This window comes from Chitinophaga sp. YR627, assembly GCF_900114995.1.
Taxonomy (GTDB): Bacteria; Bacteroidota; Bacteroidia; order Chitinophagales; family Chitinophagaceae; genus Chitinophaga.
The window spans coordinates 346,029-403,699 of the sequence record NZ_FOUX01000005.1 but is presented as its reverse complement, the minus strand read 5'-3'; the positions used below and the strand labels follow the sequence as shown (position 1 = coordinate 403,699).

Here is a 57,671-nt window from a genome sequence, read left to right as displayed (position 1 = left end):
TTCAATGGGAAAGTGGTCGTGCTGATTGATGATGTGGCTAACTCCGGACGTACCATGCTATATGCCCTGAAACCCTTCCTGCAGTTCCTGCCCAGGAAGATCCAGACCGCTGTACTGGTTGACCGTAAGCATAAATCTTTCCCTTTATCAGTTGATTTCGTGGGTTATTCCCTGGCAACGACACTCCAGGATATGGTAATGGTGGAAATGGAAGAAGAGGAGATCAAGTCTGCCTATCTCGTATAACTGACTACTAATCATCCAGCAAATAAAAAGTCCCGGTACCTCCTGTAAGGTCGTACCGGGACTGTCTTTTATGTGGAAGCTTATTTCAGCTTCATATCTTTAATGATATTCTCCACTTTCTGATCCAGTGCCTTTGTTGCAGCATCAAAGCCAGCCGCATTTTCCAGTGCCTGGTTTACGCTGAAGTAGAACTTGATCTTTGGTTCTGTACCTGAAGGACGTGCAGAGATCTTGCTGCCATCTTCCAGTACAAACTGCAGTACATTGGATTTAGGCAGATTGATCGGCTTCACTTCACCGTTAGCCAGTGATTTCACCTGTTGCAGTTCATAGTCATATAAAGTAACAACTTTGGAACTGTTGATAGTGGTTGGTGGGTTCTCACGATAACCACGCATCATATCAGCGATTTCCTCTGCACCTTTCATTCCTTTCTTGGTAATGGAGATCAGATTCTCTTTATAATAACCGTATTTTACGTAGATATCTATCAGTTGTTCATACAGTGATCTTCCCTGGCTCGCCGCATAAGCAGCCATTTCACAGATCAGGGCTACAGAGGCGATAGCGTCTTTATCACGTACGTTGTCACCGATCATATAACCATAAGACTCCTCACCACCACAAATGAACTTCTCTTTACCTTCTTTCTCTCTGATCAGATCAGCGATCCATTTGAAGCCGGTCAGTACGTTATAGCATTTTACGTTGTTCTGTGCTGCGAATACATCGATCAGATCAGAAGTAACGACAGTCTTACAAACGTAGTCTGTGCTACCTGCCAGTCCTTTCTGTCTGCGGCCTTCTATAATATAGTTGAACAGCAATACCGCCGTCTGGTTACCATTCAGCAGTACCCATTCGCCTTTCAGGTCTTTCACAGCAATACCTACACGGTCAGAATCCGGATCGGTACCCAGGAGGATCGCCGCGTCCAGTTCTTTTGCTTTCTTCAGACCAATGCTCATAGCTTCAGATTCTTCCGGGTTAGGGTATACTACCGTAGGGAAGTTACCATCCGGAGTAGACTGCTCTTCTACCACGTGTACATTGGTGAAACCGTAACGTTTCAGGATCTCAGGCGCCAGCGTGATACCGGTACCGTGGATCGGGGTATATACTATTTTAAGGTCGTGCTGTTCTTTAATAACATCCGGCTGGATGCTCAGTCCTTTTAGCATCTGGAGATAAGCTTCATCCACCTCTTTACCTATCAGGGTGATATTAGCTTCTCCGCCGGACCATTTCACCTCATCAACAGAAGCGATCTTTTCTACTTCACGGATAACATTTTTGTCGTGTGGAGGTACCAGCTGGGCGCCATCGTTCCAGTAAGCCTTGTAACCGTTGTACTCTTTCGGGTTGTGAGACGCTGTCAGTACGATACCACCATTGGCGGACAGGTGACGGATAGCGAAAGACAGTTCCGGCGTAGGACGGAGGCTTTCGAAGAGAAATACTTTAATACCATTGGCTGCCAGTACATTAGCGGCTACTTCTGCGAAGTAACGGCTATTGTTACGGCTATCATGCGCAATAGCGAATTTGATCTCTCCGGTGAAGGTCTGTTTCAGATAGTTGGCAAATCCCTGAGTAGCCATACCTACCGTATATTTATTCATACGGTTTGTACCTACGCCCATGATTCCGCGTAGACCACCTGTTCCAAATTCCAGGTTGCGGTAGAATGCGTCGGCCAGTTCATCGGGGTTCTCCTGCTGCAATTTTTTGACTGCGGCTACGGTATCCGCGTCAAATTGGCCATCCAGCCACTGTGATACCTTACTTTCAATAATATTATCCATAGAACGATTGAGGTTTGTTTTCTTATTTATCAAAAACAAGTTTGTAAATTAAAGCTAAAATCCGGACAAAATAAAACCGGGTAAAAGACTCAGCAATTTTCAAACCAACTCTGCCGCTCCTAAAAAAGAGGATGTTGATAAATAGGAAATATTCCACACATAGTTAAAAATTCTGTCTATTGGTTAATTTTGCGCCTATGAGGCGGTTCGAAGATTCTTATAAGCAAAAAGGATTGCGCAGGCAGCTGGTCGATAGTATCCGACAAAAGGGCATTACTGACGAAAACGTATTAACAGCTATCAACAACATCCCACGGCATTTTTTCCTGGATACAGCATTTGAAGGCATTGCCTACGAAGACAGGGCTTTCCCCATCGGGGAAGGGCAGACCATTTCCCAACCCTATACCGTAGCGTACCAGTCCCAGTTACTGGAACTGAAACCCTATGAAAAAGTACTTGAAATAGGAACAGGCAGCGGCTACCAGGCTTGTGTGCTGGGAGAGCTGAAAGTGAATGTATTCACGATTGAACGTCAGAAGAAATTATTTGACCAGGTAAAGCAATTCCCGTTTAAGTCAAAATACCCGACCCTCCGCTTCTTTTACGGAGATGGTTATGAAGGACTACCTACCTACGCCCCTTTTGACAAGGTGCTGGTAACGGCCGCCGCCCCTCAGATACCCGAAAAACTACTGCAACAGATGAAAATTGGTGGAAAAATGGTCATTCCGGTGGGTGGTCAGGAAGTACAGCGTATGCTGCGCATCACCAAAGTCAGTGAAACGGACTACGATCAGGAAATGTTCGATAACTTTTCCTTTGTTCCTATGCTGGCAGGTAAGACATTATAACCTGCTGTCAGCAGGTTTTTTATCTTTCTCCTTATCCTTGTCATCCGCTTCCTCTTCTGGTACCTCCTGTTTCTTCTTTTTCTTAAACATATCCGGATCCATTTTACCAAAACGGTACCGTATGTTCAGACGGATGAAGCGGGTGGTTCTTTTACGGGTATAATCCTGTATGAAAGCATCCGTCTCGTAATGCGAACTGTAATTCTGGGTATTCAATACATCCGTGATATTCAGAGAAATCGCTAACGCATTGTTTTTCAGCATTTCTTTCCTGATACCCATATCTACCCCGTTCATCGCTTTGAAGGTACCCTGTGGCTGTACCCGTGGAGAACGGTAATGTCCGTTCACCTGCATACTTACCTTTCCTGGCAGTCTGACGTTGGAATTGACTGTAATGCCATAAGTCACATACTCATTATTTACATTGGCCCCTGTCAGCTTGCTGTACTCCATATTCAGGTTGGTGGTCACGTTCCAGCGCGGGATGATATGCAGGTTATAGGTGAAATTGGCTCCCCAGTCCTTGTCTGTCGCCAGGTTCATCGGACGGGTGGTGGTTACACCAGTTGTCGTATCCAGCAAACTGATACGATCGATGTCATCATTTGCCTGCGAATAATAAACCCCTGTACTCAGGTAATCTTTGGTATTAGGGAAATATCTGGAATAATTCGCTTCAAATTTATGGGTCAGGGAAGGCTTCAGTTCAGGATTACCTACCCGGATATTCTGCGGATCAGAGTTGTTGACATAAGGCAGCAACTGATCAAACCCTGGTCTATCGACCCTGGTAGAATAGTTGAATATCAGGCTCTGGTTCTCGTTATGCGGCAGGTTATACTTCAGGAAAACACTTGGAAATACGTTCAGGAAACGGTTATTCACAGAAGTGTCCCTTGTATAGGAGAAGCCATGGAGATAGGCCTGTTCCACACGGGCGCCCACCTGGTAGCCCAGGTTACCGATCGCATTGGAAAAGTTGAAATAGCCGCCATAAATGTCCTCTTTATAATAATAAGTATTGGAAAGGTTCTGGCTTTGTTCAAACTGCTGGTTCGTCTGGTTGAACAATTCGGCAATGTAGTCATTGTCATTGCTACGCAGGGTTACCTTTGCACCTGTCTCGAATTTGCCTTTTGTACCTATCGGCGTGGTATAGTCGGTCTGTATGTTCCAGAACTGATTCTGCGAATTGCCCACATTACGCTGTATATCATGGTCATCGGGCGTACCGTTGGCAAACTTGTACAGGGTATTGTAGTTACTGTTATTCCTGCTCTTATTATTACTGTAGCTGATGTACGCCGTCCATTCCTCGTTCTGTTTGTCGGTCGTATGGCGGAAGTTCAGACTGGTATTGTTGTTCGGACTGCGGTAATCGCTGCTATTATGACGTTCGCCGTTTTTGATGGCCTGTCTTTTGGAATCCAGGTAGTCCAGCATAATATCATCTGCACTGTTGCCGGTATTGAGGTTCAGACCCTGTGCGATGGTAAAGGTGTTGTAATCATCCAGGAAATAATCCAGTCCGATACGGCCGCCATTGCCGCCATTGCTGTTCTTATTCCGGCTGTCCTGTGTAAAAAATGCGGTACCGGCGCTATCCACTATCAGGTTCTGGCGGTTGCTGTAGCCCGATCCTACTGTTCTTTCATACCTGCCGTTGTAGTTGGCGAAGAAGTTAAATTTCCGGATCCTCAGATTGGCATTTGCGTTACCGGTTAATTGTCCGCGGGTAGCTACACCGGCACTGAACATCACATTATAACCGATCGCTTTATCCTTTTTCAGTACGATATTAATAATACCGCCGCCGCCCTGCGCCTCAAATTTGGCGGAAGGATTGTTGATCACTTCTACTCTGTCAATGGTAGATGCAGGGATCATCTGTAAGGCTGTCTTTGCGTCTCCGAAAGGAGAGGGCTTGCCATCTACATAGATCGTTACGCTCTTACCCCGCAGTGTAATGTTATCATCAATATCAATATCTACGCTGGGTACATTCTTTAATACATCTGTTCCTGTGCCGCCTTCCGCCGTGATCATACTGCCGGCGTCAAATACCTGGCGGTCTATCTGCATGGAAAATGCGGGTTTCTCAGATTTGATCTCTACTGTAGCCAGTACCTTGCCGGCAGGTTGTAATCTTACGGTACCTACAAACTGCGTGGGTTTGTTGGGTACCACCTTTACGGCTTTCACGAGTTTGTCGTATCCCATAAAAGTGACACGCAATACATAGTTGCCTTCGGCAACCTTGTTGAAGGTAAAGTCGCCATCTGGCTGGGTATACATACCGGTGACCACGGAGGAGTCCTGTGGATGTAATAATACAACAGAAGCATATTCAACAGGTTTGCCGGTAACAGCATCTACTGCTTTACCAACAAGTTTTGCGGAATTAGGACCGGTTTGAGCGATAGCTGTACCGGCATAGCATAGTAACGCTGACAGCAGCAAACGTTTCAGCATGCAGGGTAAGGGTTGTTAATTGAGACCTAAATTGTTGAGACCAGAGACAAAAATATTTATCTCATATAGAAAGTATTGCTATTTATGATGAATGGTCAGTTACTGTGGTGTAGGGCAATCATGAGCTGTAACAATCCTATTACAAGGCCGAAAAGCGCACCCGCCAGTTCTGCGAGACGCAGTTCTTTCTTTAATGAACATTTGATCTGTGCTTTTAACTGTTCGCCGGAAATGCCCATTATTTTCCTGCTGATCAACTGCTGTACATCCAGCTCTTTTGCTGTGTGCTGCAGATACTGATCAATAATTTCGGGAAACATGTTGTCCAGTTCTGCGACCAATACCTTTTTTACCTGTTGGATCGTGCTGTCTCCGATGAACATTTTAAAAACGGGCATCGCTTCTGGTAATTTTTCCCGCAGAAAAGTATCCATATGTACTTCAACTACCGGGATCATACTTTTTATTTTCTCCGGTTCTGCTAACTGACGACGGATATCTTCGAAGGAAAAAAGTTGTTTTGAGACAAAATCTGCTACCTGATCAGCAAATTGTTGTTGCTTTTTTGAAAAAATATTCAGCAGTAACGAGATGGTTATTTTGTTTGTGAACCAGCCTGCCAGAGCGGTTAAGAGCGGAATGAAGTATAAAGACATCGATGCTATTTTTTAATTTATTTCACAAAGAAAGAAGAAATTATTTGGAACTTCGTAAAGTATTTTCCTATATTTGCATCCCGATCGAAACAAAACGGTCACACAAACGGTGGTTGTAGCTCAGTTGGTTAGAGCATCAGATTGTGGTTCTGAGGGTCGGGGGTTCGAGACCCCTCAATCACCCGGTAATAAAAAGGCAGCTTGAAAATAGCTGCCTTTTTTGTTTTTATCTATACCTGATCCCTATGTCTACAGAAGGTTTGAGCGAACAACACTATAAAGCAATACTTGCGGATGAAAGACGTTTATTTGTCACGCTCCCTCTCTTTTCCAAACCCAAAATTGAAACAACTGCGTGTAAAGCAGCGAAGTTCCGTTCAGATATAATAGTGCCTGAAGGTGCTACCAATAAGACTTTCAGCGATGACGGCGCTTTTGGTACAGTGTTCTTGCCGTTAGGTATACTTGTAATGGCATTTATGATCTGGATGATCTTTTCAAATGGAGAGACGCTGCAATTGTGGGTGAAAATAGTGATCTCACTGGTCTTATGTGTCGTGGCAATAGGCGGAGGTACACAAATGATGAAACCTGATCCGAGCTTACAGATCCAAATGGATACACGCAGTATAAGGATCGAACGTTACAGCTTTTCGTGGGATGATATACAGGCAACCTTTATTATACGCAGTGCCGGGAGAAACGGCCATGGTCCGGAGATGCTGGGTTTGTTGCTAAAGAATGGCCATGTCCGGAGATTTGAGCTGATACACTATGGTGCTACAGTTGAGATATGCAAGTATATTGAACATTTTAAAGGGCAAAGACGGCAAAGTTAAGCGACCGGTATAAAAATTTGATCCAGGGCTATTTCCTGTGAAGGATAGCTTACCTTGCATCAATTACACCTAACCTATGTCCAGAATACTTCCTATTACCTTTCTTTTCTTATTCTTAACCCTATGCCTACACGCTCAGCAAAAGGTCTCCATCTACTTTTCATTTGGAAGCGCTGAATTGTCTGATACGGCAAAACATACTTTAAACACCCTTCCCACAACCGGTATAGCCGATCTTAGCGGTCATACCGATACAACAGGTGCTGCTGCCTATAATGCGCAACTGGCAGCTGCCAGATTGAAAGCGGTGAGCACTTATCTTAAACGTCTTCATCCGCGCACTACCTTCCGGCTGCATAACGAAGGGGAATCTGCTCCTGTTGAAAATGTTGACTCACTCAACCGTTGTGTGGTGATCAGCTGGCAGCTTGACACCGATGACGCTTCATCAACGAAAAAGCTTGTTGTAAGAAGAGCAGGTAGCCGCGAGGTGCCGGCGACAGCTACACCCGCTGCTGATAGCCTGGAGGAAATGGACGCTATAGCAGGTACTGCTGGTACAATAGACAGTCTGCATCCGAATGAGATCCTGGTGAAGAAATTTGCTTTACAGAATATCCTGTTTGAGCCCGACAGGCCTGTTCTGACGCCGCCATCGGTATATATCGTTGAACAGACCGCTAAACAACTGTCGCAATACAAAGGCTATTCGTTTGAGGTAAGGGGACATGTAAACTTTACTGCCAATCTTAAAGTGGAGCCAGGTACTCCGCCCTTTGAACTGTCTGTAAACAGGGCAAAGCTGGTGAAGCAGCTGCTGATACAATATGGTCTGCCGGCTGACAGGATAACGGCAAGGGGTATGGGAAATAGTGAATTGATTTACCCATATCCACAGAATTTAGAAGAAAAATTAAAAAATATGCGTGTAGAAGTATTAATTTATAAGCCGAAAAAGCAATAAAATAATCGCCCCCCTATGGATCCCGTAAACGAAACCTTGTTCCGCATCCCCCATTTGATCAGGTCTGGAATGACATAAAGCCTGTGTCCGGAGAAAGCCATTGTGCAAAGTGCGACAAAAGATCGTGGATATATGTCTATCCGCTTAGAAAACACTAATAGTAAGATTCCCCAATAATACCATGACAAGAGAATTATTAAAGGAAGCGCTTTATAAGCGGCTATATAAAGAGGAATCAGCCCGTCAGGACATCTTCCACAGGATACTCCGTCGGAAACCCAGCATCAGTTCCACTGCCGATATCGCGGGTGAAGACTATGAAGCTGTCAGAGCAGATGTAAACACGAGTAAGCTCTTTCGGCAGACCAGCTCTTTCAGGAACCGTCAGATACTAGGTATGGTGATGCCTGCGCTGCTACTTTGCTTTTTGTTGTTCCAGCTATTCCGGGAAGAACAGCTGGATGTCACTCGTATTTTGATGACCTGCCTGATCGCAAGTCTGCCGTTGTTCATTGTGCTGTACAATCTTAGGGAACTGCTTGCCAATACACGCCTGGAGATAAAAGTGACAGGTATTATGCATAACGATTGGATATATCCATGGGAAAACATACTGGATACCTGTATCGTGATCAGACGTGGGAGAGCAGGGGCGTATCTGCTTGTTTTGTTGATGGATGACGGTGAAATAGTCAGGATAAGACTGACTGAGTTTCAAACTTTGCAACACAATCCGGCATTAGACATCAGCTATTATATTGAACATTATAAGCGTTTGCGAAACAGAACGGTGTTAGCCTGAAAATCAGCTAATTCTATGAGAATAAATAACATAGCTTTTCACCCTCCTTCACCACAATTTTACCGGTAAAAATATCCGGAGATGCAAACGGCAGAATCAGCTGTTATATTGAGTACTTCACAGGTATGCTGCCCTATTCTGCACGACATTTCGTACATTTACTGCATTATTATAATCACTATTGACTTTAGTCTGCTGGAAATCAGCTTGTTATGTGTAGTTAGGCCGGAGTGTCACTATGCCCCGGTTAAAAAGGAGACAAAGCAGGCAACGCCTACAAAACTCTTACTCACGAAAAACTAAAGCGCGACAGCTTTTTAACACTATTCCCGGATTGGCGAACTAATATTTATTGGAAGAAATCAACCATCTATGCCAGATTGTTATGTATCTGTCAACCGGCTTAATTCGTCACACGTTATATGACCATGATATCCAAAGAACGCAAAACCGTATCCTTCTTCACGATCTGTTATGAAGGCGACTGGGAACGCATTCTAAAGGAAAACCGCCTGGAACGCATTATCCGGCAGTGTAACTATGACTTTTTCGAAAAAGGTCTGATCATCAATAATGTCAAAGACCGCCCTACAGTTGAGCAATATGCTAAAGAGGCGGTTCAGAAAGGCATTATTGACGTCTACTATTTCAGCGAGGACTACAGTGAGGAAATCCTTCAAAAGTTTTCTATTACACGGGACAGTTTCCGGCTTGATTTTTATGACGGGTACTATTATAGTATAGGCCCGCTCACAGCCGTATATCTGGCGAAAGGTAAATACCTGGTCTATCTGACCGGCGACTGCCTTATTGAACCACATTCTGTTCCATGGATAGATGAGTCTGTGGAGCGTATGGAAAATGATAAGAACATTTTTGTGGCCAGCGCACGCGGTGTAGATACAAACATTGAATGTACCTGGTATACTTCAAAGGAAGATGATGCATTTTTCTATACACACGGTTTCTCTGATCAGTGTTTTATGGTAGAAACACAGCGTTTGCACGGCGATATCTATAATCACTATCACTACTATACGGAGCGATACCCGGTGTATGGCGGCCGTCTGTTTGAGAAACGTGTGAACAGTTATATGTGTGTGAAACAGCTGGACAGGATCGTTAGAAAAGGCGCGTTTTATAGTCATGAGAAATTACTGAACGCAGGCCTGGAAGATGTGCAAACCAAACCAACGCTCTCAAAGAAGCTGAAACGTATGGCAGGCAACTCTTCCCGTAAAATCAGGAAGGCGATTAATAAAAGAATTTTCGGTCACACCACTAAAGTAGATGGCATCGTAAAGAAATGGCATATCTGATCCGGATATGAAACATATAAAAGTAAAGGGCAGCTGATTCAGCTGCCCTTTACTTTTATACTGATTGTTGTTTTTCCAGGTGTATATACCCCCATTTGCGCATCTCCCGGATGATCGGATAAATGGTCTCTCCATAAGGCGTCAGAAAATACTCTACCCTGGGTGGAACTTCCGGGAAACTCTCCCTGCGGATGATCCCGTCTTTTTCCAGTTCGTCCAGCTGTCTTGACAACATCCGCTCACTGATCGTGGGCAATGTACGACGCATCTCCCCAAACCGGTTCCGGCCTTTTTTGATCAGGACGATCAGGGTGGTTTTACATTTGCCCTTGATGATCTGCAAAAAGACATCTGAAGGACACTGATATTCTGTACTGCCTATCTCTTCCATAAAATATATTTTGCTGATTGTCAGTATTACTGAAATTTTTGTCCGCTACGGAACAAAATGTAACTACTTGTTTTTCTTGTTGTTTACGCTCAACTTTAATAAAAAATCAGAAGATGAACGGACAATTTAAGGCACTATTGATAAACGAGCAGGAGGGTAAATTTACAAAAGAAATCAAAGCACTGCCCCTGGATCAGTTGCCACAGCATGAATTGCTGATCCGCGTGCACTACTCGTCTGTCAACTATAAAGACGCCCTTTCTGCCACGGGGAATAAAGGCGTTACAAGAACTTATCCGCATGTACCCGGTATCGACGCTGCCGGTGTGGTGATCACTTCAAAAAGCGCATTGTTCAGCACAGGGGAAGAGGTGCTGGTGACCGGATGGGACCTGGGGATGAATACCTGGGGAGGTTTCGGTGAATATATCAGTATACCTGTCGACTGGGCACTGAAACTGCCAGCCGGATTATCCATGAAGGAAGCCATGTGTTTTGGGACTGCCGGATTCACTGCCGGACTCTCCATTCACCAGGTCTTAAAGGCTGGTATTAAGCCCGAAAATGGTGAAATAGCAGTCAGCGGAGCAACCGGAGGTGTTGGTAGTATTGCGGTCGCTATACTGGCTAAAAATGGCTTTAGTGTAGCAGCTATTTCAGGGAAACAGGAAGCCGCCTTTTTACAGGACACTTTGGGTGCAAAACGAATCATTCCCAGGGAGGAATTTTCTGCAACATTTGATAAGAAACCTTTATCGGCGACCACTTTTGCAGCTGGTATTGATACTGTCGGCGGACCTATACTCTCCGGTATGCTCAAAGCCACACATTATGGTGGTATCGTCACCGCCTGTGGTATGGTAGCTGCTGCGGATCTGCATACTTACGTATTTCCTTTTATCCTGCGTGGAGTAACGCTGGCGGGAATAGATTCTGTGCAGGCGCCAATGGATCTCAGGAAACAGGTATGGGAACTGCTGGCTACATCCTGGAAACCTGTGCAGCTTGATAGTATGGTGGAAGAGATCAGTCTGGAAGCATTGCCCGAAAGGCTGGATGCTGTACTGGCAGGAAAGGCCAGAGGCAGGTATGTACTGGCACATGAACACTGATAGCGTGCTGTTACGGAATGCTTTTTGTCCGGTTATATTGTAAATAATATGTAATGACAAGGACAAAGAAAACACGTGGCAGGAAACGCGCTACGCGTAACAAGGGCACTACAAAAAAGAACAAACTGGGCGTAAAGAATTCGCTGGTAAATAATATCAACGCCCGCAGGAAACGGGGACACTCCAGGTCGAAAAAGCACACTACTGTCAGCAGGAAGAACTACCAGAAAATGGAAGAGAACTGGCAATAGCTTCCGCTATAAAATGACTACTTTGCAACGTCATGAAATTACAGGAAGCCATTCAGTTAATACAGCATAAGGACCTATCGGTTGATACACCTACACCTGTTACCTGGGCCGATCTCGGTTGCGGATCAGGTACTTTTACAGCAGCGCTTGCGCATTACCTTCCCGCGGGTAGTACCATCTATGCGGTGGATAAGGAGTTGTCGTCTGATTTGCATATACCCGCTCCTGCGGGTGTGCAGGTTAGTCCGCGGCAACTGGACTTTGTAAAGGAAGACCTGCCATTTGCATCGCTGAATGGCATTATCATGGCCAACGCGCTGCATTATGTGAAAGATCAGCAGGCATTTATCAATAAGCTCAAAGCCTCACTGGCCCCTGACGGTATATTGGTGATCGTGGAGTATGATACAGATGTCCCTGTGCCGGTATGGGTGCCTTATCCGCTTAGCTTTGTCCGCTTGAAGCAGCTATTCTCAGCTGCAGGATACAGACACATAGAAAAGACAGGAGAACGGTCTTCTGTCTATGGACGTGCAAATCTGTATGCTTCACTTATAAAATAATAATATCTTAACTTTTGGGAAACACATGGTGTTAAACATACCCAATACGGGTATGGTGAGATATATTATGAATTTAATATGATCGGATTATCAGGGTCTGCTGAAAAATACCAGAAATATTTTTTTTCATAAATAGTAAATGCTCTCTATCTGTAATGCTGTCTGGCTCTGCCGTTATTTTGACCTGATTTTAAAATGACACAGGTCTATATATATTTGTTGGTCCGGCCGCCGGTGGCGTATTTTTTGTTATCCCTTTATTTGAAGTAATATTATCACATATTTCTTCTGCAACGATGAGTCGTATTTGAACCAACAAAAGACAGGATAATACTTTTGGTAACCTAACCCTTAATAATTGTAATGTGAAAATAGTTTTTCTCTGTGGTTCTCTGGAACCGGGACGGGATGGCGTGGGGGACTATTCAAGACGCCTGGCAAGTGAATTAATCCGTAAGCAACATGAAGTTGCAATAGTTGCCCTGAATGATAGAAGAATAACAGCCCTTTATCAGGGATCTCAGGTGAGCAATGAAACTAATGTTCCTGTACTTCGTCTGCCTGCTGCTATGGACGAACGTAAGCGTTTCGATTATGCGGGTGATTTTATTAAGCAGTTTGGGCCTGATTGGGTCAGTCTGCAATATGTGCCTTTCTCTTTTGAAAAAAGAGGATTGCCTTTTTCATTCAGCAATCACCTGAAACGTATCGACGGCAACTTCCGGTGGCACATCATGTTCCATGAGCTATGGGTAGGCCTGTATGGTTACAGCAACTTTAAACTGAAGGTAATGGGCCTTTTACAGAAGCTGATCATCAAACAGATGCTTTCTGCGATCAGGCCTGAATCTGTCACTACTTCCATCGGGATCTATAAAAAGAACCTGGGTTGGAAGGATGTGAATCTGATCCCTTTGTTCAGCAACATTCCTATTGTAACACCGCATCCGATGCAGGCTGATCGCTCAGATAACTCAGATAACATTACCGCTATCCATTTTGGGACCTTTACTTCTTCGCTGGAAGAGTATAAGCGACAGATAGATTTCCTGACCGCTGTCGGTGAGAAAACAGGAAAGACGGTTTGTTTGCAGGTCATCGGAGATGGTGGTGCACACAAGGAAAAAGCACTGGAGATCTCAAGACAGCTACTGGGTAAAGAAAATGTAGTGGATTGCGGATTTCAGTCTGAAGAATCTGTTTCCAGTTACATGCTGAAAGCCGATATTGGTATATCACGTGCCGACTATGCATTGTTTGGCAAGAGTGGTTCTTCTATGGCGATGCTGGAACATGGATTGCCGGTATTGTTAAGAGGGGATCGTCCGGAAGATGATATGGTGGAACAGGATTTTCCTTTTAGGGAGCAACTGCTTTATAGCAATGATGCAGGCAAAGATCTGGAGAAAAAAGAACCGGTTTATTTCCTTAATCAGGTGTCGGATATCTTCCTGGACAGTCTGCATGAGAAAGATAAAGAACAGGATCCGAATACGCTTATACTGGTCACCAGACCATAAGTTATAAAGTGGTACTAAGGGTCGGGAGTTCGTGACCCTTCAACCACCCAATAATGGGAAAGGCGTCTGCCACTGGCAGACGCCTTTATTGTTTTACTTCAGTGCTTTGAAGTAGGAAACATTTCCCGCCATATCAACCTTCACAATTAAAATTTCACTGTTCTTTCTTAGTACAACAAAGTTATTGTCAGCACCCTCAAATGCAGTATCAAACATCGTCATATCCGTATCGTTAAATTCGTTGTCGTCGTAGTTGATCACTTCATCCACTTTGTAATTGCTATACTTTTTCCGGATCTCACGTTGTGCATTTGCCGGCAGATCGGAGAATGATTTGTCTTCCGTCGTACCGACCAGTTCATTGCGAATATCATAGTAAGCTCTCATCTGATGGGCACCTGATGTAAAGGATGCTTCGTCGAAATATTTTGTCCTTTCAAAATTGATGTTGGTCGCATCTGGGAAGTCTTCGTAGAACTGCGTTTTCACGAAATCATTGACCTGTGCTGTTTGTTCTTTACGTGCTGCTTTTTTACCTTTTTTGTTATCGCTGTTTGGGGTATTGTGAGCAAAAGTTGCTGTAGAAATAAGCAAAACACCCGCTGCGAAAAGAATCTTTTTCATGACTTGTTCATTTAGTGTTTTATGAGAATGCACTACAAAGTTACGTGCTCACTGAGCGGGTATTACCGGGAATCGGTCAACAGGCGTTTCCTGTCGGTCAGCAGGTTAGGAGTGTTGCCAGGCGGATAATAGTGTCGGCAAAGCTTATATTTGACGTATGAAGTATCTTTTATCCCTGTTGTTGCTGGTGTCTCTGAGTAGTATAACAAATCGCTCAGCTGCACAGGAACCCCGAAATCTGTTAAGTCGTTTTACCCGGCCGCAACTCGAAACGGCCCTCTTACCTGTCGGTCAATGGCATCCTTTTCCAACTGATGCTGCGGGTTGGAAACGTCTCTTACCTGACTCCGTACAACAGAGCATCCTCCGGCAGGCAGAAAGCTATCTCAAAATTCCCTTCGTTGCCATACCCGCTTCCATGATGATGGAATACCAGCAAAATGGTGACCGTTCCCGCTATGAAGAAATGTCTTTCAGAAAAAGAGACCAGCTGTTTACCATGACAGTAGCAGAAGCGATCGAGCAGAAAGGACGTTTTCTGACAGCTATCGTCAATGGTATCTGGTCGATCTGTGAAGAAAGTTACTGGGGTGCTCCCGGACATTTATACCTCCAGAAAGCAGGTATCGACCTGGTAGATGTAGAAGATCCATCTGTGGATCTTTTTGTTAGTGAAACAGCGACAGTATTGGCGCTGACGGACTATCTGCTGGGTACGCAACTGGACACTTATTCAAAGCTGTTACGCCGGCGTATTTACTATGAAGTTAACCGTCGTATGCTGACGCCATTAGAGAAAGACAGCGACCGGTATTTCTATCTGAAAAAAGGCACAAAAGAATATCCTATCAACAACTGGAATCCATGGGTGATCAGTAACTGGATGACAAGTTTGTTGTTGCTGGAAAAGAACAATGACCGCCGGGTATCAGAACTGGAACATGCCTTACACCTGCTGGATCACTATATCAACTTTATGGGAGCAGATGGTGCTGTGGATGAGGGGCCCGTTTACTGGTCAGGTGCTACGGGCAGGGTATTTGACGCACTCACCGTACTGGAAAGCGCTACTGATGGGAAAATAAAGGTCTATGATGCACCGATCATCAGCAACATGGCTTCCTATATTTATAAAATGCATATCGCCGGTAATTACTATATCAATGTGGCGGATGCGGCTCCGGTGATCCCTACAGACGGACTCCTGTTATACCGGATGGGTCGTATGATGGGTGATCCGGTAATGAGGGACTTCGGCGCCTGGGCATTTCACAGATATCCTGTCAGGACGCCTATCTCCGGTGACTTTGCCAAACCAAGGATGCTTTTCAATATGCAGGCCTGGGTCGATTGTTCCCGTGCTGAAGGCAGGGAACCGGTCATAACAGACGTTTGGCTGGAAAGTATCCAGCTCATGGCGACAAAGGCCGGTAATGGCCTGTTTGTGGCCAGCCATGGCGGTCATAACGGAGAAAGTCATAATCATAATGACGTGGGTGATTTCATCGTATATGCGGCCGGACAGCCTGTTATTATCGATGCCGGATTAGGGACCTACACGGCCAAAACGTTTTCAAAGGAAAGATATCAGCTCTGGTATAACAGTTCTGCTTATCATAATCTGCCGACTATCAATAATATCCAGCAAAAGGAGGGACGGAAGTTTCTAGCCAGGGAGGTCAGCTATCACCAGGACCAGCAGTCGGCTTCTCTCCGGATGGATATCGCAGGGGCTTATCCGCCGGAGGCGGGTGTCGTTCGCTGGGAAAGGGAAGTGAGGATGGATAAACAGCAGGGTCAGGTGATCGTTACGGATGATTTTACCTTATCCGCCAGCAGCAAATCTCTCACACAGACACTGATGACGGTTTGTCCGGTGGATGTTAGCCAGCGCGGGATCATCCTTTTCAAAGTTCCGGGTACTGCACCTGTACAATTAGCTTATGATCCGCAGTTGTGGGAGGTAAAGACAGAGCTGCTCCCCTGTAAGGCGCCGGATGAAAAGCGCCTGGCGGATAACTGGTCACATAAGCCACTTACCCGTATTCTGCTGACGTATAAGGAGGGGAGGAGCAGCGGGCGGCATACCTTCACTATCAAACAATGATCAGTCTGATAAAAAAAGAGCGGTCCGCCTCAGGCGGACCGCTCTTTTTTTATTGGAAATGATATCTTAAGCCATCGGTGCTTCTGTTTCCTTCGCGATCTTCACTTTCTCTTTTCTCAGTACACGTGAATAAAGAGACAGTTTAGGATCGAAGATAAACCAGAAGAAGAGCTTGGTCCAGGACTTATGAGACAGCAGTGAATCATAGTAAGAAGGTGCTGTACTCTTGATCTGTGGCAGTTTATTCCACGGAATGGATGGGAAGTCATGGTGCTCATTGTGGAAACCCACGTTGAAAGCTACTGTGTTCAGCGGGCCATAATAGCTGTAAGTCTCCTGTACAGGGTCCAGGGTCAGGTAGTGTTCCTGGATCCAGCGTGCGCCCAGTGGGTGCAGACCAACAGACAGACAGAAGCTGATCAGCATATAGATCAGTGCTTTGGGTCCGAAGAAAGCAAAGATAGCCACGTCAAAAGCGAGCTGGATGATCCAGTTGATCGCTACCCAACGGTCAAACAGGGAGATGTTCAGTCTGGCGGTACGGGTGATCTGGAAGATCGGGAAGAACAGGAACCACATCATCTTACTGAGTGGATTGTTACTCACCAGTCTGGCTTCCCAGAAATCCGGCAGGTCAGCATCCAGGTCATGTTCACCCTGATGGGCGTGGTGCTTCAGGTGATAGCGCTGGAAAGACACTGAGCTGGCGAAGATATGCGGCAGATTGGCTATGATACCTGCCAGTAAGTTTGGTATTTTACCTTTGAATATAAGTCCATGGCTGGTTTCGTGGATCATCACCCACAATGCATGGCTAATGAATGCCCCTGCCGCATAGGACATCAGGATGATCAACCACCAGGAAGCGTCACGCAACCAGTAAGAAAGACCTACCTGCGCTGCCACAAGGCCAACGATCACTAAGAATGTATAGGGATTTTTCCCTATAAGACCCTTCACTTCAGGATGTTGTTTGAGAATCTGCCTAACGCGAACGTGATGCGGATTCGGCTCATTACTCCACGTAAAATCAGTCGGTTTGTTACTCATATTATAGCTGTAATTCTTTTTTTGTTGAACGGTTTCATAGCATTTGGCAGGCTCTCCTGTTAAGTGGCAGCTCGCTTCAATAGATTGATAAACCCCTATACAACGTTAGGAAAATATTTTTAACAAGGTATAGAAATCGAAATTCAGAGAATAAAATTAAGATTTTTTTATAAAACAGCTTAAAATGTTAATACCGAATGAGTAGCAGGAAGGTAGGGGAAGGGAGGGGTTATCATAAAATAAAGACAGCCGGAAATGCTCCCGGCTGTCTGATAAGCAATTACTTGCAACTATTTGTGTAATCTTCTGCCATCTTAATATAAGCGGCCTCTGTTTTAAAGTCGTAGTTACCGAGCTTTGTCACCATTTCTGGACAGTCCTTGAAATAGTCCTTCATCATTTCATCCCTCTTTTTAAACCAGTCACGACCCTGGTTAGCTACCTCTTCTTCGTTTGGACGGATGAACACGATCGCGTTGGTCGCATCTTCCCCGAAATTCTCTTTCAGGATCCTGATCTTCCGAGAGCTATAGATCACCTGTAAAGGGTAGTTTTTGGTACGGATCATATCAAGGCTTACCGAGTTGTTCTGTTCGAATACCGGTTTGAACTTGTGGACTTCGTAAGTCTTGCCCAGGAAACCGAATGAATTTACTTCAGACAGTTTATAGCTCTTACGTTTTGGTTTCTCTTTTTCGATGATCTCGAACTTCACGTATTTACCGGCATCCAGATCAACAATAGAGCCTTTGAAGTGCTCGTCGATATAGCGGCCTTTGATGGTATCACCCTGAGAAAGGAGGACCCAGCCTTCTGACAGTTTCTCGGTAGAGAACATATCACTTCTGATCTCTCCGGAAGAGGAATCCAGCGGATATTTACGGTCATTCGCGGTAGCGTAATAACCCTGCACTTCTTTCGCCAGTGAACCACGGACCTCGTAATCGCTTCTTACACCCAGGAACTTACCGGAATTGGCATACAGGGTATCCAGCGCACTTCTCAGTTTGGCGGTATCATACGCCAGGTAATACAGGAAGGACAGTTCTGAATAAGCGGCTACCTTGATCGGTTTGATATTGTACTCCGCAGGGTACTGTTGGGCAGCCATCTGCAGGAAGCTTTGTTCGAAAGGTTTGATCACATTACTGTAATCAGTAGTTTCTTTCTTTTTCAGGGTACTGATCAGGGCTTCGTTCAGTGAATCGATCACTACGAATTCCGGGTATTTCTTTTTCGCCTTGGCAATGAAAGGCAGGTTGATGGTCTGCGTCTGATAGCCATCCACAAACTTCTTCTCTGCATCGCCTGCCAGTCTTTTTACGTTTTTGAACACGATACGGTAGACGTCTACTGATTTCGGGTTGGCCAGCAGTTTGGTGAAATCATTGGTGATCTGGTCAGCAGTCGCCAGTGTTTCCTGTCCGGAGATCTTATGTGTCTTATTGAAATAAGGCTCTCCTTTTTTGTTCATCACGACTTCCCTGATAATGCCTTCCACATTGTAGGCAAGGCTGTAGCCATTGCTAACAGCAGAAATGCTCATTTTGTCTATCAGGTAAGCCACGGTGAGGTCACCTTCATTGGCGGTAGACCGGATGCCTGCTTTAGACAGTTCCTGCATGATGCTGACGCGGAACTGGTCAACAGCGGCTTCTTTATTAGCCGAAGAATTCAACAGGTTTTCCAACAGACCTTTGTCCAGGTCTGCCAGATAAAAGATCTTTTTGTGTTCGCTGAAATGCTGGTCCTCCGCAAAGCGGTAAACAGGAGCGGTGAATTCCTGGTAGCTGACAGTCTGTGCGCTGAGCTGCTGAAAGGCAGATAACAGCATCGTGCCGATCGCCAGGTAAAGGGATCTTGTTTTCATGGTATATCAGGTTATGTGCGGCGAAGATAAAAGAAGGGAGAGGGGGTGGGGAGACTATTCCAGCTGATTACTCAATTATTACGTACTTCTACTTGAGTAGAACAGGGAATATACCTGTGGAGGTATGGGCATAAAAAAAGCCGTCTACCTTAGGGCAGACGGCTTTTTCCATTGAATCTTACTTATTTGAACAGGTTGATGGTTGCGCCTATTTCATAGGTGCCATCAACATAGGTTTTGATGCCTCCTGTCTGCGTGGTATACATTGCCTGTATACCTACGGTTTTCAGAATGTTTACACCAATACCTGCTGTCAGACTTTTTGAAGTATGATATACGGCCATTACGTTCGCTACATCATTCAGGAAAGATACGTTTACGCCGGCGTCCAGGATATTGTCATATCCGCGTACACCGCGATAGCATACTTTCGGCTCGATAGAGGAGATGGTCTCATCTACGGCAAACCGGTAGGATGCAGCGGTAAAGAAGATACCACCGCCGTCTACGGCTTTGTTATCGCCTGTGAAGAGACTTCTTACGTTCGGAATGGATGCCTGTACCGTCAGTTTGGTATCCGTGTAAGCCATACCATATTCCGCTTCGAAGTAGTTATCGCGACGGTTGAAGGCGCCTACAGACGGATCGTTCATATCTCCGTTCAGGTTTTTGTAGTCGATACGCTGTACGTTCCATGCCAGGGACAATCCGAAATGCAGTTGCTGATCCGGGTTTGTCAGCGGCAGGTGATACGCATATGTCAGTGCTACGCGGGTTCTGTTGATCAGACCAGCTACGTCGTTGAAGACGTGTATACCGGCGCCGACCCTGTTACCCATTGACGCATCTGTTGAGAAGAACTTTGTTACCGGTGCTCCCTCGATACCGCTCCACTGACGGCGGTAGGCGCCGTTGATGTGGACTCCTTTTTCCAGACCAGCCATAGCAGGGTTTGCCAGGTACTGATTCTGAAAATACTGTGTGCCTGAAGGCTCCAGCAATGCCTGTGCATTACTGAGAGACTGTGCATCAGCATGTTGGTTCATGCCAGCAGCCAATAAAAGGCTGCTGACGATGAACGAACGTATTTTAAGTTTATAGCTCATAATACTTGTTGTTACGGGGTTATCTTCTGTCTCTGATAATTGTGATATAACCTTTCGCTGTTTTAGCACCACCTTCTATCGTCAATACGTAGTAGTAAGTACCTTCTGCCAGCGGACTACCGTTGTATGTACCATCCCAGTCATTGCTGTAATTCCTGCGGGTATATAACAGACGGCCGGTACGATCGAAGATCTTCACTTCATTATCAGGATAGCTATCCAGATTACGGATTACCCATTTATCATTCTTACCATCACCATTTGGCGTCAGGAGGTTGGTCGCATCCACCTTGAAGTCTGCTATTACATTCACGGTGAAGTCAGCGGTATTGCTACAACCTGCAGCATTGCTTACTGTCACGTGATAAGTAGTATTCTCCATTGGTCTTACTTCCAGTACTGCGCTTTGCTGTCCGCTGATAATACCGTCTGCATCATCCCATTTGAAGATAGTACCACCGGTTGCTGTCAGGTGTACGATATCTCCTTTGGAGATAGTAGCGCCTTTATCGCTGGTGATAGTTACCTGGCCAAGGGTAGCCACAGTGATATTGAATGAGCGTTGCAGTGTATCAACACCACCATTTGCTACACCACCGTTGTCTTTGATGGTAACAGTTACTTTGGCTGTGCCGCTTGCACTTGTTTTCAGCTGGTAGGTAACCACGCCTGCTGCGCTTACGCTCAGCTGATCGAAGTTGCCTGGTTTGTCAGTAATGACAGAGAAGCTATAAGTCTGCGAAGGTTCAGTTGCAGATGCACCTGTCAGCTGGATCGTGTGTACGGATCCTTCAGGACAGATCGTCGCGTTACCAATCGGATCCAGGGTTGGAGCCAGGTTCTTTTCCTTCACATTGATAGAAACCGGTACTGCTACGCTGGTATTCAGTCCGTCGCTAACTGTTACTGTCAGCATTACGGTGGTATTTACTTTAGCGTTCAGTTTCGCCTGGTCGAGTACCAGTACGTTACCGTTTGCGTCGATAGAGAACGCACCGTTTGAATTATCTGTTACGATAGTCCAGGTCTGTAAAGTACCTGCTGCTTCAGTAGCGATCACTTTACCTACCAGTGTACCCACCGCACTTCTTTCGATCACATCGAAGGACTGACCAGCAGTAATTACCGGCGCTGTCGCATCATAAGTGAGGGTCAGGGTGTTGGAAGCAGTGTTACCGTTAGATACTACGTTCACGGCCTGGTTTGCAGGCAGCTGGATCGTTACGGTACCATCTGCAGCTGGTGTTACCTGCAGGGTATAAGTGATATTGTCTGTAGTAGACAGGGTGCCTGCTGTACCATTGGTGATGTTGAAGTCACCTGCTGCCAGTCCGCTTACTGCTTCGTTGAACACGATCGTTACAGTGAACGGTGTGTTTGTACGTGCAGGAGCGTTAGTGGACAGCTGTACTGACGGAGACGCGGTATGAACAAATACGCCGGTAGTGTTACCTACGCTGTTCAGTGCCAGGTTCGCGTTGTTGGTAGCTGCATCTTTAATAGTACCACCATTCAGGGTCAGCGTACCTACAGTGATACCATCCAGATCCATCTGGCCTGGTTGTACTGTGTAGCTGAATACCAGACCATTTGCACCTGCAACACGGTTATATGCTGCCTGTACAGTCGTCGTACCGATGGTGATGTTGAGCGCTGGCGTACCACCTGTAGTATTCAGGGTGATCGCCTCGTTGAAGTTAACCGTGAATTCCAGTGTCTGACCAGCTTTATAGTAGCCATTCGCAGGAACTGTTACGGAAGTTACTACCGGAGCAGTAGCGTCATAGGTAACGCTCAGTGTGTTGGAAGCCTGTGTAGCATTGTTGCCAATGTTTACAGCAGCAGCTGCCGGTAACTGAACGGTCAGAGCGCCATCCGCAGCAGGTGTAACTGTTACGGTGTAAGTGATGTTGTCGGTAGTCTGCAGGTTGGAAACAGCTGCATTCGTAGCGGTGAAGTCACTTGCCGTCAGACCGGTTACTGCTTCGCTGAATGTTACAGTCGCAGTGAACGGAGCGTTCACCAGTGCAGCAGCAGAAGTCAGTACAACGGTAGCGTGGGTGGTGTTCACTTTTACGTTGCTGGTGTTACCTACATTATGGAGGCTCAGATCAGCATTGTTGCCTACTGCATCTCTGATGGTTGCACCATTGATGGCCAGTACGCCCAGCTGGATACCGTCCATATCCTGATCGCCATCTACTACAGCATAGCTGAAGTTCAGACCGTCTGTACCTGCCAGACCTGTGTAGGCTGCATTTACATTCGTAGCACCGATAGCAATTGTCAGGTAAGGATTACCACCTGTAGTGTTCAGGGTGATGTTTTCGCTGAACTTAACAGTGAAGTTCAGTACATCGCCCGCTTTGTAGTAACCGTCAGCCGGTACAGTTACGGAAGTTACCACCGGAGCAGTTGCATCGTAAGTGAGGCTGATGGTGTTAGATGCCTGGTTACCGTTGTTACCGATGTTCACAGCTACATCTGCAGGAACGCTTACAGCAACAGTACCATCCGCAACTGGTGTAACCAGTACAGTGTAAGTGATGTTGTCTGTAGTCTGCAGGGTGCTTACTGCTGCATTGGTTGCGTTAACATCAGCAGCGGTGAAGCCAGTAACTGCTTCGCTGAAGATGATAGTCGCGGTGAACGGTGCATTTATTAATGCAGGAGCGGTTGTAGAAACAGTCACTGTTGGGTGTACTGTGTTTACAAACACGTTGTTGGTAGGAGCGATGCCGTTCAGTGCCAGGTTCGCGTTGTTGGTCGCAGCATCTTTGATGGTTGCGCCATTCAGCGTCAGGGCGCCTACGGTGATACCGTCCATATCCAGATCGCCGTCTACTACGGTGTAGCTGAAGCTCAGACTATTGCTACCGTTTGTTGTGTTGGCAGCAGTTACGGTACTTGTACCGATAGTCAGGCTCAGTTGCGGTGTACCGCCTGTAGTGTTGATCGTGAGGTTTTCGTTGAAATTAACGGTGAAGTTCAGTACGTCACCTGCTTTATAATAACCATTTGCCGGAACAGTTACGGAAGTTACCACCGGAGCGGTCGCATCGTAAGTAAGGCTGAGGGTATTAGAAGCCTGGTTACCGTTGTTACCGATGTTGGTAGCTACGTCAGCCGGAACAGTCAGGCTTACCGCACCATCTGCTGCTGGTGTAACCAGTACAGTGAAGGTGATGTTGTCGGTAGTCTGTAAGCCGCTCAGGGTTGCGTTAGTAGCAGTCACATCTCCGGTTGCAAATCCACTTACTGCTTCACTGAAAGTGATAGTAGCGGTGAATGGTGCATTGGTTGGTGAAGCAGCAGCAGTAGACAGGGTTACTGTCGGATGCGTTGTGTTCACAAACACATTGTTGGTCGGATTGACGTTGTTCAGCGTAGTGTTCGCATTGTTACCCGCGAGGTCTCTGATAACTGCGCTATTCAACGCTAATGTACCTACCTGGATACCATCCATGTCCATGTCGCCGTCAACTACAGTGTAGCTGAAGTTCAGACCGTCGGAACCGTTGGCGCCAGTATAGGATGCCTGTACTGTTGTGCTACCGATGATCACACCCAGGGTAGGATTACCAGTTGTAGTGTTCACATTGATATTCTCACTGAATCTTACAGTGAAGTTCAGTACGTCGCCTGCTTTGTAGTAAGCGGCGGCTGGAACAGTCACTGTAGTTACAACCGGTGCGGTTGCGTCATAAGTAACTGTCAGTGTGTTGGACACCTGTGTCGGGTTGTTTCCGATGTTAACGGCAGCAGCTGCTGGTAACTGAACGGTCACAACGCCATCTGCAAGTGGTGTTACTACTGCAGTATAAGTGATATTGTCTGTAGTCTGGAGGCTGGCTGCAGCACCGTTCGTTACGGTGAAGTCGCCTGCTGTCAGACCGGTCACTGCTTCGCTGAAGGTAGCTGTCACAGTGAACGGTGCGTTCACGAGTGTAGCCGGAGCTGTCAGCACCACAGTAGCGGTGGTAGTATTCACTCTTACATTGGCAGTGTTACCCACGTTATTCAGTGTCAGGTCCGCATTGTTGGTAGTGACATCCTGGATGGTTGCACCATTCAGGGTCAGCGTACCTACTGCGATACCGTCCATATCCTGATCGCCTGTTACTACAGGGTAGCTGAAGTTCAGACCATCTGTGCCTGCCAGACCTGTGTAGGTAGCATTTACAGTAGCGGAACCGATCGTCAGGGCGAGGGTTGGATTACCACCTGTTGTGTTCAGCGTAATGTTTTCGCTGAATTTCACGGAGAAGTTCAGTGCATCACCTGCTTTATAATAACCATTCGCTGGTACGGTTACGGAAGTAACGGTTGGAACGATACCATCCACTTTTACAAGGGTAGTATTACCAACGTTATTCAGTGTCAGGTCAGCGTTATTGGTTGCTGCATCTTTAATAGTAGCACCATTCAATGTCAGTGCATTGATCGCAATACCATCCTGATCCAGGTCACCGTTCTGTACAGTGTAAGTGAAGTTCAGACCATCTGTGCCATTGGTACCTGTATAGGTAGCATGTACAGTAGCCGCGCCCACTGTCAGGGTGAGGGCTGGGTTACCACCGGTCGTGTTCACGTTGATATCTTCGCTGAAACGAACGATGAAATCAAGGGTCTCACCAGCCTTGTAGTTGCCATTTACAGGAACCGCTACAGCTGTTACTGTTGGTGCAGTAACGTCATAGTCAACTGACAGGGTGTTGGAAGCCTGTGTAGGATTAGCACCGATGTTTATAGCAGCAGCAGCTGGTAACTGAATAGTCACAGCGCCATCCGCAGTTGGTGTAATGGTTACGGTGTAAGTGATATTGTCGGTAGTCTGCAGAGCGGAAGCTGTACCGTTTGTCACGGTGAAGTCGCCTGCTGTCAGACCGGTTACTGCTTCGCTAAAAGTAGCAGTCACAGTGAACGGAGCGTTCACAACGGTCGGTGCTGCTGTCAGTACAACAGTTGCCTTCGTCGTATTTACCCGCACATTCGTAGTGTTAGCTACGTTATTCAGTGTCAGGTCAGCATCGTTGGTTGCTGCATCTTTAATGGTACCACCATTCAGTGTCAGCGCTGTTACCGCGATACCGTCCATATCCTGATCGCCGTCTACTACGGTGTAGGCGAAGTTCATACCATTTGTACCGTTTGCACCGGTATAGTCGGCATTTACAACGGTAGAACCGATAGTGAGGGACAGTTGTGGCGTACCCGTCACAGTGATGTTTTCGGAGAATCCCACGGTGAAGCTCAGTACGTCACCTGCTTTGTAGTAAGCGTCAGCTGGTACACCTACGGCAAAAACTGTCGGTTTGGTGATATCGTAGGTCCGGCTCAGGGTATTAGAAGCCTGGTTACCGTTGTCGCCGATATTCACGGCTGCATCGGCAGGGAGACTTACGCTAACTGTACCATCTGTGCCTGGTGTAACCAGTACAGTATAAGTGATATTGTCACTTGTTGCTGGTGTGCCCAGTGTTGCATTAGTTACGGTAAAGTCACTTGCAGCGAGGCCTGTTACAGCTTCGCTGAAGGTCACCGTCATGCTGAACGGAGCATTGAGTGGTGAAACCGCCGCCGCAGACAGGTTTACAGTCGGATGCGTGGTGTTCACTCTTACAAGAGAGGTATTGCCAACGCTGTTCAGGGTGAGATTCGCATTGTTGGTAGCCGCATCTCTGATGGTTGCACCATTGAGCGCCAGGGTACCTACTGTGATACCGTCCATATCCTGTTCGCCTGCAATTACTGTATAGCTGAAGTTCATGCCATCAGTACCATCGGTACCAGTGTATGTAGCTGCTACGTTAGTTGAACCGATGGTCAGGTTTAAGGTCGGGTTACCACCTGTTGTATTGATATTGATGTCGCTATCAAATCTGACAGTAAAGTTTAATGCCTGACCTGCTTTATAGTATCCATTTGCCGGAACTGCCACAGCAGATACAACCGGAGCGGTTGCGTCATAAGTGAAGTTGTAGGTATTGGATGCCTGGTTGCCGTTGCCGGCAATGTTAGCTGTTGTGTTTGCAGGGAGACTCAGACTGAAATTACCATCCATGCTTGGCGCAAGCTGCACGGTGTAGGTAATATTGTCGGTCGTCTGCAGATTTGAAACTGTAGTGGACGATATATTGAAATCAGTCACTGTTAAACCGGTTACGGCTTCGCTGAAAGTGACAGTCACCGTGAACGGCGCATTGTTAGGTGAAGGTGTGACAGGAGTGATATTTACTGTCGGGTGAGTGGTGTTCACCTTTACACCAGCACCGTTACCTACGCTGTTCAGTACAAGAATGGCGTTGTTGGTTGCTGCGTCCTGAATAGTACCGCCGCCACCAAGTGATATGCCGCCGCCAAGCTCGATACCATCCATATCTTCATCGCCTGCTACTACTGTATAACTGAAAGTAAGGGAGGTGGTACCTGTACCTGCGCTATAAGTAGCCGGTTTGACACCACTGGTCATGTTCACCGCAATATATGGTGTACCACCTGCTGTATTCACGTTTACTGCTTCGCTGAAGTTAACAGTGAAACTGAGCACACTACCTTCTACGTAGTAACCGTTAGTTGGAAGTCCTACCGATGTAACTACCGGAGCTGTAAAGTCGGCAGTAACACTTACTGTATTAGATGCCAGTGATGGGTTCGTACCGATGTTCTCTGCCGCAGCTGCAGGCAGGTTGACAGTGGTTGCACCATTTGTATTTGGTGAGATGGTTACTGTATAAGTGATGTTGTCTGTTGTCTGCAGATCGGAAGCTGTACCATTAGTAAGGGCAAAGTCGCTTTCTGTCAGACCACTTACTGCTTCACTGAACACAGCTGTTATTGTGAAATCACCGTTCACCGGTCCAGCCGGTGCAGACAATGTTACCGCAGGCGTGTTTGTGTTCACTCTTACGTTGGCAGTGCTGGCGATGTTATTCAGTATGATGGTGGCATTGTTAGTTGCCTGGTCCTGGATCGTTCCGCCATTCAGAGACATTCCGGTCACCTGAATACCATCAGCGTCATTATTACCGCTAACTATCGTATAACGGAATTGTAAGGTGTTTGGAGCAGATTTGCCGATGTAATTAGCCGATACAACTGTTCCACCGATGTTCAGTGCAACATATGGACTACCACCTGCAGTGCTGACAGCAACTGTCTCACTGAAATCTACAGTGATGTCAAGGTTCTGTCCTGCTTTGTAATATCCATCCACAGGTACACTTACAGCTGTTACCACTGGTGATGTAAGATCGGCTGTACGGCTGACCATATTGGATGCCGAGTTCGGGTTACTGCCGATATTGAAGGCAGCACCAGCAGGCAGTTCAATGCTAACTGTACCATCGATTGATGGAGCAACCTGTACGATGTAAGTGCTACCGCTGATCTGGGTAAGACTGTTTACCAAACCGTTAGTGACGCTAAAGTCGCCTGGTGTAACACCCGTTACTGATTCACTGAAGGTCACTGTAACGTTAAACGGTGCATTGGTTACCGCAGGAGCCGTACTGGTCAGGGATACGGTAGGAGTTGTGGTATTTACACGTACTGTAGCCGTTGAAGGAATGCCCGCCAGCGGAATAGTCTGTACACCTGTGTAACCGTTACCTACTGCATCTCTGATCGTACCGCTGTTCAGACGAATGTCCGGCTGGATAGCGATGCCATCCATGTCATTGTCGCCTGCAGCTACGGTATAAGTGAATGTCAGTTCATTTGTACCTGTACCGCCTGTGTAAGGCACCTGTACTGTATTCAGACCAACGATGATATTCATGTAAGGGATACCTGCTGCCAGGTTCGTTACATTTACTACTTCATTGAACCTTACTTTAAAGTCCATGGTCATTGCCTCTCTGTAGTAGCCTGCAGCCGGAGCTGTTACGCTGACAACAGTTGGCGCCTGAGTATCGACAGTCCATGTATATGAAGCAGCAGCTAAAGACTGGTTGCCTGCCTGGTCTGTCGCTTTTAAACTGAGTGTATGTGTACCATCAGCAAGACCGGTTAAACTATAAGGAGTTGTCGCAGGTACATATCCAGCTCCATCCAGAGATACCTGGAAGGTAGCGCCGGTTTGACCAGCGAACGTGAAGTTTGCATTCGATGAACTGGTCGGATCTGTTGGACCAGCTGTGATAACCGGCGTAGGCGGAGGCGTCACATCATAAGTGATAAACTGACTTACCTGTGTCGCGTTACCTGCGTTATCGAACACCCTGAAATCTACTGTATGACTGCCTTCTACTGCCGGTATTGCAAGTACTTTGGTAGTAGCGAAAGGTTCTACAGCGGTGAATGTGCCGTTGTCGATCCGGAATTGCATGTTCCTGATGCCACTGTTTGCATCAGAAGCGGTCAGTGTCAGCGTCAGGTTCGCATTATTGGTATATAATGCACCACCGTTGATCAGCATCGTAGCCGTAGGGGCATCTCTATCGATAGTGTAGGTGTCACTTTCTCTTGGTGCATTGGTGACAGGCGGGTTGATGCTGCCTGCATTAGCAGTCAGTTTGATTGTACCCGAACCGGTACCGGTATTCACCGTGACGATATACCTGGTAGGGTCTGCCTGTGGGGTAACGGCGGAGATGCTGACACCCGTGATAGCACCTGAGGTAGTTATTGAGAATGAACCGGCGTTTACACCTGATACGCTGCCGCTATAAGCGACCTCAAAGTTGATCGTGTTAGCCGCTGTTGGGTTAGCGTTTAAACCCTTGAACGTCATGATCTGGGTAGTCGTCGGGGTCAGCTTCACGATTTCGGGATCTGTTCCGTCGGCTGCGAAGATCTGACCATTGTTCAATACTGCAAGGCCTCCCGGGTATGATACATCAGGATCACCATTGTGGAGGCTGTTGTAAATTACAGTAGATGAGGCGAATGACGAATCTGCATATCGAACGATAGAAGCTACCGTAGGCGCTGTTGCCGGATTTCTTGTTTCGATAGCGTACAGACGGTCAAATGGATCGACACTGACTGCGATAGATTGTCTGCCTGTGGCAACCACGGTATCAGTTGCATAAAAGGGGGCTCTCAGTTTTACAATGCGTCCCTTAGTTGTTGTTTCGGTGAAATCCGTGACATAGATGTTTCCACGTGAATCCACCGCCATTGAGCTGGGAAAGCGTGTAGACAGAGCTGTTGGGAGCGGAAACCCGTTGTAAATCGTAACACCTGCATCGTCAGTCAGGTTTGTCGAAGGATACTTCTTTACAACATAGTTATTACTGTCTCCATCATATTCCAGTGTGATCAGGTCGTTGTCTGCATTGCAGGTGAGACCTGATACAAAGTTGCCGTCCAGTATATGTGTTGGCGTGTAGCTGGGATAGGCCAGTTTTATGACGTCCCAGTTTATACTTTCGTCGATATTGGTAACGAATACGTTACCAATACCGTCTACACATATTCCATAAGGACCTGTAGAACCACCAGGTTCCAGACCTGCATAAATTACCTGTTCGCTACTGGTACCGCCAAAATACTTTACAACATCAAATTTATTTGATGTCGTATTGTACCGGATGGCGTAGACATTGCCATTGAGGTCACTCGTCACTCCAGTGAAGCCATAGCCGGTCTGGAGCGTGCTCTTCGTGTATTGAGCGTAGCCCGACGAACCGGCTAAAATGAAGAATAGTACCAGCAGTAGCCTGCCGATACTTTTTGTAAATGTGTCACTCATATGAGACTGTTAAATACAGAGAAAAGGATTTTGCCAGCCTGATACCGATTCATCGTGAATCGCTTCAAACTCTTTTGCGTCAAAGCGCATCCCTGTCCCCTGATCAATAATTAGTTTGTTTATTTTATTACCGGTCGTACTGATCTTTAAAATATTTGCTGAAGGCAGGGCAAATCCTGAAGCGGGGTAGAAGTTTTTTTCTCCTCTGGGGCCATCTATTATTCCTGTCTGTAGTTTTTGTTTTACTGTCTCCCAGTCTTTTTTTAATGCATGGGGTAAAAGGTCCCGCCACATTAAACCAGCTTCATATCCCATTAAGGCGTAAATGTTAGCCGGTTGTTTTGCTGTGCTTTCGAATTTCTTTACAAACTGTTGATTGGCTTTCCGCTGGTCTTCCCTCATCCACATCATGGAAGTATAGACTTCCATATCGATATGTTTGATGTCGTCCAGTATGTCATCATAAGCCATTGTCTCGTTAATGAGTAGCGGTATCTTTTTATGATAGCCGCTCTGAATCCATTTTATCATGAAATTCAGTCCGAGACTGCCGGCGAAGATGGCATGAACATAAGTTGGAGCAGCTTTTTCCATCGCTGTAAAGAATTCGTCCAGGTCCTGTTTCTTTGGATCATTCGGATCATGTGGTAATACAGCCATACGGGTACCCGTGCCGCCTGCTGCACTAACGCCCTGATTGAAGGCGGTATGCAGGTGGTAGCCTGCTTCATAAATAGGAGCGATGATCATTCCTCCACTTCCGAAATGGCCCTGTGCCCATTTGCCAAATGCGAACTCAGACTGCCATAGCTGGTGAGAAGCATAAAAGACGTCCGGACTCAGGTAAGGAAAATAGGGAATGTATTCACCCATATCAAAGAAGAAGGCAGGGCGTTTACTGTTTTCTACGATAGTGATGACCTCCGGCGTCGCTTTATACCCGATCAGACCAGAGAGGACGTCCACATTGTTGAAGAAAATCAGTTTACGGGCGGCAGTAGCAGATGCCTCAGCACTTCCCATATGGGTATACTCTGATGTAAACTGCACTGTTTTCTGCCGCGCGGGGTCTAGTCCCATACCCAGCAACCATCCTGTGATAATGTGTGCTGAATAATAGGGATATACACCGGAATAGGGAGTAAGAAATCCTATGGAAAGTGTTGAAGGCATATTAATTAGTTACGGCTTGGGAAAATACCCTGATAGGCAATGATATAGTTGACTGCCAGGTATGGGTTCTGAATGCTGAATGGCTGACTGCCACCTGCAATACCTACAGTAACACTACCGGTTACTTTTGCAGGAGCTAATGTAGTCGTGTTATCCGCTACCGCATAACCTTTGATGGGCTGCGCCGTAGGACCGCTGCCAATGTTAGGCAGTTTTGCAGGAACCATAGTGGCGTCAGGAATGTTGGTTGTACCAACCGCTGTAGACGCAGCAGGATTTACAGTCAGTGAATTTACCACTGAAGTATGATTATGCGCAGGCATTTCGGTGATGATCAGTGTGTGTGTTTCACTACCACCGTACTGGCCCCATGAATATGGCTGAAGTCCTGGTCCCTGTCCTACTCCGATAGGCGCACGTCCTCTGAGATCTGGCAGGGCAAATGTCGTCTGGCCATTACCGCCATATGTAGTGCCCATTAAAGAGAAAAGTGCCGTGTTCTGTGCAATTGACATAATCTGTCCCTGGCAAAAATACCATCCTCTCGGATTGAAATTGCCGCCAAATATTGCGATAAGTGCCATGTAAACTTCCATAGTATAGTTTAGATTATTGTGAGTAAGAAAATGATTTGTAATGACAGATAGTCTGATAGATACTCCTAATTTCGGCTTGGATAGATGCCATATAAAGCAATGGCATAGTTCACCGCCAGATAAGGGCTAAGAACATCAAATGGCTGGCTGCCACCGGTCACTCCAATGGTTACAGAACCTGAAACTGTTGCAGGGGCCATTATGGCTGTGTTGTCTGCGACAGCATAACCCTTGATTGGCTGCGCCGTAGGACCGCTACCGATATTAGGCAGGGCAGCCTCCACCAGGGTACTGCCTGGTATATTGGTAGTACCGACAGCTGTAGACGCAGCAGGATTGATCGTCAGATTGCTTACTGTTGCATGGTTATGTGCGGGCAGGTTTGTAATGAGGAGTGTACGCGTTTCTGTACCTCCTATCTGGCCTTGCATATAATTGGACAGACCTGGACCTTGTCCCATACCGATAGGCGTACGTCCCCTGAGATCAGGCAGCGCAAATGAAGTGACGCCATCTCCGCCATAGGTCGTACCAAGAAGACTGTACAATGCTTCATTCTGGCTGATCGGGATCTCCCTGCCATCGCAAAGTGCCCAGCCGTTGGGAGCAAAGCTTTCGCCAAACAGGAATATGATTCCCATAAATGAATCCATAGAGTGTTTGCTTTTTAATTGTTAATTAAATAGTTGAATTGTTGAACCCGGGAAAGTTCACAGTGTAGTTATGTTGCGCAGAAAGTGCGGCCAGTGGGCCGATCATACTGTTGGTTGCAGCGGCATAGACGGATAGTTCTCCATTTGGTTGACTTACCAGATTGATAAACTCCTGTAGGGCCTGGGCACATTCGCTATTGGCGTTCAGTCGTTTGTAACGCTGTAACTCAGCCGGTTGTGCATATTCCTGGATATAGGGTTTGCCTGCATTCCAAAGTTGGCTGCAAGGTAGCGGATTTTTTAAATAAATACTGTTGAATGTATCTACCCAGGCACCTTCCGTTCCCGTTACCTTAAATCCGGTTGACATTGGCTGATCTTTTCCGGCCTCCATCTGCAGGTCCAGTGTCTGTCCCTTTTTTGTTGTCAGACGGATCGTGCTGATCTCGCCTTTTGTGAATACCAGCCGGTGATCACCTGTTTTGGGATGGGGCTTGTTAATAGCCAATGACTGCTGTTGCCGGATTACTTCCAGCGAAACAACAGGATTGTCTTTTCCTACTCCCAGCATCCTGGTCGCTGCTAATGCCGGATAAACCGGGTAAGAGGACACTTCGCCGTTATGAGCTGCCGGCAGTACATCCGGACGCGCGCCGGCACGAACCGCCTGCAATTCGCCGAAAAGACCTGCTTTGGCCATATTAGCGGCTGCCAGGAGGTCAGTACGGTAACTGTCTTCTTCCAGGGTAAAATACTGACGGCCGGTTTGCTCACTGATACGCACAATGTCTTTGTGCTCATCCAGCGTTGTACCCATAATGGCGCCGCAGGCTACATGTTTGCCAGCCAGCATCGCTGCTTTGGCAATCTCGTAGTGCTGCTGCCAGGGGGCGGCAATAATAATGGCGTCAATATCCTTCCGGGATAACAGGTCACTATAGCTGTCCTTATAGACTTCCGGACGGCTGTAACCTGCCTCATTAAAGAGCTGAAGGCTTTGACGGATAGCTGCCGGATCAGTGTCACAGATCGCCCTGACATCAATATCTCTGTGCTGCAATGCGTTAGCAAGATACTGCTGTCCCCAGGGACCAAGACCTATAAAACCGGTGCGTAAGCGGGAACCTGTCCCTGCCGTCAGATAAGATGGCAGAAAGGTAAGTACAGGGGATAAAATGGCGGCATTCTTCAAAAAATGCCTTCTACTGGTTGTATGCATAAGGAACTATTCCTGTTTTTAGGGCTTCGTTTGTAACAGTCTGTGTAGGTTCCAAAAAATGAAGAAAGTGGTGCTCGTGCTCTAGTTGTCTCTAGAAATGTAAGGTTTTCAATAGATTAGGGTTAAAATCACGTGTACAAAGAATGCTCGGACAAAGATATATGTTCTTTTTTTTAGGAAGCAAATAATTTTTAAATGAGTATTTGCCTGTATATGAGCGTTTCTGGCCGGTTAGGAGGGCTAATTATTTAAGGTAACAATAGGTTGATGGTGAATGCAACAGCGGTATTTTACCTGATTGTACGATTAAAACGTCACTACGCCGCTATCAGGACCTTATTTCTTCGCTTCGGAGCGTATAAATAGCGGCTTAATAACGACGAAATGACGGTATAATACGGAGAATCCAGCCTGGATAACGTACAAAAAAAGGCCGTGAGAGATCACAGCCTTTATATATTATTGATAATGAGTTGATTATTGTTTTCTGTAGCCAGCACTATTCACCGTAGACCCTTCCACCGGTTTATAATAGTTCCCGGCATTCAAACCCGCAGCTGCCACTGTCGCAAACTTCTTGTTTTCCTCTCCTCCCGTACCCTCCACCGCATCACCGCCTACTTCTACATATACATAGTTACGGCTGCCGATATTCACACCGCCATTCGGCGCTACAAAGACATTCGCATTCACGATCTGTTTGCCTTTCATACCGGTATACCCGTTGATACGCAGACTATTCCCCTTTGTACCCGCAATGGTATTGTTGACGATCTTTACAATCGCATTCTCCGTACCGCGCATGCTGATACCATCACTCTGGTTATTAATGAAAAGGTTATTGCTGATGACATGTGTCGCATTGTTCTCTCCGGAGCCATAGAACTGACACATTTCTCCCCAGCCATCATGCACATAGTTGTCGTGGGTATTGGTATTCGTTGTTCTGCCACCGATCAGGATACCGCCATTATGCGCCGCATTATGCTGGGTACCCCAGTTGGTCACTTCATTATTATAAATCTCCAGTCCGTCAACAGCCGCCGTCTGAATACCATCCAGTCCGCTGTTCTTCACCAGGTTATTATAGATCTTCACATTGCGCCACTTGATCGGCTGCACATAATCATGTCCGGGGGTAAACTTCGAAGGCGAATTGTAATAAGGCTGATTCACCGTATGATCCCAGTAGGTCGCGGTGTGACCGATATACATCGCCTCATTCTTTGTATCCGCGATCGTCAGGTCGTGAATAGACAGGTTCTTTATAAAGCTGTTCGGATAAGCTGTACTGGCATCTCCCTTTATAGGGTCGGTTTTGGCCACGATACCGTTACCGCCGTTCTGAATGGTCAGGAAGCAGACTTCCATATTATCTGTTTTATTGCCCATATGCAGGTCATGATAGGCCTCACGGGCTGCCTGTACAGAACCGCTGATGATGAGCTGATTTCTATCAGACATACTGCCGAAACGGATGTAGTGACAATTGTTGAACTCAAAAGCCACCGACCAGCCGCCGCCGTTCCAGTCGGGTTCTCCAACCCTGACAACGGTATTGCGGTAGTTACGGACGATAATAGGTTTTTGCTCCGTGCCACTCATATTTGTGATAAATACGGACTTGAAATTCCCCTTCAGATTGAGGATATCTCCCGGTTTATAGGTCTTATTCCTGTTATCGATGACTAGTCTTCCATTTTTGTCCGCGACCAGGGTATATTCTCTGGAAGCTATTGATAACGTGTCGATAAGGGGCGTATAGTGTCTTGGCGTTAGTACTGTTTCTGAGGTGTAACTAAGGGCCAGAGCAAGAAAAGCTGCTACAATCATGAGAATTCTAAGTTAGCGTAATTTTTTAATCTGTTATACTGAGTCCTGTCTGAATCATGCTGATTTCTCATGCAGTCGTGATACCTGCTTCGTTATTAACAACATATGTGCTGGTCATACAAAGTTATTTTATTATTACTTACGACCGGAATCAGAATTGCTATATTTATTTAGCAGATGACAAAACAAAGTGCAGGGATCTTATTGTACCGCCGGCAGGCTAAAAAGCTGGAAGTCTTTCTTGGACATCCCGGCGGACCATTCTGGGCCAGAAAGGACCAGGGCAGCTGGTCTGTGCCCAAAGGAGAATACCTGGAAGGAGAAGAGCCCTTACACGCAGCTATCAGAGAGTTTGAAGAAGAGACCGGTTACCGTCCTGAGGGAGACTTTATCCAGCTGACTACCATCCGCCAGAAGGGACATAAAACCGTGCATTGCTGGGCAGTTGAAGGCGATCTAGATCCAGATCATCTTGTCAGTAACAACTTCGAAATGGAATGGCCACCCCGTTCCGGCAAAATGAAATCATTTCCCGAAATAGACCGGGGCGCCTGGTTCTCTATTGAAACAGCGCGGGAAAAGATCCTGGAAAGACAGGCCGCTTTTATAGATGAGCTGGTACAACTGATTGATGAATAGTCTCTACAACATCTCCACAGTGTCAGCAGGAATGTAGCATGCATACCCCCCTTAAACGTTATTTATACGCTATTTCCAGCACCTGAATCTGGCTTGATTTTTTTGCTCCGGTGAGTATGGAAAACAATACAGAAAAAACCTTGAAGATCTCGAGCAGTGCCTTCGACCATGAAGGTGTGATCCCTTCAAAGTACACATGTGAAGGAGAAGAAGTGAACCCACCTTTACAGATCGACCAGATCCCGCCCGAAACACAAACACTGGCCATCATCATGGAAGATCCTGATGCGCCAAAAGGTACTTTTGACCATTGGTTGGTATGGAATATTCCACCTGCCACAAATATCATTGGCGGGGACAGCGTACCAGGTATTTCCGGAAAAAACGGCGGCGGACAAACAGGTTACTACGGACCTTGTCCTCCCTCCGGCGTACACCGCTATTATTTCTATGTGTATGCTCTGGACACCACACTTGATCTGGATGGAGGGGCGGATAAAGCTGCGCTAAAGGCGGCAATAGAAGGACATGTGATTGCAGAAGGCGTTTTAATGGGGAGGTATGAGAAGAAGGGACTCTAGTCAATTAACAATTAAGAATTAATAATTAAGAATTGCGCCTTGAGTAAAGACTTAATTCTTAATTATTAATTCTTAATTTCTAATATCATACAGTTTCCTCACTCGCCTGCGCATTGATCTTACTTTCTGCAATGATCGTCAGCGTCGCATCCGTTTCCTTCTCTTCCGCCAGTACAGTTCTCAGCAGATCTGCTACATCTGTTTCTCCCAGGGTTGCCGCCAGGGTCACCAGACTACCATAACAGGCAATTTCATAGTGTTCTACCTTCTGCGCAGCAATGATCAGGGCCACGTCCCGTTGGGCAGATCCTTCGTCAGTTTCGTCGATTACCTGCCATCCTTCATCAAAGAGTCCCTGCAATCCCATACTTGGTTCTGCTTCTGCCGGTAAACCGAGGATTTCAAAGGCCCTTTCAACAATTTTTACATGTTCCTTTGTTTGCTGTTTGTGCTGGTCAAATGCCTGGATCAGTTCATTATTGGTAGCCGCGCCTGTCATAGTCGAAAGAACATTGACAAGGTGCTGTTCTGACCAGTATATCTCCTGTAGCATGGTCACAAAGAACTGCTCCAGTTTAGAGTTGGTAAATGTGTTGGATTGTATCTGCATAACCAGATGTTTTAGGTATGATGATGTTGTTGAATTGTAACCCTATTAAACAGCCAAAATCTGTACCGCATATAGCGGCTTTTGGTGATAGCGCACAGCGCCGTTTTTTTGTAGACAATTGTGCTGGAAACAGGGGAAATATTCTACGGATACTATGCTCAGTACGCTTAAAAAATCGTATCTTATATAAAATTATCGCACCTATGCGCAATAGCGTTTTGTTGGCCATTATCTGCATATTGTTACTGCCCGCTATGATCAAAGCCCAGGCACCCGCAGTTACCCGTAGTGCAGCGTTTGATGATCCGGAGTATGGCTCCGGCCGTTTGCTGCTGACCAGCAATGGCAACACGCTTTATTTTCAGTTTACGCGTAGAAAAGGGATTGCGGTAACGGTATACGATCCGCAGCGGCAGGCCGCTCCCTTGGTCCATAATCCGATCCATTCGTGGAGTAACTGGCGCATGGATGAAGCATCCCTGAAAGGGGTGTTTGAGATGAATGGTCAGGCAGTTGTTTTTATGGAGAAAGAAATCAAAAGAGACCTGAACCTCTACCGGTTCATCTTTGATATACAATCCGGTAAACTCTTACAAGAAGACCTGGTTGAAAGTATACACATGCCGGGGATTATATTAATGCCTACCGGTGAGTTCCTGTCAAAGTTTTATGTCAGGAAAGACCCTGCTTCTGCATATTACGCCATTGCCATCTTTAATGAGCGGAAAGGTCCGAATGGACAACGGATGAAAGTGACGCATTATACACCCGCACATCAGGTGATCAGTACCGCGGAATATGTGTCCACCGCAGATATCCACCAGCATGTCGTATTCCTTGATATGTATGTCAATAAAGACCGCTTTGTCAGCCTGGCTTCCTATCACTATCGCGAGAATGCGATCAGTTTGAAAAATGCAGAGATCAGGCTTTCTTCATTGCAACAGGGTACGTCTGCATTCAGCCACCAGTCCCTGGATAGCACCAGCGATTACCGGGATGTAAAAGGCGCATTGAAATATAACCAGGAAGAAGGGAACCTGTATCTGCTGACCAGCGTACACGCCAAAAGCGTAAAGGATAATAACATCATGCAGCAAAGTAAATTTGCCTTTGACTATGCTTTGCAGATGACCATTTTCGATCCTTTGTCCTTACAGATACAGCGGCAGTACTTTGTAAAACATCCGCAGCTGGATGACTATGTAAAAGATCACCTGAAATATAAAAATCCTTATTACGGTCTTATCCAGGATTTCTATATCAATCCGGATAAAACCGTCAACCTGCTATTCGAAGAAATCTATATTTCAGAAGATAAAATGAGCTCCGTAGATTCTTCGCTGATCAACATAAACGGGAAAAAGTATAGTACCCGTCTGGGAGAGATCGCTGTGGTAAAACTGGATGCCAGCGGACGGGAAATCAATAGTTACGCTATCGCGAAAGCACAGCAGGCTGCTGTGAAAATGGGCATGTATTATCAGAACAGGGGAGCCAATGGCAGGATCAGTTTTCCTGACAGGCGCCCATTCTTTACCAGCATCCGCGGGTTCTATTCTTATCAGTATATGCCCGCCAATGGTGCTATTATCTATAATGACTATGCGGTTAATACCAATAGTACTGATGAAGATTACCGCACAAAGAAAGATGTATATCATATGAGTGATGCCAATACCGTATTGGCAAGGTATGATGGCAAAGATATCCGGAAGACATATCTCTTCGGAGCACCTTCCGGTGATAAAGAAGCCCGTTTCGCAGAACTCGGCATCAGTACTTACAGCGACGACGGGAAACAATATGCGACCATGATGGTAGAACGGAAAGGTCGTCATCTGAATGCGTACATCGTGTGGATGAATCTATAAACAAAAGGGCCTGCATAATTGCTTATGCAGGCCTATATATCAGGAATCAGAATGGTCTATTGTATAGTGGCGGCCCATTCATCCATGTACTTTTCGAGCACGGATAAGGGCATATCGCCTTCGCGTAGGAGCGCTTCATGAAATTTCCGCAGACTAAAGTTATTCCCCTGTTGCCTGCTATATTTATCTCTCAGCTTTTGTATCGTAATACTACCCGCCATATAGGAAAGCGCCTGACCGGGATTGGTCATATAACGTTCAACTTCTTTGGTAGCAGTAGACGTGTCTACTGATTCATGCGACAACATATAAGTGATCGCTTCTTCTTTCGTCATACGTCCTGTATGTATCGCAACATCTGTTACCAGCCGGATGGCGCGATGGATCTCATTATTTAAGGCACCCATTTTCTGATAAGGATCCGTATAACATCCCAGCAGATCGCCCAGTGATTCGCAGTAAAGCGCCCATCCCTCCAGGTACGCGCTGAAGGACGGAAATCTGCGGAATAGCGGCAATTGCTGGTTTTCAATCTGCAAAGCGATCTGGAAATGATGCCCCGGAATTGCTTCGTGCAGAAAGGTAGCTTCCTGTCCGTAGAAGGTCACATTGATTTTCGTCGCATCTGGTACCGGTACGTATAGCAGCCCCGGTCTGCCGTTCTGGGAGGGCGGCATATATGAAGGCACCGCCATGGAGGCTTCCATAAAAGACAGTGAACGTCTGATCTCAAAACCGGCTTTAGGCGTAAGACTGAATAACTCCGCAATATGTGGCTGGATCTTATTATTGATATTGTTGAAGGCAGTCAGTACCTCTTCCGGTGTCTTATATGGCATAAACTGGGGATCTGTCCGGAGGAAGTGGAAGAATGCCTGTAAATCGCCCTGGAACCCTGTCTGTGTTTTAATGGCTTCCATGGCTTTGGTAATACGGTCTATTGCTGACAATCCCAGCTGATAGATCGCTTCAGGCGTGTAGTGGTCCGACGTATAGAAACGTACCATTTCCTCGTAATAGGCTTTCCCGGAAGGATAGACATTTACACCGGCAGCATTATTCGTAGCAGGGATATAAGTTGTTTCCAGGAAAGTGACCAGCCGCTGATAGGCAGGCGCCAGTATGGTATTGATCGTTTTCCGGTATTCCCTGTTGATACGTTTTTTATCCGATCCGCTGATCGTGCCGGGCATATTATTCAGCGGTTTATAAAAGATGCAGGAATCAGGATCGGTGAGTGTCAGCGGATGCAGCTGTATGATCTGTTTCTCCGCCAGTGTGCGGGGAAGCATCATACCAACACGCATTCCCTGTTGGAGATTAACAATAGCCGTATCCAGCCAGGTACTGAAGGCAATCATCCGTTTGTTCCAGTCTTCGTAGTCCTTTGTGGTTCTGAAAGGCTGGAACGACTGACCGGAACCCATCTGCGCGAAAAGCAGCGGCATGGACTCCAGTTGGCCCAATGGAATATATTCCAGATGAAACTGTTCAAGTGCCAGCCGATGGCGAAGGAGTTCGTCAAGTACATCATAAGAGATCCTGTCGGACGTATTCAATGTCTGCCGGTCGAAAGTATGCAATGAGTCACGGTAACGACTCAGGTATGCATGGATCTCCTGCAGCCAGGGAGCAGCAATATCATTAGGCAAGATATCATTGAACCGGGGATCGCCATATGCTGTTGCATTCACGGGCGCCATACGGAGGGTAGCATCATTATATTTGTCAAAGAGCTGGTGCAGCCGTTCATTCTTTGCCTGTGCCATACTGCGGGACACAGGGATACAGATGAGCAGTACGATCAGATGAAATTTCGTAAATGGTTTAAAGGGCATATACCTGTTGTTCAAATGAATGGGTCTTGTTCAGACGGCTCACCGGGAACAAAGCTATTATATCCGGAGTCCGGAAAATTGTATATAATTAGCCTGGGGAGCGACAGGGCAGTTCAATGTACACGCAGGTCAGTTCATCCCTGTTTTTGTCAGTCTTGCAGCAATTTACAGGATTTTGCCCTTGTCTGACTGTCTTATATATGAATATCCATTATTACACCTTTAAAACAAGATGATGACAATGAAAAGGATCAGTACATTATTAACCGCGGGTTTCCTGTTATTATTAGTGAGCATAGCAATGCCTTCCTTTGCCCAGGACGCTAAAAAGGACAAAGCTGCAAAAGCGCTGACAGATACCATGCGCACGCAGTTATCACTCGATGATACACAGTATAGCAAGGTATATGATATTAATGCTGACTTCATGGGTAAACTGGCAGGCATGAAAGGAGATAGCGACAGTAAGATGGCGAAGTTCAAAAAACTGAAAGCGATCGATGAAGATCGTGACAAGGCATTGAAAGCTGTATTGTCAGCAGAACAGTTCCAATCATTCCAGGAATTCAAAAAGCAAAACAGACAGGAGATGAAAGCCCGTCTGAAAGAGCGTTCCTGATTGTTTCATACCGAAAATGTAACACCATGAAAAGTCTGATCATACTGATGATAGCTGGTCTTTCACTACCGGGCAACAGGGTACATGCACAGCATGTCATTGTACGGGTAGGACCAACCCCTGTATTACTGGCGCCCCGTCCGGCAGTCATTGTTGCACCCCGTCCTGTCGTGGTACGGCCTGCACCGGTAGTGGTAGTACGTCCCCGCAGGATCGTTTGCAGGCGTCCTGTGGTGGTAGTGAGATAGGTTGTAGATACGATAATAGTATGATAAGGAGTTCGTTATATGCGGACTCCTTATTGCGTTTACGGGACATGGGAGAAATCACGAAATGGCGAGAATTTCTGCGAATTATCCATATATCGTAAAATTTTGTCTTGATAATAGATGGCAATGTACTGATAATTAGTTGTTTAGATGTTGGTATGGGATTCGTTATCTCATTGTGCACAGCGAACAAAAAAGAGACGTCCTTCTATGCGACCAATACTGATGATTTTAGCAAGTCTACTGTTTACCCATACCATGCAGGCACAGGATGAATATACGAAAGCGATACCACAGCTTTTACAGCAGCTCAAAAAAGCAGGGGCAGATACGGGGAGTGTAAGTCTGCTGTTGAAAATAGCCCACTTTTATGTATTTAAACCCGGTGAACAGGCAGTCGATCTTGACTCCGCTGTGTTACTGGGCCATCAGGCTAAGGACCTCAGTCAGCGTCTTAAATATTCCAGGGGAACAGGGTTGAGTTATCTCGTCATTTCACAGGCATGGCGGGAGAAAGGAGATACAGCGCAGGGACGTCCTTATGCAGATCAGGCTATTGCGCAGCTGACCCGCTACGGTACTAAGATGGAGCAGGGCAATGCCTGGAAGGAACGGTCGATGTATCCGGGAAATATAAAGGTGGACGAACGGAGTCAGAAGATCTATTACGAGGAGAGGGCGGTACAGTTGTATAAAGAATCCGGTGATAGCCTGACGTATGCTAAAGAACTGGTATTCCTTTCAGAGATCACAGACAGTGGTGAAGACCTGAACATGTCACTGGAAGCCCTGCGGATCTTCAAAAACATAGGTTATAAAGACCTGCAGGGTGTCTACTATCTCATCGGGAGTCAGTATTCGGTCAGAAGTAATCCGATTGAGGCGATCCGGTATTGTGAGATGGCGGTAGCTGTGGCGGAAGAACGAGACAGCTCTATGCAGTTATGTACGGTGTACAACAGGATGGGCCTTGCTTATTATGAGATAGACGAGCGGGAGAAGGCAAAAGAGTTTTTTCTCAAGGCGCTTACAGTGGCAGAGCGACATAGGGATATGGATGCCATATGGATGCTGGTACCGAATGTTACTACAGAGATCAGCGATAAAAATGAGCGGGTACAGTATCTCACGACGATGTTAAAGCAATTTCCCATACCTGCGGATGATTATGAAACAAGGGTACGGATAAATGGTATATATGTGCATACCTATACAGAAATGGGGCGGACGATGCTGGCGAAATTTTACCTGAATGAATCATTGGCGATCATTGATAAAGTCAGACTTTCATCCTGGTATAGAATACCCTTTTATCGTTCTGCTATTATATACTATATGCATGTGCATGCGTTTGATGCGGCTGCAAAATTACTTAAGTTATATGATGAGCAGGTTTATCAGAGAGCCCGTATAAATATGATGGCGGAGAATCAGCTGACATGGTCGAGAATAGATTCGGCCAGGGGGAATTTTGCTGCCGCATTTGAACATTATAAGACCTATAAAAAGCTGGAAGACTCTATGATGGTGGAGACGAAGAAAAAGCAGTTTGCCAGGGTGCAGGTAGAGTTTGAAACAATCAGAAAAGCAAAGGACCTGAAATTAAAAGAGCGGGATATTGTGTTGCTGCACCAGCAGGCGCAATTGCAGAAAGCAGAATTGAAAAGGGTGACGATCGTACGGAATCTCATTATTGCTGGCGCGGTATTGTTATTCTTACTGCTGATACTTGGGTACAACAGATATCGCCTGAAACAGCGGACCAACCGGGAGTTGCAATCCAAACAGAACCAGATCAACCGGCAGAACCTGTCCCTCAAAAAACTGATCCGGGAGAAGGACTGGCTGGTAAAGGAGATCCATCACCGGGTAAAGAATAACCTGCAGATCGTCGTAAGTCTGCTGAACACACAGGCGGCACATATGGAAGAAGGTTCGGCGCTTGCAGCTATCCGTGATAGCCGTCTGCGTATGCAGGCAATTGCCCTGTTACATCAGAAACTGTATCAGGTGGAAAATGCGGGTTTGATAGATATGCCCAGTTATATCAACGAACTGGTGGGTAATCTGCGATTGGGATGCGACTGTGTGGACGATATCCGTTTTCATATGGAAATAGCACCGGTATTACTGGATGTATCACAGGCGACCCCTGTGGGGCTGCTACTGAATGAAGCCATTACCAATGCCATCAAGTATGCATTTCCTGAGCGGGGAAAGGGGAATATCTGTGTGCTGCTGAAACAACTGCCGGAAAGGATGTTTCTGCTGAGCGTTGCTGATGATGGCGTTGGATTACCGGCGGACTTCAGGACCCAGCGTAAAAAGGGCACGTTTGGTATGAGTCTGATCGATACGCTGACACAGCAGCTGGATGGTACCCTGGAACTGGAAAATAAGGACGGATTGACCCTGAATATCAGGTTCCGGGAGCAATGGGAAGAACATTCTGTTTTGTATAATGAGGAGGAAGATTTAGTGCCGGGTGAGTACGTTTAACATTACATTTGTAGTGTTAATCTCAAAAACCTCATGAATATTACCAGCGAACAATTAAAGGCTGTTATGCCTGCGGCTACGCCCGCCAATATCCAGCAATACCTGCCCTATCTGAATCAGGAAATGCCTGTATATCAAATCAATACACCTGCAAGAGGTTGTGCATTTCTGGCACACCTGGCCCATGAAAGCGGTCAGTTCAGCGTTGTGACCGAAAATCTGAATTATAAAGCAGAAAGACTGCTTAAGGTATTTCCCAAATACTTTCCTGACCTGGCAACGGCACAGGCGTATGCCGCTAAACCGGAAAAGATCGCTAATAAGGTATATGCCGGCCGCCTGGGGAATGGTCCCGAAGAAAGCGGAGATGGCTGGCGCTTCCGTGGCAGGGGACTTATACAGTTGACCGGCCGGAAGACCTACGGTGATTGCAGCAAAGCCCTGACTGGCGACAAGAAAACCTTTCAGGACAGTGCAGACCTGCTGGTGACTCCACAGTATGCGGTTGCATCTGCCTGCTGGTTCTGGACCGTTTATAAGGGGCTAAACGACATTGCTGACCAGTCTGACAACTGGACAACGACCTTCAAGGGAAAGGTCTATAATAAATTCCAGTGGCTGACGATCAAGATCAATGGCGGTTTGAACGGTTATGACGACAGACTGGCATTCTGGGAACGTGCAAAGGCCGCTATCCACTAAAACAGCACTTTACAATTTGATTACAGAGCAGATTGGGGTGGAATCCCAAAATGTGTATATTTGCATTCTTCCCATTAGAATCGCTATACTACTCCCATTGAATAACTTATTGTAAAACAAGTAATTGTGCTCGCTACAGCAGCGTCTGCATTGCCGCTGGCATTGCTATGGCCCTGGTCTGGAAACGGACGGTGCAGTCTTTTGTCCGAAAGGAAAGAAATGCTATTATAAGTTGATTTAATCAGATAAATATATGGATAAGCTTAAACTGAAATTACAGGAATATTATCAGCGCTGCCAACGGCAGGAAACGCGGAGTAAAACCAGCCGGGAACAGGCGGGTGGCGCAAGTGTGCTGGATATGGAGAATGATATTCTGCTACAGTTCGGCTTGCCTTCTTCCAAGCGTTTTGTGCAGATATTGCATGACTTTGTCAGCCAGCGTGAAGTGAATGATCATTTACTTGATTATGTGAGTAAGAAATTGCGGACTGCAGCACGTAAATACCTGCTGGCTCCTGTGATTTCTGACCTGGAGCAGCTGGACCAGGCAAAGGAGCAGAAAAAAACACCATATGACCTGTTGCCTGAATTAGGGTATCCGGTCAATGATTATTCCGTTTTCCTGATAGGGGAGTTGCTGTATCGCAGGAATATTATTGCTGCTGATGTGCTCGAGGAACTGAAGAAAGTGCAATACGCAGACGTCTGGGACGACATATTGTTGCTCGGAAAGATCATGAACTATAATACGCATGAACTGTATCACCGTATGAAAGATCATGAGCTCCGTTTTATAGATGATTACGCGCAGCAGTCCCTCAAACAGCAGAACGCAAAATCAGCCGGGAAAAAAGCCCTGCCTGCTTCTGAAGGGTATACGCCTAATCTGCGTATGGTGAGTAAACTGCAGGTCGAGGATATCCTGTTTGATGAGCAGCAAATGCCAAGTATTATTGGTAAGCTGAAATCAGGCAGCCGCTATATCCGTGTTACTATGGTCATGGAGTTCTCTCAGCTGAACCAGGTATTACAATCCAGCGCGGAACTGGGCGCAGAGATCGGTGCTTTTATCAAAAAGAAACTGTCTGGTTCGCAGAAAGATAAACCTATCGCGATAGACGTCAGAGCGGAGTTTGGTCAGGTGTTACAGCTGGATGATTGTCATCTGGAGGTTTATAAGCCCCAGCATCAGTCCAGAGGGAAATGGGTGGAGACGAAGGACAATCTGTACTTCGTGGATAAGATCCTTTCCAGAAAAGAATATGATAAGAAGAGTAAGGAAGCGGAGATCAGGGGAAAGATCGAAGAGTGTCTTGAACTGATCGGTGGTTCTTATGGTTATTATCAGCGGATGCGTAAGCTGGGTATCACGGATGAAGAGGCGAAACTACGTGCAGGTTTACAGGATGAGTTGTTGTTTAAATTGTCTACTTTTTTGCATAAGCTGAGGGATTAAGAGCATGTTTTTGCCTTGCGTTGTTTGCTGCTTTTGAGTGAGAAAGAGATATAGAAAGGAGTAGTATGTGAGATGCATCTTATTAAACAGAATATTGGCTCCCGGACAGGGCAGGAAGCAATAAAAAGCAAGGCATATATTATGGACAATAACATGCATATTTTGGAAAGCCTGATTGCTGCATGATTTCTACTTATGAGTGTGGGAACTGGTGTGAAAGAGATAATAAACAGCGCGGAAAACAGCATATATCTTATTAAGAAAATAGCCGCTTTGCGGAAACCAGACTGTCCAGTTATTTTCTGCTTATGAGTGCCGGTGAAACAGTGTAAGAGACGATGGAAAAGGACAGTGTCGGGAGCAGATCATCATTATTTAAAGCAATAACTGTTACATCGTTTGCTACATGTTTAGACAGCAAAAAGGTCTCGTGAAAACGAGACCTTTTTCGTTAGTTGGTTTTTGATTTGATTGACCACAGTGTATGTAATCTGGTGGCCATGTAAAGTATATTTAGCTACAATATCCCCCTCTAATAATTTGCAGGACTTGTATAGTAATTTCTTTTTTAGAACCCCTTACCATCCAAGCTCCCATACCTTTGTATGAGAACCTGGTAGTAAAGGACAACGTGCTTTTGCTTTTATCGATACAAACATACCTCGAAAAAAAAATCGAACTGTTAATTTCAAGTTAATCAGTTGGTTAACCTCATGTTAACGATCCGAAGTCTTCTCTGATAAGTTAGATTGATAGATACTTTTTACCATTTCCTGGTAGGGTGCATACATGTGATGAAGGAAGATGTTTTTTCCATCGAAAACGTGTTTGCTGTCATACGCTGCGTCCGGATACAGGATGATGGGCGTACCTGCCGGACTATAGTTATGGCTTTCCATAAAGGGAGGAGGTGCATAACCTGGTACTGATTTCTTTACCAGACCGGCGAGTCTTTTGCCCAGCATTTTCTGCATCCGGCGGCTGGCTCTTTTGGTACTGCGATCCAGTTTATTGTACATAGAACCGATGACAAGCCGGACGAAAATGTTCTGTTTTTTGAGTGCACCTTTTACGTTCGTGAAAGGGTTTGGGGAATTGAAATCCCGGGTGGTCTGAATAGAAAAAGGTGTTTCCGGTACCCAGTCCCTTACATTCACTACACGAAAGCCCCATCCATTCCCCGTGATAAAATCGAAGTCATAGGCGTAATACAGGTTGCCTGGTTTAGGGGCGGCACTGCAATAGGTTTTGTATATGATATCTTTGGGAAAACCGGGTTCTTCAAGGTATTGCAGATAAGAGCGCAACAGGAAACTGATAGCGCCTCCCTGGCTGTGTCCTGAGATGAGGAATTCACGGATACCCTGCTGATAGCAGGTCCTGATATGCGCTACGATATCCGGGGCCATACTGGCAAGTGCCAGGGTCCAGCCGGCATGTACATAGGCTCTTTCATCCTTAGCCAGTTTATAGCTAAACCGGGTGCTGTCATTGAGCTGTAACTGACCGGTGGCTGGTATCATCCCCGCAAAGAAATTCTCCATCCAGGATTCCTTGTTCCCGACAGTTCCCCGGATAATGATCATGGCTGTTTTATCGTCACGTTTCCAGAGGTCCCAGCGATTGTATAAGCCGGTCTCCGGAGAGCGGTATATCAATTGCGCATTTTCAGGAATGGTGATCTGTTTATTGGTCCAGGGAGTATCTGCCGTCAGAAAGTCCATACTAAGCAGATCAAGATACTCACTGGCGTCAAATCCGGGTTTGAGTCGTTGGGCAGCGGCCGTTTGGGTGAGTAGTGTTGTCAGGCAGACTGTAATTACTAATAAAAGTAGACTTTTGGGGGCCTGCCAGCCTTTTGGGTGAATGTTCACATGATTGTTCATATTCCTGGCATGTTGTATAAATAAAAATAGTCCATAGTGATGAACTATGGACTATTTTTTTGTCAGCCAGTATATAGCTTATTGCAAGAGTTGTTCCGTGTGTCCTAATGATCCGTCTTCACCCATACCTTCTACTACTATACGGAAACGTCTTGTGAAGTCGTTGTTATAGAAGGAGACCTTTGCGGTATGTGTCAGTGAATCTGCAACCAGGTTCGGGTTCCAGTAAAGCGTCAGTCGCTTGTCCTGGAGGATGTGAATTTCTTTACGAACGGTGTAATCCGGTGCGTAGAATTCTTTCACGATGTTATAACCACCTTTTTTGTATTTCTCAAAACCACGTGTGTCCACATCGTTTTTGCTGTCACCGCCTTTTCTGGTGTATACTGCGATAGCGCCAGAGCTACCACCGAAACCACCTACGAAGGTAGGACGCAGTACCTTGATGAATGCCACATCGCCGATGTTGATGTTACTCAGCATATTGATGTTGGTAGGCATTTCATTCAGGAACAATACCGGAGGACCACCACGCCATTGTAAGGAAGGACCGGTAGTTGGGTCAGAAAGGTTTACTGTCAGACCTGGCACTTTAGACTGCAGGTACTGGAAGATGCTAAGACTGCCCGCTTCATCTCTTGTCAGGTCAAATGAGTAACCATCACCTGCATGGAACATACCTGAAGCGTAACGCGCTTCAACGTTCTCCGTTTTGCTGAGACGTTTTTCACGTACGTTGATCTCTTTCAGGAAGATCGGTTTGTTAGCCATAGATCTGGTCACCGCTGAATTTTCAGCTACAGTGGATAGGTAAGAAGTCAGTACTTTGTTCTCTATTTCCAGTGTATTTCTGAACGGATAAGGCAGTGTTACGGTTGAACCGCTTTCGAAGAAGTGTGGCTCAAATTTTACAGATACGTCTTTCCATGCTTTGTTAGGATCGTTTGCACGGTAGAATACATTGATGGTATCAACGAACTGCAGACGGTCAACTGCAAACTCACCTTTATCATTGGTAGTTACAGAAGAGAATGCGGTAGATGTATCGATCGGCTGCTTCAGGATAAAGTCAACTTTACCATTGGAAAGTGGCGCGATGCCCTTGTTGGTAGTCGCCACGCCTTTCAGCAGTAAGCCCTGCTCGTAAGGGTATTTAATGTCCGGCATGTAGTTATGCAGGATCTTTTCCCAGCTGAATCTTCTCCATCCGTTTGTCATCATCACCAGATCCAGGCCTGACAGGGTGGTCGGGTCTGCATCTTTGAAATATTGTGCCGGATTAGAGATATAACCTTTCAGATCAGAAGTCATCAGCAGGTTGGAGATGATGTTGTTCTCATCCTGGTCTTTTACGATCTGGTCAGCATCTATGATAGATACGGACAAACTGGTCAGCATCGTATCAGGGATTTTGATCTCCAGGGTATTCTTCTGTCTTGGTTGTGTATTGATGGCCAGGTTCTGCAGGCCCAGTGACAGGAAGTCGTTCTTTCTTACGAAAGCCAGTCTTTCCGCCAGCGGTAAACCATCGCTGTTGAAGACGGTCAGTTGCAGAATACCGGAAGGTAACTCTTTGGTAGGAATGAAACCGCTCATCTGACCTTCAGCTGCATTCAGTTTCGCCTTGTACACGATGTGCTGCTGCATCTGCGCAACGATCATCAGGTTGTTGTACATCGGATCGTCTTTTGTAGCAGGAGAGGTCTGGTAGAAGATACGGGTGCTTTTGTTGAAGACTTTCAGACCAATACCTGAGGTTTTCACCACTGGTAACAGCACCGTTTTCTGCAGGCCTTTGCTTGTCTGCATCAGTGCCTTGTAGGTTTCACCGGCAGCAGGTGTCAGTTCAAACATACCCATACCATCACGGGTCGTTTTTACCTGTGCAACAGTTTCTCCTTTCAGGTTCTGAATGATACCGTTTGCTTCCTGTGGATAACCCTGCTGGTCGATTGCCTTGAACGCAACGCGTCCAGGAACACCTGCGATCAGGTTACCGCCTTCCGGGAAGAAGTTTACAGCAAAGTCAGTCGTAGCCGGTTTCTGGCCAGGACCGATCTGCTTGGACGGATCGAATATTTCAATGTTTTTGTAGAAGAGATATTCAGCGTCAAAGTTCAGCATCCATGCAGTATAGGCACGTAGCTGATATTGACCTGGTTTCTGATTTTCCGGGAGTTCGATCGCTCCGGCGCCGGTAGCGCCACCCACGGAGATCAGTTTTTTGTTAACCACGGTTCCTGCTTTGTCCACCAGTTCGATGTACAGGTTGGTTGCAGAAAGGGATGGTTGGCCTTGTAGCAAAACATACGCTTTGAACCACATGGTTTCCCCAGCGGCATAGTAGTCTTTGTCCAGGTGCAGGTAAACCTTTTCCTGGGGGAAGCGTTTGCTGTACTGTTCTAAGGCCTGTGTGATCTTATCCTGCCATTCATCGGCGGGATAAAATGCCAGTGCGCTAGCTCCCAGCAGACAGGCAGGGAGGAGCCACTTTAAGCGTTTTTTGTTTTTATAGAACACAGATTGCATGTGGAACAACATTTTGCGACAATATAGTATCAAAAAATATAATATGCAAAATAGACCGAAAATTTAATATATACAAATAATGTTATTGGTTGCTAATAATTTACAATCTCCCGGCTTTGGATTATTATTGCGGCCGGGAAGGTGAATTTTTCATCGCTCGTTTTGTAAAGTCATGGTAAACAATAGATTAGTAGTAATAGGCGGCGGAGCAGCCGGTTTTTTCTGCGCAGTAAATGCCGCAAGACTGCATAGTCAGCTGGAAGTCATTGTGATAGAAAAAAGTAGTAAGCTTTTATCTAAAGTGAAGGTTTCGGGCGGAGGAAGGTGTAATGTGACCCATAATGCGCCTGACATATTATATATGTCGAAACGTTATCCGAGAGGGCAGCACTTCGTAAAGAAGACATTTAACCACTTTTTTGTACCCGATACGATCAGCTGGTTTAAAGAGCGGGGGGTGTCCCTGAAGGCGGAAGCAGACGGCCGTATGTTTCCGGTAACAGATAATTCCCAGACGATCATAGACTGTTTATTAAAAGAAGCAGACCGCTATAATGTAAAGATCCGGCTGAATGCGGCCGTTACCGCCCTGGTAAAAACAGACGAAGGATGGGATGTTGCCTTCCAGGATGGCAGTTCCCTGAAGACAACCTACGTTTGTGTAGCCGCTGGTGGTTATGCGCAGGTGGATAAATTTGCCTGGTTGAAAGCTATCGGCCATCAGATCGTAGCGCCTATGCCTTCACTGTTTACATTTAATATGCCTGGTAATCCTATTACCACCCTGATGGGGGTAAGCGTGGAAGAAGCGCATATCAAAATAGCCGGTACCAAATTGCAGGAGAAAGGCCCTTTGCTCATTACTCACTGGGGCATGAGTGGTCCCTGTGTCCTGCGTTTATCTGCCTGGGGCGCCCGTGAACTGGGAGATATCCAGTACCAGTTTACAGCGATTATCAACTGGCTGCCTGCATTTAATGAGAACAGTCTGCGGGATGAGGTCCAGGGATTACGGTTTACCCTCGGCGGACAAAAAATGCATCATAAAAATCCATTCGGTCTGCCGCAACGCCTCTGGCAGTTCCTGCTGCAGCAATCCGGTATCGGAGAAGATATAAGATGGGCGGATATGCCATCGAAAGAACAGCATAAACTGGTGAAAAGCCTGACGGCTATGGAGTGTAGCGTTAAAGGTAAAACAACCTTTAAGGAAGAATTTGTTACCTGTGGTGGTATACAATTGTCAGAGATCGATCCTAATACAATGGAAAGCAAAGTAGCGCCGGGTCTGTTCTTCGCAGGAGAAGTGATGGATGTGGATGGGATAACAGGCGGTTTTAACTTTCAGCATGCCTGGACGAGTGGATGGATAGCCGCCAGCTCTATTGCATCAAAATAAAAAACAAAGCTCCGGTAAGAGAACTTACCGGAGTGTTTGTCTTAACATTATCTGTGATTATCACTGCATCAGGCAGGTTGCCCGTGTGCAGCCATTGCATCTACCGATACACCAAGTCCCTGTGCGATTCCCATACCTAATTGCAGGTCTGCACGGAACCAGTGGCATAACTGGCGGTTAATAATTTCCTCTCTTTTGTGTCCTTCAATACCACTCATTGCGCCTACGATATTGCTGATTGTCTTTCTCTTCTCTTCGGCTGTCATCAGTCGGAACAGGTTACCTGGCTGTGTATAGTGATCATTTTCTCCATCTGCATTACGGTCATACCAGTCTGCAAATAATGAATCCAGCGGCATACCTGGTTCTTTGTATGCAGGATCAGGTGTGATATTACCAAAGCTGTTAGGGAAGTAGTTCGGATGACTACCACCATTGCCATCTACACGCATCGCGCCATCACGGTGATAGTTATTAACAGCAAACGGACATCTGTTCACTGGTATCTGCTCATAGTTTACACCCAGGCGGTGACGATGTGCATCAGGGTAGGAGAGCAGACGGCCCTGTAACATTTTATCCGGAGAATAGCCGATACCATCTACTACGTGTGCCGGTGCGAATGCAGCCTGCTCTACGTGTGCGAAGTAGTTATCCGGATTTTCATTCAGTTCCATCACGCCTATATCGATCAATGGATAATCCGCATGTGGCCATACTTTCGTCAGGTCAAAAGGATTCCAGCGATATGTCTTTGCTTCTGCTTCCGGCATGATCTGCACCTTCAGTTTCCATTTTGGGAAATCACCTTTATCAATTGATGCTACCAGGTCGCGTTGCGCCTGATCCGGATCTTTACCCCGCATCTCTGCCGCTTCTTCATTGGTGAAGTTTTTAATTCCCTGTTCAGTAATGAAGTGGAACTTCACATAAAAACGTTCGTTGTCTTTATTCAGGAAAGAGAAGGTATGGCTGCCGAATCCGTGCATGTGGCGATAGCTGATGGGGGTACCTCTGTCACTCATCAGGATCAGCACCTGGTGCAGACTCTCAGGATTGAGGCTCCAGAAGTCCCATACCATTGTCGCACTCTTGGTGTTTGTGCGCGGATCACGTTTTTGTGTATGAATGAAGTCACTGAACTTCTTCGGGTCTTTAATAAAAAAGATAGGCGTGTTATTACCTACAAGATCCCAGTTACCTTCTTCTGTGTAGAATTTTACCGCAAATCCACGGGGATCGCGCTCACTGTCAGCCGATCCTTTTTCTCCACCTACGGTAGAGAAGCGAACGAAGACACGTGTCTGTTTGCCAATGGTATCAAATAGCTTTGCTTTTGTAAACGCGGTGATATCGTGGGTAACGGTAAATGTACCATAGGCGCCGCTTCCTTTTGCATGCACCACTCTCTCCGGAATACGCTCTCTGTTGAAATGCGCCATCTTTTCATGGAGAATAAAATCCTGTAGCAATATCGGGCCTCTGGGGCCTGCTGTCATGGAATTTTCGTGCTCAAAATAAGGAATGCCGGAGGCTGTGGTCAGCTTCTTCTGCTCAGACATAAAGTAAGTTTAAGGATTGAATAATGTGTGCGAACCGGGAGTGTCTTTTAAATCGTCAACTTTAATAAAGTTGTGTCTTTTATGTTTGTTCCCTGGTACACGACAAAAGTAGCCTTCCCTTACTTATAGAGCAAAGCGATATTGTTTATTATACGATAGAGAATCTTTATAGGTAATGGATGCCTGGCTCGTAATCCTTATCCAGTGCGGATAACAGTTTTTCGAAATCGCCGGTATCCTTTACAAAATCTATTTTTGTCATATCCAGCATGAGCACACGAACAGGATGTTGTCTGATATACTGCATATACATGTCATGTACATTGATCAGGTACTGATCTTCTATCTGCTGTTCGTAAGAGCGGTTGCGGTGTTTTATATTCTGCTGCAGTTTGCTGACTGGTGCATTCAGGAAGATCAGCAGGTCGGGTTGTATCAGCTGTGGATTGATGATATCAAAAAGTTTCTGGTAAAGATTGTATTCATCTTCTTTCAGATTGATCTTTGCAAACAGGAGGCTCTTGATAAAGAGATAGTCTGAAATTACCAGGTTGCTGAACATATCCTGCATCTGCAGCATATCTTTCAGTTGTTTGTAACGTTCTGCCATGAAGAAGAGCTCCAGGGGGAAGGCGTATTGTTGTGGCTTTTCATAGAATTTAGGCAGGAAGGGATTGTCTGCAAATTCCTCCAGGATCAGTTTTGCACCGAAATGTGTGGACAGTTTGTTAGCGAGGGTTGTTTTACCCGCGCCTATATTCCCTTCTATTGTAATGTATTTATATTGCATGAGCCGGTTGAATGGTTTAGGATATGCCAGTGTATTTGCTGGCAGGTAGTTGATCAGTGCAGTTGGCCAGTAAGGTACTGACGGACTGATGCAGCACGGGATGTTCCCAGTCGGGAAGGATTTCCATAAGCGGTACCAGTACAAACTGTCTGAACTGCATTTGCGGATGAGGGATTTTGAGATCCGGTTCATTGATGACGGCATCATTAAAGAAGATGATGTCAATGTCAATTACCCTTGCGCCCCATTTCTGCCGGCGTACACGGCCTATGTTATGTTCTATGGCCAGCACGGTGTGCAGGAGGGTTCGTGCATCCATTTCAGTAGAAACCAAAAGGGCCTGATTCAGGTAATCTGGTTGTCCGGCCACGCCCCAGGCAGCCGTTTCATAAAGAGAGGACTGCTTTTCCACCCTTCCGACCTGTTTGTCTATCTGTTCCACTGCCTCCCGGAGGTGCCCTGTACGGTCTCCCAGATTGCCACCTATAAGTAATATTGCTTTATTCATGTATCTTCAACGGCCCAAAAGTAGACATATTCTTTATTTTTGGAAAAAGGAAGACGGAGCGTCTGTCCTTTAAAACTAAATCCTCTAATAAATGCGTAGCTTTTTTAAAATTTTCTTTGCCACCCTTCTGGCCTTCATCGTGATCCTCATTCTAGGGGTGATCCTGCTGGCAGGGGTGATCGGCAGCGCTATCAGCCCCGAAGTTGTTACCCTGTCGCCTAACAGCGTACTGGTCCTGGAAACCAGTCAGCAATACAATGAACAAAAAGTTTCAAATCCCGTAAATGCTATTCTGCGTCAGGAACCGAAATCCGTACCGGGCCTGAACGACATGATCCGCCTCATCAAACATGCGGAAACTGACGACGATATTAAAGGTATCTACCTGAAGGCGGAAGGTAACGCTAACGGATTCGCTACCAACGAAGAAGTCCGCAATGCACTGCTGCGCTTTAAACAGTCCGGCAAGTTTGTCTTTGCCTATGGCGAAGTAATGGACCAGAAAAGCTACTATATGGCCTCCCTCGCTGACCGGGTATATGTACACCCTAAAGGCGGCGTGGAGTTCAGCGGTTTCTTTACCCAGCTGACCTTCCTGAAAGGGACCCTGGAAAAACTGGAGATCCAGCCACAGATCTTTTATGATGGCCGCTTCAAAAGTGCAACCGAGCCTTTACGCGAAACGGAAATGACCCTGGCGAACCGTATTCAGACAAATGCTTACCTGGGTGACCTGTATGGCAATTTCCTGAAGAACATCGGTACTGCCCGTAAGATTGATACAGCTTCCCTGCATCGCTATGCCAATGAGGGCCTGATCCAGGAAGCAGCAGACGCCTTGAAGTATAAACTGGTAGACGGTCTGAAATACAATGACCAGGTAATGGACGAAATTAAATCCAGACTGGGTCTGAAAGGATCTGATGATGTCAATTTCGTGTCTGTATCTAAATATATGGATGCTGTTGACCTGACAGAAAATAAGGGCGCTGACAATAAAGTGGCCATTATCTATGCAGAAGGTAGCATAGTAGGCGGGGACAGTGAAAAAGACGTGACTATCAGCAGCGGTCATTTTATCAAACTGATCCGCGAAGCAAGACAAGATAAAGATGTAAAAGCAATCGTTTTCCGTGTGAACTCACCAGGCGGTAGCGCCCTCGCTTCAGAATCCATCTGGCGTGAACTGGTACTGGCGAAGAAGAGCAAACCTGTCGTGGTGTCTATGGGTGACTATGCCGCTTCCGGCGGTTACTATATCTCCTGTATGGCAGATTCTATCTTTGCCCAGCCCAATACCCTGACCGGCTCTATCGGCGTATTTGCCGTACTGCCTAACCTGCAGGGATTCTTTAAGAATAAACTGGGTGTCACCTTTGACGGGGTGAAGACCGCACAATATGCTGATCTGGGTAATACTTCCCGTCCGCTGACCGACATCGAAAAGAAATTCATCCAGAACTCTGTAGACAGCATTTACAGCACCTTCAAAAGCCGTGTGGTAGAAGGCCGTAAACTGAGTGGAGCAGTGGTAGACAGTATCGCACAGGGTCGTGTATGGAGTGGTATCCAGGCAAAACAACTGGGTCTGGTAGACCGTATCGGTGGTATCAATGAGGCGATTGCCTGCGCCGCTAAACTGGCGAAGGTGAGTAATTACCGCCTCCGTGAGTATCCTGAGTCAGATGCTTCTATCTCCCGTATGATGAAGAGCTTCGGCGCCAGCGCCCGTGTGGAAGCTGCTGTAAAGAACGAACTGGGTGAGCAGTATGATCTGTACCGCCAGATTAAGGAGATGAAGGAAATGAGCGGAGAGATCCAGGCAAAACTGCCTTATGCGGTAGATATCCGGTAATCTCACTGTAATACAATTAGTTAGTAGCCCGTAGAAGGGATGGGACGCGTCTCTGAACGGACTTAAAAAAATATTAAACCTGCCGCCTGCGGCAGGTTTTTTTATGGAAATGGGTAAAACAATAGTAGTTTTAGGCGATTTTTCAAGAACAGATCCAGCGAAAGTTAAGTATGGCGGTTAAATATAATCAATGGAAGGCGCTGTTAGCCATGTCCAGGGCAAGTCTGAAAGGAATATTAAGAAGCCCTTCAGCAGTTATCTTCAGTTTAGGGTTTCCTTTGGTATTTATCCTGGTATTCGGCTTTATCGGTGATAATGGCGTATCGG

At 46.2% G+C, this 57,671-nt stretch carries 43 protein-coding genes and 1 tRNA gene (2 of these 44 cut by a window edge); 23 read left to right on the top strand and 21 right to left on the bottom strand.

What is annotated here, in order from left to right; all coding sequences use genetic code 11:
* On the top strand, positions 1-246 hold the 3' portion of the coding sequence (locus tag BMZ72_RS26625; protein ID WP_089812801.1) for a phosphoribosyltransferase family protein. Its footprint begins 252 nt before the window's first position; 246 of the gene's 498 nt are visible here — the last part of the coding sequence; its start codon lies beyond the left edge, outside the window; the stop codon is at positions 244-246.
* An 80-nt stretch (positions 247-326) separates the two neighbouring features.
* On the opposite strand, the gene BMZ72_RS26620 is transcribed toward BMZ72_RS26625, so the two are convergent.
* On the bottom strand, positions 327-2,051 hold the full coding sequence (locus BMZ72_RS26620; protein ID WP_089812799.1) for a phospho-sugar mutase: 1,725 nt from the start codon (positions 2,049-2,051) through the stop codon (positions 327-329).
* A 197-nt stretch (positions 2,052-2,248) separates the two neighbouring features.
* Between BMZ72_RS26620 and BMZ72_RS26615 the strand changes: the two genes are divergently transcribed.
* Positions 2,249-2,905 (top strand): protein-L-isoaspartate(D-aspartate) O-methyltransferase, encoded by a 657-nt coding sequence (locus BMZ72_RS26615; protein WP_089812797.1) that lies wholly within the window; start codon positions 2,249-2,251, stop codon positions 2,903-2,905.
* Here the strand turns inward: BMZ72_RS26615 and BMZ72_RS26610 are convergent.
* Both BMZ72_RS26610 and BMZ72_RS26605 read right to left on the bottom strand, forming a co-directional pair.
* Complete coding sequence (locus BMZ72_RS26610) at positions 2,900-5,380, bottom strand: TonB-dependent receptor (RefSeq protein ID WP_089812795.1); 2,481 nt, start codon at positions 5,378-5,380, stop codon at positions 2,900-2,902. The genes BMZ72_RS26615 and BMZ72_RS26610 overlap by 6 nt on opposite strands.
* Positions 5,381-5,475: 95 nt before the next feature.
* The gene (locus BMZ72_RS26605; RefSeq protein WP_089812793.1) at positions 5,476-6,036 is read right to left on the bottom strand and encodes a DUF445 domain-containing protein; all 561 of its coding nucleotides are present in this window, start codon (positions 6,034-6,036) and stop codon (positions 5,476-5,478) included.
* A 109-nt stretch (positions 6,037-6,145) separates the two neighbouring features.
* Here BMZ72_RS26605 and BMZ72_RS26600 point away from each other — a divergent pair.
* The 5 genes from BMZ72_RS26600 (at position 6,146) to BMZ72_RS26580 (ending at position 9,960) form a co-directional block, all read left to right on the top strand.
* Positions 6,146-6,219 (top strand) — tRNA-His (locus tag BMZ72_RS26600).
* 62 nt (positions 6,220-6,281) lie between these two features.
* A complete protein-coding gene (locus BMZ72_RS26595) occupies positions 6,282-6,875 on the top strand; it encodes a hypothetical protein (RefSeq protein WP_089812790.1) in 594 nt (197 codons plus the stop codon).
* Positions 6,876-6,951: 76 nt separating this feature from the next.
* The gene (locus tag BMZ72_RS26590) at positions 6,952-7,839 is read left to right on the top strand and encodes an OmpA family protein (RefSeq protein WP_089812788.1); all 888 of its coding nucleotides are present in this window, start codon (positions 6,952-6,954) and stop codon (positions 7,837-7,839) included.
* A gap of 181 nt (positions 7,840-8,020) precedes the next feature.
* Positions 8,021-8,641, top strand: a complete 621-nt coding sequence (locus BMZ72_RS26585) for a hypothetical protein (protein WP_089812786.1) — start codon at positions 8,021-8,023, stop codon at positions 8,639-8,641.
* Between the two features lie 422 nt (positions 8,642-9,063).
* On the top strand, positions 9,064-9,960 hold the full coding sequence (locus BMZ72_RS26580; protein ID WP_089812783.1) for a glycosyltransferase family A protein: 897 nt from the start codon (positions 9,064-9,066) through the stop codon (positions 9,958-9,960).
* 55 nt (positions 9,961-10,015) lie between these two features.
* Here BMZ72_RS26580 and BMZ72_RS26575 read toward each other — a convergent pair whose 3' ends face one another.
* The gene (locus BMZ72_RS26575; protein WP_089812781.1) at positions 10,016-10,351 is read right to left on the bottom strand and encodes a winged helix-turn-helix transcriptional regulator; all 336 of its coding nucleotides are present in this window, start codon (positions 10,349-10,351) and stop codon (positions 10,016-10,018) included.
* 113 nt (positions 10,352-10,464) lie between these two features.
* Between BMZ72_RS26575 and BMZ72_RS26570 the strand changes: the two genes are divergently transcribed.
* From BMZ72_RS26570 to BMZ72_RS26555, 4 genes are all read left to right on the top strand, one after another.
* On the top strand, positions 10,465-11,463 hold the full coding sequence (locus BMZ72_RS26570; protein WP_089812779.1) for a YhdH/YhfP family quinone oxidoreductase: 999 nt from the start codon (positions 10,465-10,467) through the stop codon (positions 11,461-11,463).
* Between the two features lie 53 nt (positions 11,464-11,516).
* Entirely contained in the window at positions 11,517-11,714 is a 198-nt protein-coding gene (locus BMZ72_RS26565) for a hypothetical protein (protein ID WP_089812776.1), read from the top strand.
* A 32-nt stretch (positions 11,715-11,746) separates the two neighbouring features.
* Entirely contained in the window at positions 11,747-12,277 is a 531-nt protein-coding gene (locus BMZ72_RS26560) for a class I SAM-dependent methyltransferase (protein ID WP_089812774.1), read from the top strand.
* Positions 12,278-12,642: 365 nt separating this feature from the next.
* Positions 12,643-13,797 (top strand): glycosyltransferase family protein, encoded by a 1,155-nt coding sequence (locus BMZ72_RS26555; protein WP_089812772.1) that lies wholly within the window; start codon positions 12,643-12,645, stop codon positions 13,795-13,797.
* 93 nt (positions 13,798-13,890) lie between these two features.
* On the opposite strand, the gene BMZ72_RS26550 is transcribed toward BMZ72_RS26555, so the two are convergent.
* Positions 13,891-14,421, bottom strand: a complete 531-nt coding sequence (locus BMZ72_RS26550; RefSeq protein ID WP_089812770.1) for a hypothetical protein — start codon at positions 14,419-14,421, stop codon at positions 13,891-13,893.
* A 157-nt stretch (positions 14,422-14,578) separates the two neighbouring features.
* Between BMZ72_RS26550 and BMZ72_RS26545 the strand changes: the two genes are divergently transcribed.
* Positions 14,579-16,528, top strand: a complete 1,950-nt coding sequence (locus BMZ72_RS26545; RefSeq protein WP_089812769.1) for a heparinase II/III domain-containing protein — start codon at positions 14,579-14,581, stop codon at positions 16,526-16,528.
* Positions 16,529-16,594: 66 nt separating this feature from the next.
* Here the strand turns inward: BMZ72_RS26545 and BMZ72_RS26540 are convergent, their stop codons facing one another.
* The 9 genes from BMZ72_RS26540 to BMZ72_RS26500 all read right to left on the bottom strand — a co-directional run bounded on the left by BMZ72_RS26540 (position 16,595) and on the right by BMZ72_RS26500 (position 35,725).
* On the bottom strand, positions 16,595-17,578 hold the full coding sequence (locus tag BMZ72_RS26540; protein WP_089812767.1) for a fatty acid desaturase: 984 nt from the start codon (positions 17,576-17,578) through the stop codon (positions 16,595-16,597).
* A 280-nt stretch (positions 17,579-17,858) separates the two neighbouring features.
* Positions 17,859-19,448 carry a hypothetical protein gene (locus BMZ72_RS26535; RefSeq protein ID WP_089812765.1) on the bottom strand — a complete coding sequence of 530 codons (1,590 nt, stop codon included), beginning with the start codon at positions 19,446-19,448 and terminating at the stop codon, positions 17,859-17,861.
* 182 nt (positions 19,449-19,630) lie between these two features.
* Positions 19,631-20,554, bottom strand: a complete 924-nt coding sequence (locus tag BMZ72_RS26530; protein ID WP_089812763.1) for a PorP/SprF family type IX secretion system membrane protein — start codon at positions 20,552-20,554, stop codon at positions 19,631-19,633.
* A 19-nt stretch (positions 20,555-20,573) separates the two neighbouring features.
* A complete protein-coding gene (locus BMZ72_RS26525) occupies positions 20,574-30,251 on the bottom strand; it encodes an Ig-like domain-containing protein (protein WP_089812761.1) in 9,678 nt (3,225 codons plus the stop codon).
* A 9-nt stretch (positions 30,252-30,260) separates the two neighbouring features.
* Positions 30,261-31,424 carry an ABC transporter substrate-binding protein gene (locus BMZ72_RS26520; protein WP_089812759.1) on the bottom strand — a complete coding sequence of 388 codons (1,164 nt, stop codon included), beginning with the start codon at positions 31,422-31,424 and terminating at the stop codon, positions 30,261-30,263.
* 5 nt (positions 31,425-31,429) lie between these two features.
* Positions 31,430-32,020, bottom strand: coding sequence for a phage tail protein (locus BMZ72_RS26515; RefSeq protein WP_089812758.1), 591 nt, complete (start codon positions 32,018-32,020; stop codon positions 31,430-31,432).
* Positions 32,021-32,085: 65 nt separating this feature from the next.
* Positions 32,086-32,673, bottom strand: coding sequence for a phage tail protein (locus BMZ72_RS26510; protein ID WP_089812756.1), 588 nt, complete (start codon positions 32,671-32,673; stop codon positions 32,086-32,088).
* Positions 32,674-32,698: 25 nt separating this feature from the next.
* Positions 32,699-33,892 (bottom strand): Gfo/Idh/MocA family protein, encoded by a 1,194-nt coding sequence (locus tag BMZ72_RS26505; RefSeq protein ID WP_089812754.1) that lies wholly within the window; start codon positions 33,890-33,892, stop codon positions 32,699-32,701.
* A gap of 477 nt (positions 33,893-34,369) precedes the next feature.
* Positions 34,370-35,725 carry a right-handed parallel beta-helix repeat-containing protein gene (locus tag BMZ72_RS26500; RefSeq protein WP_089812752.1) on the bottom strand — a complete coding sequence of 452 codons (1,356 nt, stop codon included), beginning with the start codon at positions 35,723-35,725 and terminating at the stop codon, positions 34,370-34,372.
* A 177-nt stretch (positions 35,726-35,902) separates the two neighbouring features.
* Here BMZ72_RS26500 and BMZ72_RS26495 point away from each other — a divergent pair, with 177 nt between their 5' ends.
* Complete coding sequence (locus tag BMZ72_RS26495; RefSeq protein ID WP_089812750.1) at positions 35,903-36,364, top strand: NUDIX hydrolase; 462 nt, start codon at positions 35,903-35,905, stop codon at positions 36,362-36,364.
* 140 nt (positions 36,365-36,504) lie between these two features.
* Positions 36,505-36,945: a YbhB/YbcL family Raf kinase inhibitor-like protein gene (locus BMZ72_RS26490; protein WP_255373301.1), complete on the top strand. Its 441-nt coding sequence runs from the start codon at positions 36,505-36,507 to the stop codon at positions 36,943-36,945.
* A gap of 85 nt (positions 36,946-37,030) precedes the next feature.
* Here the strand turns inward: BMZ72_RS26490 and BMZ72_RS26485 are convergent, their stop codons facing one another.
* Positions 37,031-37,555 (bottom strand): YciE/YciF ferroxidase family protein, encoded by a 525-nt coding sequence (locus BMZ72_RS26485; protein ID WP_089812746.1) that lies wholly within the window; start codon positions 37,553-37,555, stop codon positions 37,031-37,033.
* Between the two features lie 203 nt (positions 37,556-37,758).
* Between BMZ72_RS26485 and BMZ72_RS26480 the strand changes: the two genes are divergently transcribed.
* Positions 37,759-39,429 (top strand): hypothetical protein, encoded by a 1,671-nt coding sequence (locus tag BMZ72_RS26480; protein WP_089812744.1) that lies wholly within the window; start codon positions 37,759-37,761, stop codon positions 39,427-39,429.
* 56 nt (positions 39,430-39,485) lie between these two features.
* Here BMZ72_RS26480 and BMZ72_RS26475 read toward each other — a convergent pair whose 3' ends face one another.
* The gene (locus BMZ72_RS26475; RefSeq protein WP_089812743.1) at positions 39,486-41,267 is read right to left on the bottom strand and encodes a DUF885 domain-containing protein; all 1,782 of its coding nucleotides are present in this window, start codon (positions 41,265-41,267) and stop codon (positions 39,486-39,488) included.
* 241 nt (positions 41,268-41,508) lie between these two features.
* Between BMZ72_RS26475 and BMZ72_RS26470 the strand changes: the two genes are divergently transcribed.
* The 5 genes from BMZ72_RS26470 (at position 41,509) to BMZ72_RS26450 (ending at position 46,815) form a co-directional block, all read left to right on the top strand.
* Positions 41,509-41,886, top strand: a complete 378-nt coding sequence (locus BMZ72_RS26470) for a hypothetical protein (RefSeq protein ID WP_143087793.1) — start codon at positions 41,509-41,511, stop codon at positions 41,884-41,886.
* A 26-nt stretch (positions 41,887-41,912) separates the two neighbouring features.
* On the top strand, positions 41,913-42,134 hold the full coding sequence (locus BMZ72_RS26465; RefSeq protein WP_089812739.1) for a hypothetical protein: 222 nt from the start codon (positions 41,913-41,915) through the stop codon (positions 42,132-42,134).
* Positions 42,135-42,380: 246 nt separating this feature from the next.
* Positions 42,381-44,654 (top strand): histidine kinase dimerization/phosphoacceptor domain -containing protein, encoded by a 2,274-nt coding sequence (locus BMZ72_RS26460; protein WP_177222939.1) that lies wholly within the window; start codon positions 42,381-42,383, stop codon positions 44,652-44,654.
* Positions 44,655-44,687: 33 nt separating this feature from the next.
* A complete protein-coding gene (locus tag BMZ72_RS26455) occupies positions 44,688-45,356 on the top strand; it encodes a glycoside hydrolase family 19 protein (RefSeq protein ID WP_089812734.1) in 669 nt (222 codons plus the stop codon).
* A gap of 253 nt (positions 45,357-45,609) precedes the next feature.
* A complete protein-coding gene (locus tag BMZ72_RS26450) occupies positions 45,610-46,815 on the top strand; it encodes a hypothetical protein (protein WP_089812732.1) in 1,206 nt (401 codons plus the stop codon).
* 716 nt (positions 46,816-47,531) lie between these two features.
* On the opposite strand, the gene BMZ72_RS26445 is transcribed toward BMZ72_RS26450, so the two are convergent.
* Both BMZ72_RS26445 and BMZ72_RS26440 read right to left on the bottom strand, forming a co-directional pair.
* Positions 47,532-48,701 (bottom strand): lipase family protein, encoded by a 1,170-nt coding sequence (locus BMZ72_RS26445; protein WP_089812730.1) that lies wholly within the window; start codon positions 48,699-48,701, stop codon positions 47,532-47,534.
* A 78-nt stretch (positions 48,702-48,779) separates the two neighbouring features.
* Positions 48,780-51,230, bottom strand: a complete 2,451-nt coding sequence (locus BMZ72_RS26440) for a hypothetical protein (protein ID WP_089812728.1) — start codon at positions 51,228-51,230, stop codon at positions 48,780-48,782.
* A gap of 172 nt (positions 51,231-51,402) precedes the next feature.
* Here BMZ72_RS26440 and BMZ72_RS26435 point away from each other — a divergent pair, with 172 nt between their 5' ends.
* On the top strand, positions 51,403-52,629 hold the full coding sequence (locus tag BMZ72_RS26435; protein ID WP_089812726.1) for a BaiN/RdsA family NAD(P)/FAD-dependent oxidoreductase: 1,227 nt from the start codon (positions 51,403-51,405) through the stop codon (positions 52,627-52,629).
* Positions 52,630-52,697: 68 nt separating this feature from the next.
* Here the strand turns inward: BMZ72_RS26435 and BMZ72_RS26430 are convergent, their stop codons facing one another.
* The 3 genes from BMZ72_RS26430 to folK form a co-directional block, all read right to left on the bottom strand.
* Positions 52,698-54,191, bottom strand: coding sequence for a catalase (locus tag BMZ72_RS26430; RefSeq protein ID WP_089812724.1), 1,494 nt, complete (start codon positions 54,189-54,191; stop codon positions 52,698-52,700).
* Between the two features lie 166 nt (positions 54,192-54,357).
* A complete protein-coding gene (locus BMZ72_RS26425) occupies positions 54,358-54,981 on the bottom strand; it encodes a deoxynucleoside kinase (protein ID WP_089812723.1) in 624 nt (207 codons plus the stop codon).
* A gap of 16 nt (positions 54,982-54,997) precedes the next feature.
* Positions 54,998-55,489 carry a 2-amino-4-hydroxy-6-hydroxymethyldihydropteridine diphosphokinase gene (folK, locus tag BMZ72_RS26420; protein WP_089812721.1) on the bottom strand — a complete coding sequence of 164 codons (492 nt, stop codon included), beginning with the start codon at positions 55,487-55,489 and terminating at the stop codon, positions 54,998-55,000.
* A gap of 91 nt (positions 55,490-55,580) precedes the next feature.
* On the opposite strand from folK, the gene sppA reads away from it, so the two are divergent.
* Together sppA and BMZ72_RS26410 are read left to right on the top strand one after the other, a co-directional pair.
* Positions 55,581-57,344 carry a signal peptide peptidase SppA gene (gene sppA, locus BMZ72_RS26415; protein WP_089812719.1) on the top strand — a complete coding sequence of 588 codons (1,764 nt, stop codon included), beginning with the start codon at positions 55,581-55,583 and terminating at the stop codon, positions 57,342-57,344.
* A 170-nt stretch (positions 57,345-57,514) separates the two neighbouring features.
* Positions 57,515-57,671 carry the 5' end (the start) of an ABC transporter permease gene (locus BMZ72_RS26410; protein WP_089812717.1) on the top strand. It continues 947 nt past the right edge of the window, so the window shows 157 of its 1,104 coding nt (coding positions 1-157); the start codon lies at positions 57,515-57,517; its stop codon lies off the right edge, out of view.

Coding starts and splice junctions, on each gene's coding strand:
- BMZ72_RS26620 (WP_089812799.1), bottom strand. CDS start 2,051: ATGGATAATATTATTGAAAGTAAGGTATCACAGTGGCTGGATGGCCAA.
- BMZ72_RS26615 (WP_089812797.1), top strand. CDS start 2,249: ATGAGGCGGTTCGAAGATTCTTATAAGCAAAAAGGATTGCGCAGGCAG.
- BMZ72_RS26610 (WP_089812795.1), bottom strand. CDS start 5,380: ATGCTGAAACGTTTGCTGCTGTCAGCGTTACTATGCTATGCCGGTACA.
- BMZ72_RS26605 (WP_089812793.1), bottom strand. CDS start 6,036: ATGTCTTTATACTTCATTCCGCTCTTAACCGCTCTGGCAGGCTGGTTC.
- BMZ72_RS26595 (WP_089812790.1), top strand. CDS start 6,282: ATGTCTACAGAAGGTTTGAGCGAACAACACTATAAAGCAATACTTGCG.
- BMZ72_RS26590 (WP_089812788.1), top strand. CDS start 6,952: ATGTCCAGAATACTTCCTATTACCTTTCTTTTCTTATTCTTAACCCTA.
- BMZ72_RS26585 (WP_089812786.1), top strand. CDS start 8,021: ATGACAAGAGAATTATTAAAGGAAGCGCTTTATAAGCGGCTATATAAA.
- BMZ72_RS26580 (WP_089812783.1), top strand. CDS start 9,064: ATGACCATGATATCCAAAGAACGCAAAACCGTATCCTTCTTCACGATC.
- BMZ72_RS26575 (WP_089812781.1), bottom strand. CDS start 10,351: ATGGAAGAGATAGGCAGTACAGAATATCAGTGTCCTTCAGATGTCTTT.
- BMZ72_RS26570 (WP_089812779.1), top strand. CDS start 10,465: ATGAACGGACAATTTAAGGCACTATTGATAAACGAGCAGGAGGGTAAA.
- BMZ72_RS26565 (WP_089812776.1), top strand. CDS start 11,517: ATGACAAGGACAAAGAAAACACGTGGCAGGAAACGCGCTACGCGTAAC.
- BMZ72_RS26560 (WP_089812774.1), top strand. CDS start 11,747: ATGAAATTACAGGAAGCCATTCAGTTAATACAGCATAAGGACCTATCG.
- BMZ72_RS26550 (WP_089812770.1), bottom strand. CDS start 14,421: ATGAAAAAGATTCTTTTCGCAGCGGGTGTTTTGCTTATTTCTACAGCA.
- BMZ72_RS26545 (WP_089812769.1), top strand. CDS start 14,579: ATGAAGTATCTTTTATCCCTGTTGTTGCTGGTGTCTCTGAGTAGTATA.
- BMZ72_RS26540 (WP_089812767.1), bottom strand. CDS start 17,578: ATGAGTAACAAACCGACTGATTTTACGTGGAGTAATGAGCCGAATCCG.
- BMZ72_RS26535 (WP_089812765.1), bottom strand. CDS start 19,448: ATGAAAACAAGATCCCTTTACCTGGCGATCGGCACGATGCTGTTATCT.
- BMZ72_RS26530 (WP_089812763.1), bottom strand. CDS start 20,554: ATGAGCTATAAACTTAAAATACGTTCGTTCATCGTCAGCAGCCTTTTA.
- BMZ72_RS26525 (WP_089812761.1), bottom strand. CDS start 30,251: ATGAGTGACACATTTACAAAAAGTATCGGCAGGCTACTGCTGGTACTA.
- BMZ72_RS26520 (WP_089812759.1), bottom strand. CDS start 31,424: ATGCCTTCAACACTTTCCATAGGATTTCTTACTCCCTATTCCGGTGTA.
- BMZ72_RS26515 (WP_089812758.1), bottom strand. CDS start 32,020: ATGGAAGTTTACATGGCACTTATCGCAATATTTGGCGGCAATTTCAAT.
- BMZ72_RS26510 (WP_089812756.1), bottom strand. CDS start 32,673: ATGGATTCATTTATGGGAATCATATTCCTGTTTGGCGAAAGCTTTGCT.
- BMZ72_RS26505 (WP_089812754.1), bottom strand. CDS start 33,892: ATGCATACAACCAGTAGAAGGCATTTTTTGAAGAATGCCGCCATTTTA.
- BMZ72_RS26500 (WP_089812752.1), bottom strand. CDS start 35,725: ATGATTGTAGCAGCTTTTCTTGCTCTGGCCCTTAGTTACACCTCAGAA.
- BMZ72_RS26495 (WP_089812750.1), top strand. CDS start 35,903: ATGACAAAACAAAGTGCAGGGATCTTATTGTACCGCCGGCAGGCTAAA.
- BMZ72_RS26485 (WP_089812746.1), bottom strand. CDS start 37,555: ATGCAGATACAATCCAACACATTTACCAACTCTAAACTGGAGCAGTTC.
- BMZ72_RS26480 (WP_089812744.1), top strand. CDS start 37,759: ATGCGCAATAGCGTTTTGTTGGCCATTATCTGCATATTGTTACTGCCC.
- BMZ72_RS26475 (WP_089812743.1), bottom strand. CDS start 41,267: ATGCCCTTTAAACCATTTACGAAATTTCATCTGATCGTACTGCTCATC.
- BMZ72_RS26470 (WP_143087793.1), top strand. CDS start 41,509: ATGAAAAGGATCAGTACATTATTAACCGCGGGTTTCCTGTTATTATTA.
- BMZ72_RS26465 (WP_089812739.1), top strand. CDS start 41,913: ATGAAAAGTCTGATCATACTGATGATAGCTGGTCTTTCACTACCGGGC.
- BMZ72_RS26460 (WP_177222939.1), top strand. CDS start 42,381: ATGATTTTAGCAAGTCTACTGTTTACCCATACCATGCAGGCACAGGAT.
- BMZ72_RS26455 (WP_089812734.1), top strand. CDS start 44,688: ATGAATATTACCAGCGAACAATTAAAGGCTGTTATGCCTGCGGCTACG.
- BMZ72_RS26450 (WP_089812732.1), top strand. CDS start 45,610: ATGGATAAGCTTAAACTGAAATTACAGGAATATTATCAGCGCTGCCAA.
- BMZ72_RS26445 (WP_089812730.1), bottom strand. CDS start 48,701: ATGAACAATCATGTGAACATTCACCCAAAAGGCTGGCAGGCCCCCAAA.
- BMZ72_RS26440 (WP_089812728.1), bottom strand. CDS start 51,230: ATGCAATCTGTGTTCTATAAAAACAAAAAACGCTTAAAGTGGCTCCTC.
- BMZ72_RS26435 (WP_089812726.1), top strand. CDS start 51,403: ATGGTAAACAATAGATTAGTAGTAATAGGCGGCGGAGCAGCCGGTTTT.
- BMZ72_RS26430 (WP_089812724.1), bottom strand. CDS start 54,191: ATGTCTGAGCAGAAGAAGCTGACCACAGCCTCCGGCATTCCTTATTTT.
- BMZ72_RS26425 (WP_089812723.1), bottom strand. CDS start 54,981: ATGCAATATAAATACATTACAATAGAAGGGAATATAGGCGCGGGTAAA.
- folK (WP_089812721.1), bottom strand. CDS start 55,489: ATGAATAAAGCAATATTACTTATAGGTGGCAATCTGGGAGACCGTACA.
- sppA (WP_089812719.1), top strand. CDS start 55,581: ATGCGTAGCTTTTTTAAAATTTTCTTTGCCACCCTTCTGGCCTTCATC.